The 57,671-nt window shown below is 58.9% G+C and carries 41 protein-coding genes and 1 pseudogene (1 of these 42 running past the window's edge); 20 read left to right on the top strand and 22 right to left on the bottom strand.

Annotated features, from left to right (window positions below):
* On the bottom strand, positions 1–937 hold the 5' end (the start) of the coding sequence (gene metE, locus BZL43_RS05555) for a 5-methyltetrahydropteroyltriglutamate--homocysteine S-methyltransferase (RefSeq protein ID WP_095631380.1). 1,388 nt of this gene lie to the left of the window's left edge; the window shows 937 of its 2,325 coding nt (coding positions 1–937); its start codon is at positions 935–937; its stop codon lies beyond the left edge, outside the window.
* Positions 938–1,057: 120 nt separating this feature from the next.
* Between metE and metR the strand changes: the two genes are divergently transcribed.
* The gene (metR, locus tag BZL43_RS05550; RefSeq protein ID WP_095631379.1) at positions 1,058–1,975 is read left to right on the top strand and encodes a transcriptional regulator MetR; all 918 of its coding nucleotides are present in this window, start codon (positions 1,058–1,060) and stop codon (positions 1,973–1,975) included.
* Between the two features lie 310 nt (positions 1,976–2,285).
* Here metR and BZL43_RS05540 read toward each other — a convergent pair whose 3' ends face one another.
* From BZL43_RS05540 to BZL43_RS05525, 4 genes are all read right to left on the bottom strand, one after another.
* The gene (locus tag BZL43_RS05540; protein ID WP_095631378.1) at positions 2,286–2,801 is read right to left on the bottom strand and encodes a GNAT family N-acetyltransferase; all 516 of its coding nucleotides are present in this window, start codon (positions 2,799–2,801) and stop codon (positions 2,286–2,288) included.
* Between the two features lies 1 nt (position 2,802).
* Complete coding sequence (locus BZL43_RS05535) at positions 2,803–3,441, bottom strand: LysE family translocator (protein WP_095631377.1); 639 nt, start codon at positions 3,439–3,441, stop codon at positions 2,803–2,805.
* A 23-nt stretch (positions 3,442–3,464) separates the two neighbouring features.
* Positions 3,465–3,899: an NUDIX domain-containing protein gene (locus BZL43_RS05530; protein ID WP_095631376.1), complete on the bottom strand. Its 435-nt coding sequence runs from the start codon at positions 3,897–3,899 to the stop codon at positions 3,465–3,467.
* Between the two features lie 217 nt (positions 3,900–4,116).
* Positions 4,117–5,475, bottom strand: coding sequence for an HD domain-containing phosphohydrolase (locus tag BZL43_RS05525; RefSeq protein ID WP_095631375.1), 1,359 nt, complete (start codon positions 5,473–5,475; stop codon positions 4,117–4,119).
* Between the two features lie 254 nt (positions 5,476–5,729).
* Between BZL43_RS05525 and BZL43_RS05520 the strand changes: the two genes are divergently transcribed.
* Genes BZL43_RS05520 through BZL43_RS05500 form a run of 5 tightly spaced genes read left to right on the top strand, consistent with a single transcriptional unit; the run spans position 5,730 to position 14,107 of the window.
* Positions 5,730–8,036, top strand: a complete 2,307-nt coding sequence (locus BZL43_RS05520) for an EAL domain-containing protein (RefSeq protein WP_095631374.1) — start codon at positions 5,730–5,732, stop codon at positions 8,034–8,036.
* On the top strand, positions 8,033–9,901 hold the full coding sequence (locus BZL43_RS05515; RefSeq protein ID WP_095631373.1) for an EAL domain-containing protein: 1,869 nt from the start codon (positions 8,033–8,035) through the stop codon (positions 9,899–9,901). Before BZL43_RS05520 ends, BZL43_RS05515 begins: the two co-directional genes overlap by 4 nt.
* A gap of 38 nt (positions 9,902–9,939) precedes the next feature.
* Positions 9,940–10,899: a cytochrome-c peroxidase gene (locus BZL43_RS05510; RefSeq protein WP_095631372.1), complete on the top strand. Its 960-nt coding sequence runs from the start codon at positions 9,940–9,942 to the stop codon at positions 10,897–10,899.
* On the top strand, positions 10,896–12,707 hold the full coding sequence (locus BZL43_RS05505; protein ID WP_095631371.1) for a DAHL domain-containing protein: 1,812 nt from the start codon (positions 10,896–10,898) through the stop codon (positions 12,705–12,707). The genes BZL43_RS05510 and BZL43_RS05505 overlap by 4 nt, the downstream gene beginning before the upstream one ends.
* Positions 12,704–14,107, top strand: a complete 1,404-nt coding sequence (locus BZL43_RS05500) for an ATP-binding protein (RefSeq protein WP_095631370.1) — start codon at positions 12,704–12,706, stop codon at positions 14,105–14,107. Before BZL43_RS05505 ends, BZL43_RS05500 begins: the two co-directional genes overlap by 4 nt.
* Positions 14,108–14,434: 327 nt before the next feature.
* Here BZL43_RS05500 and BZL43_RS05495 read toward each other — a convergent pair whose 3' ends face one another.
* The 3 genes from BZL43_RS05495 to BZL43_RS05485 are packed head-to-tail and all read right to left on the bottom strand — an operon-like array spanning position 14,435 to position 18,502.
* Positions 14,435–16,045: a glycosyltransferase family 39 protein gene (locus BZL43_RS05495; protein ID WP_095631392.1), complete on the bottom strand. Its 1,611-nt coding sequence runs from the start codon at positions 16,043–16,045 to the stop codon at positions 14,435–14,437.
* 5 nt (positions 16,046–16,050) lie between these two features.
* A complete protein-coding gene (locus BZL43_RS05490; RefSeq protein WP_095631369.1) occupies positions 16,051–17,559 on the bottom strand; it encodes a glucosyltransferase domain-containing protein in 1,509 nt (502 codons plus the stop codon).
* A 1-nt stretch (position 17,560) separates the two neighbouring features.
* A complete protein-coding gene (locus BZL43_RS05485) occupies positions 17,561–18,502 on the bottom strand; it encodes a glycosyltransferase family 2 protein (protein WP_095631368.1) in 942 nt (313 codons plus the stop codon).
* A gap of 221 nt (positions 18,503–18,723) precedes the next feature.
* Between BZL43_RS05485 and BZL43_RS05480 the strand changes: the two are divergent.
* A pseudogene (locus BZL43_RS05480) lies at positions 18,724–19,847 on the top strand (OpgC family protein).
* Positions 19,848–20,003: 156 nt separating this feature from the next.
* Here BZL43_RS05480 and BZL43_RS05475 read toward each other — a convergent pair.
* A complete protein-coding gene (locus BZL43_RS05475) occupies positions 20,004–21,425 on the bottom strand; it encodes an amino acid permease (RefSeq protein WP_095631367.1) in 1,422 nt (473 codons plus the stop codon).
* A gap of 746 nt (positions 21,426–22,171) precedes the next feature.
* On the opposite strand from BZL43_RS05475, the gene BZL43_RS05470 reads away from it, so the two are divergent.
* From BZL43_RS05470 to BZL43_RS05460, 3 genes are all read left to right on the top strand, one after another.
* Positions 22,172–22,630, top strand: coding sequence for a transposase (locus BZL43_RS05470; protein WP_095631366.1), 459 nt, complete (start codon positions 22,172–22,174; stop codon positions 22,628–22,630).
* Between the two features lie 295 nt (positions 22,631–22,925).
* Positions 22,926–26,039, top strand: a complete 3,114-nt coding sequence (locus BZL43_RS05465) for a transglycosylase domain-containing protein (protein WP_095631365.1) — start codon at positions 22,926–22,928, stop codon at positions 26,037–26,039.
* A 171-nt stretch (positions 26,040–26,210) separates the two neighbouring features.
* Complete coding sequence (locus BZL43_RS05460) at positions 26,211–30,875, top strand: dermonecrotic toxin domain-containing protein (protein ID WP_256582808.1); 4,665 nt, start codon at positions 26,211–26,213, stop codon at positions 30,873–30,875.
* Positions 30,876–30,933: 58 nt separating this feature from the next.
* On the opposite strand, the gene BZL43_RS05455 is transcribed toward BZL43_RS05460, so the two are convergent.
* The 6 genes from BZL43_RS05455 to BZL43_RS05430 form a co-directional block, all read right to left on the bottom strand.
* Complete coding sequence (locus tag BZL43_RS05455) at positions 30,934–32,190, bottom strand: hypothetical protein (RefSeq protein ID WP_095631363.1); 1,257 nt, start codon at positions 32,188–32,190, stop codon at positions 30,934–30,936.
* Between the two features lie 36 nt (positions 32,191–32,226).
* Positions 32,227–32,721 (bottom strand): CS1 type fimbrial major subunit, encoded by a 495-nt coding sequence (locus BZL43_RS05450; RefSeq protein ID WP_095631362.1) that lies wholly within the window; start codon positions 32,719–32,721, stop codon positions 32,227–32,229.
* A gap of 16 nt (positions 32,722–32,737) precedes the next feature.
* A complete protein-coding gene (locus BZL43_RS05445) occupies positions 32,738–33,484 on the bottom strand; it encodes a pilus assembly protein (protein ID WP_095631361.1) in 747 nt (248 codons plus the stop codon).
* Between the two features lie 59 nt (positions 33,485–33,543).
* Positions 33,544–34,845, bottom strand: coding sequence for a hypothetical protein (locus BZL43_RS05440; RefSeq protein ID WP_256582807.1), 1,302 nt, complete (start codon positions 34,843–34,845; stop codon positions 33,544–33,546).
* Between the two features lie 3 nt (positions 34,846–34,848).
* On the bottom strand, positions 34,849–37,371 hold the full coding sequence (locus BZL43_RS05435; protein ID WP_095631360.1) for a CS1-pili formation C-terminal domain-containing protein: 2,523 nt from the start codon (positions 37,369–37,371) through the stop codon (positions 34,849–34,851).
* 109 nt (positions 37,372–37,480) lie between these two features.
* Positions 37,481–37,969, bottom strand: a complete 489-nt coding sequence (locus tag BZL43_RS05430; protein WP_095631359.1) for a CS1 type fimbrial major subunit — start codon at positions 37,967–37,969, stop codon at positions 37,481–37,483.
* A 510-nt stretch (positions 37,970–38,479) separates the two neighbouring features.
* Here BZL43_RS05430 and BZL43_RS05425 point away from each other — a divergent pair.
* Together BZL43_RS05425 and BZL43_RS05420 are read left to right on the top strand one after the other, a co-directional pair.
* Positions 38,480–39,055 carry a PadR family transcriptional regulator gene (locus tag BZL43_RS05425; RefSeq protein ID WP_095631358.1) on the top strand — a complete coding sequence of 192 codons (576 nt, stop codon included), beginning with the start codon at positions 38,480–38,482 and terminating at the stop codon, positions 39,053–39,055.
* Positions 39,052–39,843 carry a siderophore-interacting protein gene (locus tag BZL43_RS05420; RefSeq protein ID WP_095631357.1) on the top strand — a complete coding sequence of 264 codons (792 nt, stop codon included), beginning with the start codon at positions 39,052–39,054 and terminating at the stop codon, positions 39,841–39,843. Before BZL43_RS05425 ends, BZL43_RS05420 begins: the two co-directional genes overlap by 4 nt.
* Before the next feature lie 194 nt (positions 39,844–40,037).
* Here BZL43_RS05420 and BZL43_RS05415 read toward each other — a convergent pair whose 3' ends face one another.
* The gene (locus BZL43_RS05415; protein ID WP_095631356.1) at positions 40,038–40,694 is read right to left on the bottom strand and encodes a Pr6Pr family membrane protein; all 657 of its coding nucleotides are present in this window, start codon (positions 40,692–40,694) and stop codon (positions 40,038–40,040) included.
* 2 nt (positions 40,695–40,696) lie between these two features.
* A complete protein-coding gene (locus BZL43_RS05410; RefSeq protein ID WP_095631355.1) occupies positions 40,697–40,927 on the bottom strand; it encodes a VF530 family DNA-binding protein in 231 nt (76 codons plus the stop codon).
* 339 nt (positions 40,928–41,266) lie between these two features.
* Between BZL43_RS05410 and BZL43_RS05405 the strand changes: the two genes are divergently transcribed.
* The 8 genes from BZL43_RS05405 (at position 41,267) to cmoB (ending at position 51,567) form a co-directional block, all read left to right on the top strand.
* A complete protein-coding gene (locus tag BZL43_RS05405) occupies positions 41,267–42,649 on the top strand; it encodes a carbohydrate porin (RefSeq protein ID WP_095631354.1) in 1,383 nt (460 codons plus the stop codon).
* A 214-nt stretch (positions 42,650–42,863) separates the two neighbouring features.
* A complete protein-coding gene (locus tag BZL43_RS05400; RefSeq protein ID WP_095631353.1) occupies positions 42,864–45,272 on the top strand; it encodes a glucose/quinate/shikimate family membrane-bound PQQ-dependent dehydrogenase in 2,409 nt (802 codons plus the stop codon).
* Positions 45,273–45,452: 180 nt separating this feature from the next.
* Complete coding sequence (gene lon, locus BZL43_RS05395; RefSeq protein ID WP_095631352.1) at positions 45,453–47,870, top strand: endopeptidase La; 2,418 nt, start codon at positions 45,453–45,455, stop codon at positions 47,868–47,870.
* A gap of 205 nt (positions 47,871–48,075) precedes the next feature.
* Positions 48,076–48,468 (top strand): protease inhibitor I42 family protein, encoded by a 393-nt coding sequence (locus BZL43_RS05390; protein WP_095631351.1) that lies wholly within the window; start codon positions 48,076–48,078, stop codon positions 48,466–48,468.
* A gap of 2 nt (positions 48,469–48,470) precedes the next feature.
* Positions 48,471–49,115, top strand: coding sequence for a lysoplasmalogenase (locus BZL43_RS05385; RefSeq protein WP_095631350.1), 645 nt, complete (start codon positions 48,471–48,473; stop codon positions 49,113–49,115).
* 166 nt (positions 49,116–49,281) lie between these two features.
* Positions 49,282–49,716 carry a hypothetical protein gene (locus BZL43_RS05380; RefSeq protein ID WP_095631349.1) on the top strand — a complete coding sequence of 145 codons (435 nt, stop codon included), beginning with the start codon at positions 49,282–49,284 and terminating at the stop codon, positions 49,714–49,716.
* Between the two features lie 118 nt (positions 49,717–49,834).
* Positions 49,835–50,614: a carboxy-S-adenosyl-L-methionine synthase CmoA gene (gene cmoA, locus BZL43_RS05375; protein ID WP_177409314.1), complete on the top strand. Its 780-nt coding sequence runs from the start codon at positions 49,835–49,837 to the stop codon at positions 50,612–50,614.
* A complete protein-coding gene (cmoB, locus tag BZL43_RS05370) occupies positions 50,611–51,567 on the top strand; it encodes a tRNA 5-methoxyuridine(34)/uridine 5-oxyacetic acid(34) synthase CmoB (RefSeq protein ID WP_095631347.1) in 957 nt (318 codons plus the stop codon). Before cmoA ends, cmoB begins: the two co-directional genes overlap by 4 nt.
* Positions 51,568–51,698: 131 nt before the next feature.
* Here cmoB and tadA read toward each other — a convergent pair whose 3' ends face one another.
* The 5 genes from tadA to BZL43_RS28375 all read right to left on the bottom strand — a co-directional run.
* Positions 51,699–52,196 (bottom strand): tRNA adenosine(34) deaminase TadA, encoded by a 498-nt coding sequence (gene tadA / locus BZL43_RS05365; protein WP_095631346.1) that lies wholly within the window; start codon positions 52,194–52,196, stop codon positions 51,699–51,701.
* Positions 52,196–53,572 carry a multicopper oxidase family protein gene (locus BZL43_RS05360; RefSeq protein ID WP_143517830.1) on the bottom strand — a complete coding sequence of 459 codons (1,377 nt, stop codon included), beginning with the start codon at positions 53,570–53,572 and terminating at the stop codon, positions 52,196–52,198. The genes tadA and BZL43_RS05360 overlap by 1 nt, the downstream gene beginning before the upstream one ends.
* 1,112 nt (positions 53,573–54,684) lie before the next feature.
* Positions 54,685–54,978, bottom strand: coding sequence for a PTS transporter subunit EIIB (locus BZL43_RS05355; protein WP_095631344.1), 294 nt, complete (start codon positions 54,976–54,978; stop codon positions 54,685–54,687).
* Positions 54,979–54,980: 2 nt separating this feature from the next.
* Positions 54,981–57,515 (bottom strand): phosphoenolpyruvate--protein phosphotransferase, encoded by a 2,535-nt coding sequence (ptsP, locus tag BZL43_RS05350; RefSeq protein ID WP_095631343.1) that lies wholly within the window; start codon positions 57,513–57,515, stop codon positions 54,981–54,983.
* A gap of 62 nt (positions 57,516–57,577) precedes the next feature.
* A partial coding sequence (locus BZL43_RS28375) for a carbohydrate porin (RefSeq protein WP_143517829.1) occupies positions 57,578–57,671 on the bottom strand: 94 nt, incomplete at its 5' end.

The following is a 57,671-nucleotide window of genomic DNA, read 5'->3' as shown; positions in this document are numbered from 1 at the left end:
CTTGCTCGAGTTCGCAGCGCCAGACGTTGCGACCATTAACCAGCCCCACCGAAAGAATTTTGTAAGTCGGCAGACGATCCAGCACTTGGCCAAGTTGGTCCGGCGCGCGCACGGCGTCGATGTGCAAGCCTTGCACAGGCAGGCCGACAGCAAGCCCGAGATTGTCTTCCAGGCCACTGAAGTAGGTCGCCACGAGTTTTTTCAGCGGCGAATATTGAAGGATGTGGTAGGCGCGTTCGAAGGCGTTTTTCCAGGCCTGTGGCAGGTCGAGGGTAAGGATCGGTTCGTCGATCTGCACCCACTCCACGCCTTGGGCCGCGAGGCGACCGAGAATTTCGCCGTAGATCGGCAACAGGCGCTCAAGCAAGTCGAGCTTGTCGAAGTCATTGCCTTTGGCCTTGCCCAGCCACAAGTAAGTCAACGGGCCGATGATCACCGGTTTGACGTTGTGGCCCAGGGCTTTGGCTTCGTCGACTTCGTCGAACAGTTGTTCCCAGCTCAGTTTGAACTGTTGATCAGCGGTGAATTCCGGGACCAGGTAGTGATAGTTGGTGTCGAACCACTTGGTCAGTTCCTGAGCGTATTGCGCCTTGTCATGTTCACCGCCACAACAGGCCGCAGTAGCCCCACGGGCCATGGAGAACAGGGTGTCGAGGGTTGGCAGGCCACGCTTATTCTTGGCACTGTCAAAACGCTCCGGGATCACGCCGAAGGTTAGTGAGTGAGTCAGCACGTGGTCGTACCAGGCGAAGTCGCCCACGGGCAGCAAGTCGATGCCAGCGTCCTTCTGCAATTGCCAATGGGTGGCGCGCAATTGGCGGCCGACGCTTTTCAGTGCGTCCTGGTCAAGATCGCCCTTCCAGTAGGATTCGAGGGCTTTTTTCAATTCGCGGTCGGCGCCGATACGCGGGAAACCAAGTGTGTGGGCCAAGGCCATGGTGAGAGTTCTCTCTATAAAGGACGCTATAAAACAGGGTGCTATTGTCGACAGCCCACCCAACATGAGACAAACTCAACCTTTTCGTGTTGATCACAAGTTTTCCTCATGGAGCCCCCGGTGCTTGAAATCCGTCACCTGAAAACCCTGCACGCCTTGCGCGAAGCCGACAGCCTGGTGGATGCGGCCGACCGCCTGCACCTGACCCAGTCGGCGTTGTCTCATCAGTTCAAGGAGCTGGAAGAGCGCATGGGCATGCCGTTGTTCGTGCGCAAGACCAAACCGGTGCGCTTCACCAGTGCCGGCTTGCGCCTGCTGCAACTGGCCGACGCCACCCTGCCCCTCCTGCGTGGCGCCGAGCGCGACATTGCGCGGCTGGCCGGCGGCACGGCGGGGCGTTTGCACATGGCGATCGAGTGCCACAGTTGCTTTCAGTGGCTGATGCCCACCATCGACCAGTTCCGCGACGCCTGGCCGGAAGTCGAGCTGGACCTGGCCTCGGGTTTTTCCTTCGCCCCGCTGCCGGCGCTGGCCCGAGGCGACCTGGACCTGGTGGTGACCTCCGACCCGCTGGAACTGGTCGGGATCACCTACGTGCCGTTGTTCACCTACGAAGCCATGCTCGCAGTGGCTAACCAGCATCGTCTGGCGAGCAAGCCGTACATCGTGCCGGAAGATCTGCTGACGGAAACCTTGATCACCTACCCGGTGGAGCGCGATCGGCTGGACATCTTCACCCGCTTCCTGGAGCCGGCCGACATCGAACCGGCCCAGGTGCGCACCTCGGAACTGACGGTGATGATGATGCAACTGGTGGCCAGCGGTCGCGGCGTGTGCGGCATGCCCCATTGGGCGCTGCATGAATACAGTTCACGGGGTTACGTGAAGGCCAAGCGATTGAGGGAGAAAGGTCTGTTCGCGACGCTCTACGCCGGGATTCGCGCCGACATGCTGGATGCACCCTACATGCGCGACTTTTTGCTGACGGCCAAGGACACGTCGTTTTCGACGCTGGATGGGGTGAGTGCTGTCCGATAGAGCGACCTATCTCCTGTAGGAGCGAGGCTTGCCCGCGAAAGCGGTGCGTCAGCCCACAGCAATGTTGAATGTGAAACCGTCTTCGCGGGCAAGCCTCGCTCCTACAAGGGATAGGGGTGGTTTCAGAGCTCACGCCACAGGCTTGGCGTCCCCGAGCCTAGTGAAGAACCTGTGGCGAGGGGGCTTGCCCCCGTTCGGCTGCGCAGCAGTCGTAAAAACGGTGAATGCGCTGTGTCTGAACACAGGCGATTGCAGGTTTTGAGGTCGCTTCGCAACCCAACGGGGGCAAGCCCCCTCGCCACAACAACCCTTATGCCAAAGATTCAGCGGTGAGCTCTCGCCACATATGGATCTTGTCGAAGTAGTCTTCGCCAACCCGCACCGCCAATGGTTCCAGGCCGAACTGCACGAAGCCACATCGCTGATACAGCTTGAAAGCGGCTTCATTGCCGGCGGTGACGGTCAGCTGGATCAGCTTCAGGCCCTGGTGAGCCCGGGCTTCAGCCAACGCGGCCTGAACCAATTGATAACCGAGCCCGCGCTGCTGAGCCTTGCCGGTCACGTACAGGCCGAACAGCGTCGCCTTGTGCCGGGCCTTTTCCCGCGGCTCGAAGGCCAGCCCGACGATGCCCGCCAGCTTTCCCTCCTCGAACGCCCCGAATACCCGGTCCAGCTTGCCGGTCAGCCGCGACTCCCACCAACTCAACGGCATCACCGCGCGCTCGCGCACGCTGGAAGTGAATGCCAGGGGATGCAAATCGTAGGCTTCGAGCATCAGCGCCCGGTAATCCAGGGCATGGCTGGCATCAAGCCGTTGAATCCACATATCAGGCCACTCGCCGCTGCTCGAGCATCAAGCGCACCGCCAGCCCGGACAGCACCAACCCCATGAAGTAACGCTGCATCGCCAGCCAGTTCGGGTTGTTGACGAACCAAGAGGCGATACCTGCGGCGAACAGCGCGATCAGCAAGTTGACGCTGAAGCTCACGCTGATCTGGGTCAGGCCGAGGATGATGCTCTGAGTGAATACCGAACCGTGTTCAGGGGTAATGAACTGCGGAAACACCGACAGGTAAAACACCGCGATCTTCGGGTTCAGCGCGCTGGTGAGAAAGCCCATGGTGATCAGCTTGCGGGACGAGTCCGCGGGCAACCGCTGCGCCTCGAACGGTGAACGCGCACCGGGCTTGACCGCCTGCCAGGCCAGCCACAACAGGTACAACGCGCCAGCCCATTTCAATACTTCATAGGCCATCGGCACTGCCACGAATACCGCGGTCAAACCCGCGGCGGCCGCGAACAGGTGCACCAAAAACCCGGCAACCACGCCGAGCAACGAAGTCACGCCAGCCTTGCGCCCCTGGCAAATGGAACGAGAGATCAGGTAGATCATGTTCGGCCCGGGCGTGAGCACCATCAACAGCGCGGCGGCAGCAAAAATCAGTAAGTCTTGAAGCGGGATCATGGGCGCTCTCCGTCCTTGGATGATCAGGCAGTTTCGATCAGTGAGGCTCGATAAAACGGCAGGATGAGGTCCCGTGTCAATGGCGCCAGCATGACATCACCGTCGGTGGCCGGATCAATCCAGCGCACCTCTTCGATTTCCGCCGCCGGGGAAACGTGCGAGTCGATGCTCAATTGAAAGAGTTCGGCTTGTACGACAAACCCCGGCTCATTGGCCGCCGGTGCCGAGAATTGCCCCAGGTAGGCGGCGTGCGCCGGATCGATGACCAGTCCCAGTTCCTCTTCCAGTTCACGGGCGAGGGCATGGACCGGTTGCTCATGGGCCTCGATCTTGCCTCCCGGCTGCATGAACGCCTGGGTGCCGCGCTTGCGCACCAGCAGGGTGCGACCGTCGGGGCCGATCAGCAGAGCAGCGGCAATGTGGATGAGGCGGGGCGAAGCGGCGGATGGAAGCGTCATGGATCAGGATTGGCCTTGGGTAAAAGACGCAAGGATCACATGAGCACTGGTCCTGTGGCGAGGGGGCTTGTCGGAACGCCGCATCGCCCCGTTTGAGTGCGTAGCACTCACAAGATCTGTGGTGTATCAGATATTTTGGGGCTGCTTTGCAACCCAACGGGGGCAAGCCCCCTCGCCACAGGGCTCCCACAGGGAATCAGTGCTAAGTCTGGAAAACTCAACTCGTCTCGAGTAGCGCGCCCTCCACTTCCTCCGGTACTTTCACGAAAATGCTGTACCTGGCCCCTTCCATCGCCTCGAAAGCAATCAGCTTTTCCACCAGCGGCCCGTTCAACACCTTGCCGGCGTTGAGTAGCAGCATGCCGTTGTCGGCATTGAGATTGCGCGCCAGGATCATGCCCGCCGCCAGATCCCGGGTGGTCAGCACCTTGACCGTCGGATCGGCCAGCGTCACGTCACTCAGATAAGTGGCGCAAACCTGAATGAAATCCTCCACCAGCTCCGGGTCATAGAGGCGACCGGCGTACTGGCGGATATACACCAGGGCTTCATCGCTGTTCATCTGCCGTTCAAGGATCAGGCCGCGCTGCAACTCGATGAAATCCACCGCCAGTTTCAGCAACCGCGAACCGAACGGAATCGCTTCGCCCTTGAGCCGATCCGGAAAGCCGCTGCCGTCCCAACGCTCCTGATGATGCAGGATCAGCCGCGCGGCATCCTTCATCGGATCGAGCGTCATCAGCAGCGACTCACTCTGCTTCGGATAACCCCGATAGCGCTCGCGGTCATTGTGATGCAGCAGGTCCGAGGGCGTGCTCATCATGCTGTCGGTCCAGCTCAATTTACCGATGTTGTAGAGCGCCGCCGCCATGGTCAGGTCCCGACGGGTGCCTTCGTCCAGGCCATGCAGTTTGCAGTACACCCGCACCAGTTCGATGATTTGCCGGTTGGTCTGTTTGGCAGGCGGCAGGCGCAGGTTGGCCAGCAACGAAAACACCTCGGTGCCAGTGACATAACTGCGTTTGAGCTCTTCATAGGCCAGGTCCAGCATGTCGGCGGTCTGCTGCAGTTCGGCAGTACGGGCCGCGACGTGTTTTTCCAGGGTGGTGTTGAGCCGCTTCAGTTTCTCGTTCTGGTCCCACGTCTGCTGCACCAGTCGCAAACGCTCACGCTCGGAATACTGGTAGGCAAGTGATTGTCGCAAGGTCAGCAGCATTTCCTCATCGTGCCAGGGTTTGCTGATGTAACGATGAATCTGCCCTTCATTGATAGCCTTGATAATGGCCGACGGATCGGCATAACCCGTCAGCATGATCCGGATGGTGTCTGGGTAGCGCTGGTGGATATGGGCCAGCAGCGTGGCGCCGTCCATATTGGGCATGCGCGCGTCACTCATCACCAGATCGATCGGCTGCCGCGCCATGATCTCCAGCGCCTGGGCACCGCTGGTGGCCAGCAGCACCTCGTAAGACTGACCGCGCAACAGACGGCGCAGGCTGTTGAGAATCGACTCCTCGTCGTCGACCAGCAGTAATCTGGGCTTGTCGGTCACCGTCGTGGGCAGTTGCTCTTCCATGGCATTACCTCAAGTGAAACGTGTGTCTTCATGTCGCGCGGGACGGCTGTGCTGGCGCTGCCGAGCCTGACCTACAGGCTAGATGATTTTCAGCCCGATCCCGGAAATGATTCGTTTCAGTCCACCGGGCGAAGTGCTGGCCGGGCGACTATGCTCAGATCACTCGGATCCAGAACGATTCTTGCTCCACCAGCGATCAGGGAAGGGATACCCTCTATGAGCTCGTCGCACCAACCTGCTGTCGGTACAGGCGCATGTCAGTGAACACGCTGCTTGCGCGCATTAATCGTCGGATTCTCATCGTCGATGACACCGCGTCCATCCATGAGGATTTCACCAAGATTCTCAGCCCGCCTTCGATCGAAGACGACAGCCTGATCAGCGCCGAAAACGCCCTGTTCGGGACTTCGACGTCGGTATCGCAGCAAAGCTTCGTCATCGACTCCGCGTTTCAAGGCCGCGAAGCGCTGGACAAGGTCGAGAGCGCACTGGCGAATGACTCGCCCTATGCGATGGCCTTTATCGACATGCGCATGCCACCGGGCTGGGACGGTCTGGAAACCATCGAACGCTTGTGGCAAGTCGATCCCAAGCTGCAGGTCGCGCTCTGCACCGCGTATTCCGACTATTCCTGGGAAGACATCGCCGAACGTCTGGAACTGGGCGATCGCCTGCTTATCCTGAAAAAGCCCTTCGATGCCATCGAGATCCGTCAGATGGCCAGCGCATTGACCGCCAAGTGGCAAATGACCGAAGACGCGGCGCTGAAGATGTCCTTGCTGGAGCACGCGGTCGAAGAGCGTACCCGGGAATTGTCCGACGCCAACATCATCGTGCAGAACAGCCCGACCATTCTGTATCGGCTGCGGGGCGAACCGTCGTTCCCGTTGATGTACATCTCCCACAACATCACCAAATACGGGCACATCGCGGCGGCCCTGGTGGCTTCATCCAACTGGGCGCAGGAGCTGATCCATCCTGACGATCAGGCAAAAGTCGATACAGCGATGGCCAGGGTACTGGACCGTCATGCGTCGGGGGCTTCCATCGAGTTCCGGATGCGCACCGGTGACGGAGACTGGCGCTGGGTCGAAAACCGCTATATCCCGGTGCGCGATGATGAAGGCCGCTTGCTGGAAGTCGAAGGCATCATCATCGACATCACAGAACGCAAACTGGCCGAGGAAAAAATCGCCCTGCTGGCCCGCACCGACGGGCTGACCGGGCTGGCCAACCGCGCGACGCTGATCGAGCGGTTGCACCAGGCATTCGCCGCCGCCCGGCGCGGGGCCACACCGTTCGCCATGTTTTACCTGGACCTGGATCACTTCAAACGGATCAACGACACCCTGGGCCATCCAGTGGGGGACCTGCTGTTGCAAGAAGTCGCCGGGCGCATAAAGAACTGCGTGCGCGAAAACGATGTGGTCGCCCGACTGGGTGGCGACGAGTTCGCGATACTGCAACTGGACGTCGGCGATCCGACCCAGTCAGCGGCCCTGGCCGCCAAGGTCCGCGATGCACTGGTGCTGCCCTACTCCCTGGTCGGCAACGATGTGCGGGTTTCGGTCAGCATCGGCATCAGCAGCTATGCGCCGGTCAGCCTGAGTGCCGACAGCCTGTTGACCCAGGCCGACATGGCGCTGTATCGCTCCAAGGAAAAAGGCCGCAACCAGTACCACTTCCATTCCGAGGAAATCAATCAGGAAGTGGTCGAGCGCATGACCATCGCCAACGACTTGAAAGCGGCCATCGAACACGACGAACTCGAACTGCGCTACTGGCCCGAAGTGGACCTGAGCAGCGGCAAGATCCTCGGCATGGAAGCACAAGTCAGCTGGAACCACCCCTTGCGCGGTTTGCTGGATGCCCAGGCGTTTTTGCCCGCGGCGGAAAAGACCGGCACCATCATCGCCCTCGGTCACTGGGTGCTGGAGGGCGCCTGTCGGCAAATGCGTCAGTGGCGTGACGAAGGCATGGCGCCACCGGTGGTGGCGATAAAACTGTCCCTGGCTCAGCTCAAAAGTGGTCCTGAACTGATCTATGACGTATTGCGCACCACCGCGCGCTGGGAACTGTGTCCGTGGGACCTGCGCTTCGACGTCACCGAAGCCACCCTGGCCCAGACCAAGTGGACGCACAACGATGTACTGCCGCGCCTGCGTGAGTTGGGGGTGAAAATCGCCATCGATGATTTCGGCACCGAATACTCCTCCTTCGATTACCTCAAGACTTATCAGGTCAATCACCTGAAGCTCGCCCAGAGCTTCATCGACATGGCCGCACGCGACCCCGCCAGCGCGACGACGTTGCGCGCCATCATCAACTTCGCCCGCGATGTAGGGATCGGCATTATCGCCGAGGGCGTAGAAACCCAGGAGCAACGCAGTTCGCTGATGGCCACCGGCTCACCCATGAATGCCCAGGGTCACTACTTCAGCCAAGCGGTCAGCAGCCAGCAGGCCGCCGAGTTGCTCAAGGCCGGGAGCATCCTGCGCGCCAACCACGCAACTGCAACGACGCCGGATGACCCGCCGCGTGCCACGGAGGACAAGGAATGAAAACTCCGTTCGTCCAGGCCAACCGGCGCATCCTGATCATCGACGACACACCCTCGATCCATCAGGATTTTCGCAAGATTCTCGGCCCCGATACCGACGATGAAAAAACACTCGCCGGCACTGAAGCCGCGCTGTTCGGCACCCCGCAGTCGGAACGGCTGGTATTTCAGCTCGACTCCGCCTACCAGGGCGAAGAAGCCCTCGAACTGGTCAAATGCGCCCAGGCACAAGGTCGGCCTTATGCCATGGCGTTCACCGACATGCGCATGCCCCCGGGCTGGGATGGCCTGGAAACCATCGAACGGCTCTGGAAGGCCGACCCTCACCTGCAAATCGCACTGTGCACGGCGTTCTCCGATTACACCTGGGAAGCCATGGCCGAACGACTGGAGTTCGGCGACCAGTTGCTGGTGTTGAAAAAACCCTTCGACAGCCTGGAAATCCGCCAGATGGCCAGCGCCCTGACCTGGAAATGGCAGCTGGCACAGGACGCGGCCATGAAAGTGCACACACTGGAGCAAACCATCGAGGCCCGGGTCCATGAGTTGCTCAAGGTGTCGCACCTGTTGCAGTACGACGTATTGACCGAATTGCCCAACAGCACCTTGCTGGGTGATCGGCTGAACCAGTCACTGGCCCTGTCACGTCGCCATGACAAACAACTGGCGGTAATGTTTCTGGGGCTTGATCGCTTCAAGCGCATCAACAATGCCTTGGGTCATCCGACCGGTGACGAGATGCTCAAACGTGTCGGGCAAAATCTGGTGGCGTGCGTGCGCGCATCCGACTCGGTGTTTCGTTACGGCTCCGATGAGTTCGTGGTCATCCTGGCTGACATCCACCACCCCCAACAGACCAAGGGCATCGCTGAAAAGCTCTTGACCGCCATACGCGCGCCTCAACACATTGCCGGCCACGACCTGAGCGTGACGGCCAGCCTGGGCATCAGCATCTACCCAGAGGACGGTTTCGATGCCATCGCGCTGATAAAAAAAGCCGAAACCGCCATGCGCAGCGTCAAGGACAGCGGCCCGAACGATTTCAGTTTTTTCATCGATGAGATGAACCAGCGCGCCCGGGAACAGCAGAGCATCGAATCGGGTATTCGCCTGGCGCTGGAACGCAACGAATTTGTCCTGCACTACCAGCCAAAACTTGATCTGGACAGCGGCAAGGTGGTCGGCGCCGAGGCATTGATCCGCTGGAAAAAACCGGGGCAAGGCTGGGTTTACCCGACAGATTTCATCGGTGTGGCCGAGGACAGCGGCTTGATCGTACCCTTGAGCAAATGGGTGCTCGCCCAGGCCTGTCGCCAAGCCCGCGCCTGGCAGGTCAAAGGTCTGCCGAAACTCTGCATGTCGGTAAACGTGTCGGCCATCGATTTCCGTCAGCGGGACTTTGTCAAAGGGGTCGAACAGGTACTCGAGCAAACCGGTATGGACCCCACCTTGCTGGAGCTGGAGATTACCGAAGGCGTATTGATGCAGAACGTCGATGCCACGATGGTCGCGCTGAATCGGCTCAAGGTATTGGGCGTACGGCTGGCTATCGATGACTTCGGCACCGGCTATTCGAGCCTGAGTTACCTGCAACGGTTTCCCATCGATGTGTTGAAAATCGACCAGTCATTCATTCGTGGCCTGAGCCGTGACACCAATGACGCGGCCCTGGTCAGCGCCATCATCAGCCTGGGCAAGAGCCTCAAACTGGCCGTCATTGCCGAAGGGGTGGAAACCCTCGAGCAATTGAATTTTCTCAAGGCGCACCATTGCGAGGAAGGCCAGGGTTATTACTTCAGCAAAGCCGTGGAGCCGGAGGCCTTCGTGCACTACCTGATGTCCATGCAGCCCGACGCAGCCAAATGATCGATGTGCAACGACACCCTTTGCCAAGGAATAACAAGATGTCGCGCTCCTTCTACTACCTGCTCCTGATGCCTTTGACCGGTTTTTGTCTGATAGCCAATGGCGAACTATTGAACGGCCCGCTCAAACCCTTGCCCCCCGTCCCCCCGCAAAATCCTTTACAAGTGGAGCTCGGTCGCCAGTTGTTCAATGAGCCGCGTCTGTCAGTCAATAACAGCCTGTCCTGCGCCAGTTGCCATCGTCTGGAAATCGGCGGCGCCGACGACAAGGCCTTTTCCATCGGCTTCAACGGCGTGCCTCTGGCGATCAATACCCCCAGTGTGTTCAACGCCAGCCTGAATTTCCGGCAATTCTGGAATGGCCGCGCCGACACCCTGGAACACCAGGTCCATGAAGTGGTGCAAAGTCCCAATGAAATGGGCAGTCATTGGGAGCATGTCGTCAAGACGCTGGCCGCCGACCCGACTTACAAAAGCGCATTCGCCAAGGCCTACCCGGACGGCGTGACCATGAACAATGTGCAAAATGCGCTGGCCACTTACGAGCGCACGTTACTTAGCGCCAACTCGCGTTTCGACCAATACCTGATGGGCAACACCGAGATTCTCACCATCGAGGAGAAATACGGCTACCAACGCTTTCAGGAGTACGGCTGCATCGCCTGCCATCAAGGGGTGAATATCGGCGGCAACATGTTCCAGAAATTCGGTGTCATGGGCGATTACTTCGAGGTTCGAGGCAATCCCACCGAAGCCGATCTGGGCCGCTATCTGGTCACCAAGGCTGAAGAAGACCGCAACGTGTTCAAGGTTCCGAGCCTGCGCAACGTCGCCGTCACCGCACCGTACTTTCACGACGGCTCGGCCAAGACCCTCGAAGAAGCGGTAGACGTGATGTTCAAGTTCCAGCTTGGTCGCGTGCCCTCTGACAAGGACAAGACCTTGATCATCAAATTCCTCAAGACCCTGACCGGTGAGTGGGGAGGCAAATCCTTATGAAAACGTACCACCGTCGCAACCTTTTACTGCTCAGTGGCGTGGCTGTGTTGCTGGCCTCGACACTGCTGTTTCTGTACCTCAAATCAAGCTCCGACCAGACCTCGACATACGCTGAGTCCCGGGACCTGATTGGCCGGATCAAACAGTTCAACGCGCAATGGGAAACCGAGATCCTCAAGTCCAGGATTGCCATCAGTCACAACTACGACCCATTGGTTGCACCGCTGACCGAGATGACACACCTGTGGCAGCGGTTCGAGACGATGGAGTCCGGCCATGGGCGCAACGACTCGCCCACCTGGCGCGCCAGCCGTGAGGCCTATCACACCGCCATCAAGGAAAAAACCCGACTGGTGGAGCAGTTCAAATCGCACAACGCGGTGCTGCGTAACTCACTGGCGTTTTTGCCCACCGCCGAAGACGACATCCAGCAACCGCTGACCCAACTGCTCGACGAAGACAAACTGCAACTACAGAACATCGCCACCGACACCTACGACTTGCTCCTCAGCAGCCTGGAATTCGCCCAGGTCACCTCCGACGACAAAGCGGCCGATATCCTGGTCGGGTTGAACAAACTGCGGGTGAACAAGGAACGATTACCGGAGCAGTTTCATAGCCCGATCGATGTCTTGAGCAATCACATCGCGCTGATCCTGCGGGAACAACCCGTGGTCAACCGGCTGCTGGAAAACATCGAAGCCGTTCCCGTGGCCGCACGGCTGGACGACATGACGGCGCTGCTGAACAAGGACCAGCAGCAAACCGATGCAGCCAACCGGCGCTACCACCTCTACATGCTGGTATTTTCGACGCTGCTGGTGATGGTGCTGGTGTACCTGGCCATTCGCTTGATGCGCAGCTTCGGGGAGATCAATCGGGTCAACAAGGAGCTGCAAACTGCCAACGACGTCCTCGAACAACGGGTCGAGGAGCGCACCCGCGAACTCAAGGATACCCAGAGCGAACTGCTCGACACCGCTCGCCAGGCCGGCATGGCTGAAATCGCCACTAACGTGCTGCACAACGTCGGCAACGTGCTCAACAGCGTGAACATTTCCACCGACCTGGTCACCCGCAAGCTGCGTAACAGCAAGACCCAGGGACTGGGCAAGGCGATGCAGCTGATCAATGCCCATCAGGATGATCTGGGCGCCTTCCTGACCCAGGACGAGAAAGGAAAACTGCTGCCCGGTTACCTGAATCAACTGGTGGAGGCCATTGCCCTTGAACAACAAGGCATGGCCGACGAACTCGGGCAACTGAGCAAAAGCGTCGATCACATCAAGGACATCGTCGCCACCCAGCAATCCTACGCAGGTGCCAACAGCCTGATGGAGCCGTTGCACATCAGCGAACTGCTGGAAGACGCCCTGCGGATGAACGCCGGCGCCCTGACCCGGCATCACGTCACGGTGGTCAAGGAGTACGGCGACGTACCGCAAGTAATGGGCGACAAACACCGGTTGTTGCTGATCCTGATCAACCTGATCAGCAACGCCAAATACGCCATGACCGACCTCAGCAACCGCCCGCGGCAAATGACTCTTGGGGTGAAGGTCGTCGAGGACACGATCCTGCAAATCAGCGTCAAGGATGACGGCGAAGGCATCAAGCCGGAGAACATGACGCGGATCTTTGCCCATGGCTTTACCACCCGCAAGGAAGGTCACGGCTTCGGCCTGCACAGCTGTGCCCTGGCCGCCATCGAGATGAACGGCCATCTCACCGCCCACAGCGACGGACCGGGCAAAGGTGCCCTGTTCACTTTGCAGATCCCGTTGAAACCCGTCATGGAGGAAGCATGAGCGATCTTTCAAACCGACGCATTCTGCTGATCGACGACACCCCATCCATCCATGAAGATTTTCGCAAGATCCTCACCCCGACATCAGCGCAGCATACAGAGCTGGACGAAATGGAAGCCGCGCTGTTCGGCAGCGAAGTGAAACCCGCCAACCTGCTGTTCGAGCTGGATTCGGCCTATGGCGGTCAGGAGGGGCTGGGCAAACTCCTCCAGGCATTACAGGAAAACCGTCCCTATGCGCTGGCCTTCGTCGACATGCGCATGCCCGAGGGTTGGGACGGCGCGCAGACCATCGAACACCTGTGGGAAAAAGATCCGTTGCTGCAAGTGGTGGTGTGTACCGCCTATTCCGACTATTCCTGGGACGAACTGCTGGAACGCTTGCACGCCCATGACCGCCTGCTGATTCTGAAAAAACCGTTCGACAACATTGAAGTCCAGCAGATGGCCAACACCCTGCTCACCAAATGGGAAATGACCGAGCGGGCGTCTGTTCAGATGAGCCATCTGGAGCATCTGGTGGATCAGCGCACGGCCCAGTTCAAGCAAGCCAGCGAGGCGTTGCAGCGGGAAATCGACGAGCGTAAACAGCTTGAATCGCAATTGGTGCAGTCGGAAAAACTCGCTTCGCTGGGGCAACTGGCGGCGGGCGTCGCCCACGAAATCAATAATCCCATCGGCTTCATTTCCTCCAACCTCGGCGCCCTCGATGGCTACTTCAAACAACTGCAGGACATGCTCGATGCCTATCGGGAGGCGGAAAGCGCCATTGCCTCAAGCGAGGTCATCGAGCAACTCGGCAAGTTGCGTGAACGGGTGGAACTGGACTTTCTACGCGAAGACATTCCGCTGTTGATCAAGGAGTCCAAGGAAGGCATCGGTCGCGTCGGGCAGATCGTCAAAGACCTGAAGGACTTCTCCCGCGTCGACTCCAATCAGGAGTGGCAGTGGACCAATCTGCATCAAGGTATCGAGTCGACCTTGAACATCGTGGCCAATGAACTCAAGTACAAGGCCGATGTGGTGAAGGAGTTTCAACAACTGCCCGACATCGAATGCCTGCCCTCGCAAATCAATCAGGTCATCATGAACCTGATCGTCAACGCGTCTCAGGCGATAGGACCGGAACGGGGCACCATCACGCTACGCACGGGCCTTGAAGGTGAAAAGGTGTCGATCGAGATCGCGGACACGGGATCAGGTATTGAACCGGACAACCTGCAGAAAATATTCGACCCCTTCTACACCACCAAACCGGTGGGCCAGGGGACCGGACTGGGGTTGTCCCTGTCCTATGGCATCGTGAAAAAACACCAGGGCGATATTTCGGTACGTAGCGAAGTCGGGGTGGGCACCACGTTTCGGGTTGAGTTACCGGTGCGGCAATCCTGGCCAGCCTAAACACGCTCCCACCCGGGTGCTCCAATACTGCCATCGCCCGTAAGCTGGAAATCTCTGTCCACAGGAGATCTCTGTGGCGAGGGGGCTTGCCCCCGTTCGGCTGCGAAGCAGTCGTAAAACCTGCAAAGGAGATCTGTCAGGACGTATGCAGTGAGTCGTTTGGGACTGCTGCGCAGTCCAACGGGGGCAAGCCCCCCTCGCCACAAAAGCCTGCATGCCACTGCCTGCCATTACTGAGTCCGCCCCCAAGGAAACCATTTGGGCTTGTCCCTCCTGAGCCGCTACGCCCTTTTCCAAGTGACCCGCCGTAAGGTCTGGTGCCGCAGATTAATCATTACCAGGCGAAGGATTGTAATGTTGTGTTGATGGATGCGTTGTGACGTCAACCTCAAGGGGCGTTGACGCTTGCCCCCGAATAAACAAACGGGCTTCGCTGTCCCCTTCCTTTAGCACCTGCACCTGCTTCCAGTGCCTGGGAAACAGGGCGTCGTGTTCAGGACGAGCGTAACCCGTTACCCACCAGATCCGCTTGGCCGTCAGTTGCAAGGTGGAAAAATCGTCGAAGAGAATGGAATGCAAATGACGAGGAATGAGTGCCCAACCACCGTATTCGGCGGTTCCCCACAAGCGGCCTGTCGGTGGTTTGAAGACGTATAACTTCGGCTGAATGCCTGTGGGGTTGTAGTACGTGAACGGCAAGTACCAATAGAGGTTATCCACAACTATTTCGTCACCCGGACGGACTTCGCGGCCAAGCCCTGCGACCACGGCGTCGAGTTTTGCGTCTTTGCGAATGCTTGTCCCGTTCATTTCATCGGTTTGTGCGTAGACCGCCGAAAGCCCGTGTACTTCTGCCAATAACACCAACGCCATGGCGACAGCGGCCAGAATGGCATGGCGTTGGCTGAGTGCGTCCAGGGCGAGCGCAACGATCAGGGGCAACGCGGCAGCCGCGAACACCAGGTACCTGGCGTTGAAGACCGGCACGATCAGCGACACCAGAAACACGCTCAACACAGGCACAAAAAAATAACTCACCAGCAAGACATTGAAAGGTCGCGGCTGGCGTGATTTGAGTAGCACCGCCGCGGCGCAAACAACGATCAACGCCGAGGGCAACACACGCCATAAGGTTGAATAACTGGCCGAATCGCCCATCATCACCAGTTGCCAAACGAAGGTCAGCGCTGTTTGCCAAGTGAGCGGCGGAATCCACTCAAGCCCGTCCATTCGCAACACTTGATCGAAGAAATGAGGAATCCACGGCAGGTACAACACGACGATTGCGCTGTTGACCATGACCCACGCACGAAACGTTATTGCCTTGGGCCGACCGTTCTCGCGCGCTCGCCACCAACAAAGCCAATGCACCAGAACGCACAGTGCGGCGAAGTAGTGCGTGTAGAAAGCAGCCGACATCAGCAGCACGTAAAAAACCGGATAACGTTTTTGATCCGGTGTCTTGATCCAGCACACCAGCGCCACGGTCGCACCCATCAGCCAAAAGCCGAGCAAGGTGTACATGCGCACTTCCTGGCTATAACGCACCGACATCGGCAGCAACGCCAACAACACGGCGGCAATCCAGGTCGCCTTTCGCGTCGTCACCAGACTCATCAATTTGATGCACAGCAACAGCGTGCCGACATCCGCCAATGCACTCAGGGATCGCGCAGCCAACACGCCATTGCCGAACAGCACCATCCAGAAATGCAGCAAGACATAGTAAAGCGGCGGATGAACATCCCGTGCCGTCGTAGCCCAGATGTACGCAGGCGAGCCTTCAGCCAACAAGATGCTGTAGGCCTCGTCGTACCAGATGACCGGCACGGTGATGGAATGAAACCTTGCGAACAACGCGAGGACGATCACCGCCACCAGACCTGCCCTGTCGGCCATCCGGGCTGGAAAACGTTCGGGAGGGATCGAGGTAATCATCAGGCTCACCACTGCAGCGTGGTGATCGGGGTCGGCTCTTTCATGACGATGAAACCGTAATCGCCCAGCAGATAGATGCGATAGAACTTGCTCTCCACTAGCGGTGGATAACCCTGATAACCGACCAGGGTTGCGTTGCGCCGCTCCCTCTCGGCGACCACATTGGTGATGCCCGCCTTCGGCAGGTTTTCGGCCAGCATGAAGAAGTTGATGTTCAACAGATATTGCAAGACCGGCATCTGCTGGAACGACCCCGCGGCCCCCACCAACCAGTGATCGGAATAATTTACCGCCAGGTAAATGCGCTTGGCCTGGTGCAGTTGCCGATGGGCCGCAATGTCATGCGCCAGGGAAAACAACGCGCTGGACGCAAAAGTGTTCTGCACCGTCAGCACGCGGCCATAGGCATAAGACAACGAAAGCATGGCCAACAGCGGCACTGCCAACAGCAGCGGCAGCCGCTCATGGATGGGCGCCAGCGCCAGATGGCTCAAATAGAACAACAGCACCAGCAACACCGCGAACCCCATCAAGGTTCTGGCGCCTTCATTGAAGTCGCGGAAAAACAGCGCAACCCCCGACACCAGTAACGTCACGACCGGCACGGTCAGCACACACACCAGGCCCATCACGATTTTTCTCAGCCCCGACTCCTGGCGTTCCATCACGTTGCCGGCCAACCGTACGCTGCCCGCCAGAGCACACAACAGCAGCACGGCGAACACCCAGGTGAATCCACCGTGAAACAGCAGCGCGACTTTTTCCAGCACCCGGCCGATGTTGATTTCAAGTTGCAGCAAGGGCGCTGCTGCCCAGTTGAGCAACAAGGCGCGATCCTGATTCATGTAGGGGTAAGCCGTGACGCTGTAGATCAAGCCGCCGAGCCCTGCCTGGACGAGTTTCCAGCCGATCAATTCGTACCATTGCCGCCAGGCCCATTTGTCATTCGCGCCTCTAAGCAGTTCCAGGCAACACAGCCCCAGAAACACATTCAGGCTCACCTGATAGAGCCCCAGCGCCAGCGCAATCAGGAAGGCCGGCACCAGCCATTGCAAAATGCGCGAGGGGTGACGAAAAGTGATCGCATAAATCACTGCCACCAGGCCCATGGCGATGGCAGGCCCGTCGTATTGATACGACAGGTTTTGCAAAAAAAACGGGTTGTACCAGAGCGGCAACAGTACCAGGCAGCAAGATAGCGTAGGCCGTGGGTAGTAATGGAACGTCAGGCTGGTCAACGCAAAAGCCATGGCCAGCGTGGCGATCAACAGCGGCAATGGAAAGATGTTCGGTGCGCCATCGCTGAACGTCAGCAGGTTATAGAACAGCTCGGTGAACAACCGTCCCTGCCCGGCCCAGGCCGTACCGGCCGACAGCGAACGCCAGTTGTCATCGATGTAGGGATAGTCCGCGAGGATCAGCGCAATGACATAAACCAGCGTCGCGATCAAAAAAAACAGCCAGACCCGACGACGCCCGAGCTCTTTGCTAAAAAAGTCGCTCAGCCTGCCCATGCTAAAGCCCGGTCCGGTCTTTGCCGCCAATGACGTCTTTGACCACATAACGCGGCCGATGCTTGGCTTCGATGTAGATGCGGCCGACGTACTCACCGAGGATGCCGATACCGATCAATTGGACGCCGCCGAGAAACAGAATGGCCGTCATCAGCGAGGGATAACCGGGGACATTGTTACCGAAGAAAATCTTGTCCAGCACCATGTACACCGCGTACAGCACCGCGAAGATCGAAATGCCGCCACCGATATAAGTCCACAATCGCAACGGCACCGTGCTGAACGAGGTAATGCCTTCCAGCGCCAGGTTCCACAGTTTCCAGCCATTGAACTTGCTGCGTCCCGCCACTCGCCGGGCCCGCTCATATTCCACCACTGCCGTGGTGAATCCGGCCCAGGAAAGAACGCCCTTCATGAACAACTGGTGCTCGGGAAGCGCACGAATCACATTGACCACCTTGCGGTCCATGAGCCGGAAATCCCCGACGTTTTCTTCGATCCGTGTGTAGGAAATCCTGTTCAGCAAATGATAGAAAAGCGATGCGCTGTGACGTTTCAGATAACTGTCACTGTCACGATTACGGCGTTTGGCGAGCACCACATCAGCGCCCTTCTGCCACTCGGCAATCAACTGCGGGATGACGCTGATCGGATCCTGCAGGTCCACGTCCATGGGAATCACCGCATCGCCGGTGGCGTATTCCAGGCCGGCAAACAACGCCGGTTCCTTGCCGAAGTTGCGGGAAAAGTTGATCAGCAATACCAGATCATCGACCTGTGCCAGCGCCTTGGCCTGCTCAGCCGTCCGGTCGGTACTGCCGTCATTGATGAACACGATCTCGACTTCACAGGGGTCAAGTTTCAATTCGCGACGCACCGCCTGGTAGAACAGATTGATCGCCTGCTCTTCATTGAATACCGGGACAATCAGCGAAACTTTCACGTTTCACACTCCTGAAAAACGAAGTGTAGATGTTGGACAGACCGCCATCAGGGGGCGTTCTGGGCGCGAACGGCCCAGCAGACCGACGGACACGCCGTCGCGATCCGTTCGCTATAGACCCCTGAGACATTCGGTAATATCCAGCCTTTTGCAATTGCCGACGAATCACGCCACCCTGCGCGCCGCTCGCCCCTACTCAACCGGTTCAAGAGCCCGCCATCATGACGTTTGAACGCGACCACCGAATCGACTTTTTTCGCGGCCTGGCCTTGATCTTCATCTTTTGGGATCACGTGCCACAGAACCCGCTCGCGCAGTTCACGGTGCGTAATTTCGGGTTCAGCGATGCGGCAGAAATTTTTGTGTTCCTGGCCGGGTACGCGGCCGTGCTGGCCTACGGCAAAATCGCCCGGCGCGACGGTTCCTGATCGCCACGGTAAAAATCCTGCGACGCGCCTGGCTGCTTTATGTGGTGCATATCTTTTTGCTGGCGCTGCTGATGGGCATCGTTTTTTTTGCCAACAGCCACGTGGAAACCCGTGACCTGGTGCAGGAAATGGGCTTACAGTACTTTCTCAACAATCCGCAGCAGGCATTGATGGATGAGCTGTTGCTGCGCTTCAAACCGAACCTGACGGACCCGCTGCCGCTGTATATTTTGTTGCTGCTCGGACTGCCGCTGGTGCTGCCAATGCTGCTGCGCAAGCCTGGATACGTGGTGGGATTGTCGGTGGTGGTGTATTTGCTGGCGCCATGGCTTCAGTGGAACCTGGCGGGCACCGACGGTGGCGTGTGGTTTTTCAACCCGATGGCCTGGCAACTGCTGTTTATTCTCGGCGGCGCGGCGGCGATTCACGGGCAAAGGCCTGGGGCGCCGCAACCTCGACCGCTGACCCGGCAGCCGGTTTTTATCGCCGCGCTAACCTATCTGATGGTCACCGGGCTGATTGCGGTGTCATGGAAATGGCCGGCCATGCATGAAGCCTTCATGCCCCAGACACTCGCCGAATGGCTCTATCCGATCAGCAAGACCAACCTCTCGCCGGCGCGCCTGCTACATTTCCTCGCCCTCGCCTACGTCACCGCCAGGTTGTTGCCCGACAACGGCTGGACGCAACACTGGCTCGCGCGGCAAAGCTGTCGCATGGGCCGTTATTCGCTGGAAGTGTTTTGTTTCGGCGTGCTGCTGGCGCCGTTGGCGGACATGCTCAACGCCTTGGGCGCGAATGCCCTGGCGATGCAGGTATTCAGCGCAATGTTGGGGGTCGGGCTGATGATGCTGCTGGGGGCCTGGCTGGATTTCAACAAGCGGTTGAATCGCTCGATTGTGGTGTCGGCGGCTTAAGATCAAAAGATCGCAGCCTCGTTGCACTCGACAGCTCCTACAGGGTGTACACCATCCCAATGTAGGAGCTGCCGAAGGCTGCGATCTTTTGATCTTCCAAAACGCAAAAGCCCCGGTCATCCAAACCGGGGCATTTGTATTTCTGGCGTTACAGACTCAAGAAGCCGAACGCACCGCACCTTGCGACACATTGGTCGGTTGCAGCTTGAACAGGTAGAACAACACCGTCAGCAGCACCAGGAAAGCAGGCCCGACATACAGCGCCACGCGAGTATCCGGGAAGTACGCCATCAGGCCGACCACCAGCACCAGAAACGCCAGCGCCAGGTAAGAACTGACCGGGTACAGCCACATGCGGTACTTCAGGCCGGCACGTTCGCTGGCGCTCAGGCCTTGGCGGAACTTGAGCTGGGCCAGCAGGATCATCGCCCAGGTCCAGATCGCGCCGAAGGTGGCAATCGCGGTGACCCAGACGAAGACTTTCTCTGGCACCAGATAGTTAAGCAACACGCCCAGCAACAAGGCACCGATCGACAGCAGCAAGGCGCGACGCGGCACGCCATTGCTCGAGGTCTTGGCGAAACCGGCCGGGGCCTGGCCATTCTGCGCCAGGCTGTAGAGCATGCGCCCGGTGCTGAAGATGCCGCCGTTGCAGGACGACAGCGCCGCAGTGATCACCACGAAGTTAATGATGCCGGCGGCGGTCTTGATGCCCAGGCGCTCGAAGGTCATCACAAACGGGCTGCCCTGGGTGCCAATTGCGTTCCACGGGTAGATCGACAGGATCACGAACAAGGCGCCGACGTAGAACAGCAGAATCCGCCAGAACACCGAGCCGATCGCATCGGGAATGGTCTTCTGCGGGTTCTTGGCTTCACCGGCGGTCAGGCCGATCATCTCGACGCCCAGGTAGGCGAACATCACCATTTGCAAGGACATCAACACGCCTTGCACACCGTTGGGCATGAAGCCGCCGTGGGCCCAGAGATTGGAAATTCCCAGGGCGACGCCGTCGTTGCCGAAACCGAATGCGATCACGCCAATACCGCCGACCACCATCGCAATGATGGTGACGATCTTGATCAGGGCGAACCAGAACTCGAACTCACCGAAGGCTTTCACCGCGATCAGGTTGATCGAACCCATGCTGATCAAGGCCGCCAGCGCCCAGATCCAGCGCGGCACGTCGGGGAACCAGACGCCCATGTACACCGCCACCGCAGTGATTTCCGCGACGCAGGTCACCAGCCACAGGAACCAGTAGTTCCAGCCGGTCAGAAAACCTGCCAACGGGCCGAGATAGTCTTGAGCGTAACGGCTGAACGAGCCGGCGACCGGGTTATGTACAGCCATCTCGCCGAGGGCGCGCATGATGACCAGGATCGCCAGACCGCCAATGATGTAGGAGAGCATGATGGCCGGTCCGGCCATTTCGATGGCCTTGGCCGAACCCAGGAACAGGCCTACGCCGATACAGGCACCGAGCGCCATCAAGCGAATATGCCGTTCGCCGAGTTCGCGTTTAAGCGGGCCGCCCTGAGCGGTTTCGCCGTGAGGCAGGTGATTGCCGACTGGCATAAGTACAACCTCGTCTTGTTATTGGATATGACCACCGAGTGTCGAGGCGCCGACCGATAAGCCAGTGCCTGTTGATACCGGGCCTGCCTCGTGGGCAGACACGTCTTGCAGGACAAACCTGCAAGATCAGCGGGACGCGCAGTATAAAAAGCTTCCAGCAGGATTTTTCACTCTATAAACCACAACATTCAGCCATAACTCGCGGCGAAAGCGCGGTTTACGGAGGGGCATTACCTACCTTATGCAGGATTATTCGCCACTGAAACGGCGCCGAGTATTGCACGGCAATGGTGCATCGTCATGCCTCTACTTCGGCAGCATTTACCGCCTTGAAGCGTCTGGCCCAGCTGTTTCAGACAATCACCCCTTGCGGTGAAGGAGCTGAGTCTGGACCGGGGACATGGTGCTGCTGTGGCAAGAGAGCTGCTGTGTGGCAAGAGAGCTGTTGTGCAGCAAGAGAGCTGCTGTGGCGAGGGGGCTTGCCCCCGTTCGGCTGCGCAGCAGTCGCAAAACCGTTGCACGCGGTATGTCTGATACTACATTGGGGGTTCAAGTTTGGGGGGGACTGCTGCGCAGTCCAACGGGGGCAAGCCCCCTCGCCACAACTCTTGGCATAACTGCACCTTCACCGCAGTTAGTCCTTCGCAGTAATCGGAATATTCACTCAACAATTACGGACCCATTCCAGAAAGTCGGGAACTAGCCTGAGAACGTCAAGTTGACTACTTACGCAAGGAAGCAATGGATTGCCTAATCAACCAAACTCTCATCGCCTGCGCTTTGGCAGAGCCTCCGAAAACGGCCGCGCTTACCTCATCACCGCAGTTATTCACGAACGCCAACCTATATTCTCTGACTGGCAATTGGGACGTCTGCTGGTCGCAGAACTGCGTCGAGTTCACGACGCGGGGTTAGTGGATTCAATCGCTTGGGTAGTGATGCCCGATCATTTCCATTGGCTAATGCAGCTGCGGGACAACAATCTGGGCAGTGTTGTCGGCTCTACCAAGTCACGCAGCACCCAGGCGGTGAACAAAATGACCGGTCGGAGTGGTCCGCTGTGGCAAACCGGCTATCACGATCGAGCAATCCGCGATGGCGAAGAACTCCTGCCGTTCGCTCGTTACATTGTTGCCAATCCATTGCGCGCAGGGTTGGTGGAAAAAATTGGCGATTACCCGCTCTGGGATGCCTGCTGGCTATAACACTGAACAGCGCTTGCCCCGTTGGACTGCGTAGCAGTCCCAAAAACAAGCAGCACTAATTTGTATCAGACATACCGCGTGCAACGGGTTTGCGACTGCTGCGCAGCCGAACGGGGGCAAGCCCCCTCGCCACAACAGCCCCTCGCAACAGCAAACCGCCTCCCCACAACAGCCGTCTTGCCACAAGAAATGGTGTGTACTCGATATTTGGTTGTTCACTATTTCCTCACCAACGCCAACCACCGTCTAAGCTTCAAGCAAGTCCGATCAATCTGCGTGAATGGATCAGTCGACTATGGGCGCTTTGTGGCAAACCGATTCGAGTAAAACCGTGGTTCCGACTGAACGAGTGGATGAAGCGCCTTTACCTGAGAAACCCCGTCGCTCCCGGCACGGCTGGGGGGCTTTCTGGTTGCTGTTGCTGATTATCCTGATTGTCCTGGGCCTCGCCGCGGCCAAGGAAATGCGCACCTCCAAGTTTCAGGCCCGGGAAATCAGCCAATACGCCGCCTCGCTGAAGTACGAGCTGAAACCCGGGCCCAGCGATGCGATTCGTTACCCTGGCGCAGGCCCGTTCGATCAGCGTTTGGGTTACAGCGCCATGGACGAGTTTCTACCGCGCCTGCTCAAGCGCGATTACGTCATAGCAGCACAAACCCGCTTTTCCCCCGCGCTGATGGACTACACCGACAAGGGTTTTTTTGTGCCCTATGCCGAAAAAATCCAGGCTGGGCTGTCGATCACCGATTGCCGCGCGGCCCCGCTGTACCAGTTCAAGTACCCCCAGCAACTCTATTCAAGCTTTGCCGCGATCCCGCCGGTCGTGGTCAGCAGCCTGCTGTTTATTGAAAACCGTTTTTTGCTCGATCCCCGTCAGCCCCAGGCCAACCCCGCCGTGGACTGGCCGCGGTTCGGCAAGGCGGCGTGGTCCCAGGTGGCCAAGCTGTTGGGCTTGCCCGGTCAGTCGGCAGGCGGCAGTACGCTGGCCACGCAACTTGAGAAATATCGGCATTCGCCTGATGGCTTGACGGTGTCGGGTGCGGAAAAGATCCGCCAGATGATTTCCGCCAGCGTGCGCGCCTATCAGGCGGGGCCGGACACCCTGCAGGCGCGACAAAACGTGATTCGCGACTACCTCAACAGTGTTCCGCTGTCGGCGGTACCGGGCCATGGTGAAGTGCATGGCATGGCCGAAGGTTTGCGTGTCTGGTACGGCGCCGACTTCAACAAGGCCAACGAACGGCTGGCCAGCACCGACACCGACCCGAAAAGCCTGTCGGAAAAAGGCCTGGCCCTACGCGAAATGCTGTCACTGATGATTGCTCAGCGCCGCCCTTCCCATTACTTGACCAAGGGTCGTGATGAATTGGCCAGCCTCACCGACAGTCATATCCGCCTGCTGTCGCAAAACGGCGTGATCGATGCGCCACTCGCCACGGCGGCATTGGCCAGTAAAGTGATTTATCGCGACTGGGCCACCCAGCCCACCATTCAGCCCATCGAGACCAACAAAGGCATCAGTGTGGCGCGCAGCCGCCTGGCCGGTTTGCTCAATCGTCCGCTGTATGATCTCGACCGCCTCGACCTGTCCGCCACCAGCACCTTGCAAGGCGAACTGCAAACCCAGGCCACCGCGTACCTCAAGCAGCTGGCCGATCCCGCTTATGCAGCGGAAATCGGCCTGATCGGCGAACGCCTGCTTACCCCCACCAACACCGCGCAGGTGCGCTACAGCTTCACCCTGTTCGAACTGACGCCGGACGGTTCGCGCGTGCGGGTGCAAACCGACAGCACCGACCAGCCATTCGACATCAATGAAGGCAGCAAGCTGGAACTGGGCTCCACCGCAAAAATGCGCGTGCTCACCACTTACCTGCAGATCATCGCCGAACTGCACGATCGCTACGCCAGCATGAGCGTCGCCGAATTGAAGAAAACCGAAGTCGCCGACCCGGATCGTCTGTCCCGCTGGGCCGTCGATTACATGATTCAGAACACCGACCGCAGCCTGCCGAAAATGCTCGGCGCCGCGCTGGATCGCAAATACTCCGCCAGCCCTGGCGAGGCCTTTTTCACTGGCGGTGGACTGCACACGTTCGTCAACTTTCGCAAGGAAGACAACGGCCGCCTGCCGACCCTGCGCGATGCGCTGCGCGAGTCGATCAACCTGCCATTCATTCGGCTGATGCGTGACCTGGTGCGCTACAGCACCTACGCGGGCCCCAACAGCAGCGCCGAATTGCTCAAGGACGACCGTGACCCGCGGCGTCAGGAATACCTCGCTTCATTCGCCGACAGAGAAGGCACTTCATTTCTGTTGAAGTTCTGGAAGAAATACCGCAACAAGGACACCCAGGCGCGGCTCGAGACCTTTCTCCATGGCATGCGCCCGACGCCGATTCGCATGGCCGCCGTGCATCGTTATCTATTCCCCCAGGCCGACCAGGAAGACTTCAATACCTTCGTACGCTCACACCTCAAAGGCGCCAAGCTCACAGAAAAACTGACCGATGAACGCCTCGAACGCCTCTACCTGAGTTACGGCCCTGGCAGTTACGACCTGCCGGATCAAGGCTTCATCGCCAAGGTTCACCCGCTGGATCTGTGGCTGATCGGCTACTTGTTGAACAACCCCGACGCCAAGTTCAGCCAAATTGTCAAAGCCAGCCAGTTCGAACGCCAGGAGGTTTACAGCTGGCTATTCAAAAGCCGTCACAAGGGCGCCCGCGACAGCCGCATCCGTACCATGCTGGAGATCGAAGCGTTCCTCGACATCCACCAGCGCTGGCAGAAAGTCGGCTATCCGTTCGACCATCTGGTGCCATCGCTGGCCACTGCGATCGGCAGTTCGGGCGATCGCCCCGCTGCGCTGGCTGAATTGATCGGCACCATTCTCAACGATGGTGTGCGGATGCCGACATTGCGTATCGACAGCCTGCACTTCGCGGCAGATACGCCCTATGAAACCCGCCTGGTCAACAATCCGATGGTTGGCAAACGAGTGATGCCTTCGGAAGTGGCCGCCGCGATGCGCGAAGCCCTCTCGCAGGTGGTGGACGCCGGCACGGCCAAGCGCCTGGCCGGCAGCTTCAAACTGGCCGATGGCACCCCGTTGGCCATGGGGGGCAAGACCGGCACCGGCGATAACCGCATTGAGGCCATCGGCTCCGGCGGGCGGATTCTCAGCTCCAAATCGATCAACCGCACGGCAACGTTCGTGTTCTATATCGGCGACAAGCATTTCGGCACCCTCACCGCCTATGTTCCCGGTCGCACGGCGGAGAATTTCAAATTCACCTCGGCGTTGCCCGCGCAGGTGCTCAAGGGCATGGCGCCGATTCTGTCGCCCTATCTGCAACCGGGCACCCAGACGTTGTGCCAGGGAACGGTGACAACGGCTGTGCGCTAAGCCGGATCAACCCAGTGACCCGGCGTGGCGGTATCCATCTATTTTTCACTCTTCAATTTTGAGTGCGAAGTGCATTGGCGACCGCCATTTCCTCCCGGTATTTGAACTTTTTTTTGGCAACCCCGTTACCTAGGCTGATCGTCCCAGCAATGATCAATGGACGATCCAGACATGCCTACTGCGCCACCCTCCCAACCCAGCAAAAGTGTTCATCACCAAGTCATCAAAAACGCCATCCCGCCGTGGCTGGCAAACGCCTCGGCACATCGCGTCAATGCCCTGAAAAATGTCCGACTGACGCTGCCCGAGTGGCACCGGAACGCCCCGGCGGCCGCTCACCAACAGCTTCAGAACGCCGTCAGACAACATTGGCTCGCCCAGAACAACGTGGATCGGATGCTCAGCGGCCTGCAGGATGCGTACGCCTTCGCCGAGCCCTTGCTGCAAAAAGCCTTGAAGGACCGGTTCGGTATAGAAGATGAGGTCAAGGACATCTGGCTGCATCTGTATGCACCCATAAAGGGGGCCTGGTGGGTGCGTGACTTCGCATCCGCCACACGAAGCCGAACCGTGTCTTTGCTCGATGCGGCGCTGCACAACTTTGCCAGCGGCGAAACATTCCATGCCGATTCGGACTTCATCACCCGGCCCGACGCCCGGGGCCATTTCACTACCCGACATTTTCAGCCACAGGTGACGGTCGAACAGTTCCAGGCGCTCTGTCGTGAACTGGACATCGGCGCTCAATATGAACGGCATTTAAAATCGTTTTTACAGCCGGCCGATGCCTTGGCCAGGAACGTGTTGCGTCATAAAGTCATCGACAGCCAGAAAAAAAACCTGGCTGCCGCCGCCAGCATGGCGCTGATGAAAAAAGATATCGGTGCACAAGCCCACCGCGTGATTCAGGGCATGCTTGATGCGCGCAAGCATCTGCAATGGCACGGCAAGCCCGTTCACTATTACAACCTGAGCATGATGGACGCCGCGCTGACCGGCATTGTGGTGATCGCCCCCGATGTGCTGACGGCGACCACTGCCACACCGCTGATTGCCTATGTCCCCCACGATCCCGAACACCCGCTCAAGGAATATTCCTCGGGGCTGGCATTCATGACCGAACTGACCCGCCAACTGCGCGATGGCTCGACGACAGAAACCGCCGCCGATAACTACCAGGTGTTCTTCAGTCAGTTTGTTGCGCAACATCAGCGCGGCCATTTCTTCGCCCGGCTCAATGACCGGCTAAGCAAAGTGAAATGGCAGCAGGCACCTCCCGGCGGCAGTCTGCCCAGCTGGCGGGAAACACCGGTGGATAATCCGAACCTGCAATTCAGCCTTACCAGAATCGAAGACGATCGTGAGACCCGCTATACCGGTGATCTCTGGGCATATGTCTACCAGCGCAAACTCAACAAGATTTTCAACGATGCCCGGGAAATCGCGATTTCCACCGCCTACGCCGATCGCATGGCCCGTTGGGCGTGGTGGGACAACCTGGAAAAAATGCTCTCGGACATTCTCAATGTCGCGTTGCTGGTGGTCACGCCGTTCGTGCCCTATCTGGGCGAACTGATGCTGGCCTACACGGCGTTTCAATTGACCGAAAGTGTGTTCGAAGGCGTTCTCGACCTGGCTCAGGGCAGCTTGGCCGAAGCCGGGGAGCAAGCCATTGGCGTGCTGGAAAGCGTGGTTCAACTGGGCGCATTCGCCGCTGGCGTAAAAATCGGCAGCAGCGCCGGTTTGCGCCTCTCGCCATTTGTCGAGAGCCTCAAGCCGGTACAGATGGGCGATGGCCAGACCAAGCTATGGAACCCCGATCTGTCGGCTTATCAACAGCCGGACCTTGCCTTGTTCAATGGCGCCAAGCCTGATCAATTGGGCATTTACCGGCATGAAGGCAAACAGTTGGTGCAGTTGGACAGTCAATTGTTCGAAGTGGAACAAGACCCCGCCACCGGACACCATCGCATCCTGCATCCGCAACGCGTCGACGCCTACGCACCGACGTTGCGGCACAACGGCCACGGAGCCTGGGTCAGCGAAACCGAACATCCGCGCCAGTGGGAAGGTTCGACGCTGATGCGGCGTCTCGGTCATGCCGCCGACGACTTCAGTGATTCACAACTGGAACAGCTGCGTCAGATCAGTGGCACGGATGAAGCTGTATTGCGCAGAATGCATGTAAAAAATGCCCCCCCTCCGCCGCTCCTGACCGACACCTTGCAACGCCTCGCACCGTCTGCCCAGAATGTCATTGCGGCGCCGCCTTCCGATATCGCCGGGCTGCTCAAAGATTTCCCCGAACTCCCCGCCAGCGTTTCGGAAAAAATCCTGGCCGGCGCCACCGCCGTTGAACATCAGCAGATCGCACAACACCATCGTCTGCCGCTGCGCCTGAAAACCCAGGCACGGGAGCTGCAGTTCGAGACGCAATCGGTCCGGGCCGCCCAAGGCCTGTACGGCGATGCCCCGAGCAACATCGATACCGAACGCCTGGTGCTGGGAGCCCTGCGTATTCACTCCGACACATTCGCTGACTTGCGCATCGAGATCCGTCAGGGGACGCTCGATGGAGCGCTTCGTTGCAGCGCTGGCGCCGAAGACGCGACGCACGTGCGGGTACTGATTCGCGACGACTCGGGAAATTACCAGCTGGGTGATGCGTCGAATCCGCGGCGTGATGAAGCCGTTGGCCTGTTGGAAGCCATCCTCCTGGCCACGCAAAACAATGGGCGAAATGCCTTGGGCTATAAACCGGGTGATGTCGAGTTCTTCAGGCAATGGATGATTGCCAAGAGCGCTGCCCCCGCTGAGCGTCGAAGCGTTCTTGCCACGCCGCCGATTCGCGCCGTTGTCGAGCATGAAACGATGTTCCTGGTGCGCGGAGGAGCCCTCAGCCGGGGCGGCGAAACCCTGCAGGAGCGCATTCAGGATCTGCACCCCGACTTCAGCGCCAACGAGGTCGAGGCCTTTGCCAATGCCTTGATCGCAAAAGGCGAACCACTGCAGGCTATTGAACAACAGGAAAACGATTTCGATGAACTGCGCGTAATCCTTAACCGTTGGGAATACCAGCAACCGCAGACCTGGGGCCCTGGTAGCCAGGGCTTTCGCGAAAAAGGGGGGCGGCATATCGCCGAACGCCTGATCGAATGCTTCGAACGCAAGAATACCGAATTGGGTACGCGTACCGATCCGGACAGGTATTCGCTCGACCTGTCTCGGGAATTGCTGTCACTGGATTTGCAGACCTGGTGGTCGAAACGCCCCGAGCTGAAGAAGTTTCTCGACAAGATTACTGTGCTGAAACTCGATAACACCCGATTTTCCAGCGAGTCGAATGGCCTGTTGAAGGACTTCCCGAACCTGCGCGAACTCAGTGCCAAAGCCTGTGAGCTGACACGTCTGCCCAAAAGTATCGGTTCCATGCACAGACTTGAACGCTTGAGGCTGAGCGACAACCAGATTGTGCTGGATGCGCCGGCGGTGCAGCAGCTGAAAAACCTGACGTACCTGGAAATCCTCAGACTCGAAAACAACCCGTTGGCCTTGCCGCCGCATATTGGTCGCATGCCGCGATTGAAGGTGGTGACGCTGCGCAACACCGGGCTTGCCACCTGGCCGGAGGGAGTGCTTGCCAAAGCCCGTCCTCGCGGGTTTTTCCTGGATTTGCGCGATAACCCCATCATCCAGATGCCTGACGTTGTTCCCGGCTCGTCACAAGCGGCAATCGTGGCCCGCACGCGGCTGAGTATCGAACGCCTGACAGAACCCGACTTGTTGCACTATCAAACGCTGCGTCGTTCCGTGGGGTTGCCGCCCGAATCTGTCGCCCCTTCAGCCAGGGCGAATCCACCGCTGATCATTTCCAACAATTACGAGGCGCACTGGCGCGCTGTGCCGGGTTGGGGAGTTGATCGCAACATTCTATTGTCGGAACTGATGGATGAACCCCATGCCGAACGCTTCGTGGCCACGTTGCTCGATGCTCAGTACTCTGCCGACTTTCTGGCCGGCGGTGAAGCCCGGACGAACCTGTTGCAGCGGGTATGGCGGGTGATGGATGCCGTTCATATCGACACTCGCCTGCGGGAAAAACTGTTCATCATGGCCATCGACCCGGTCCGCTGCGCCGACGCCGGCGCGCAGTTGTTCAACAACATGGGCATAGAGGTACTGGCCTCCGAGGCCTATTCCTTTTCCATTGGCGCCGAGCAACTGGAGCAAAAACTGGTCACCCTGGCCAAAGGTGCCGCCCACCTGGAAATGGTCAATGACATTGCCCGGGCCGACATGGCCAGCCGTCCCGGCACCCCGGACGAAGTCGAAGTCTACCTGGCTTACCAGACCGGCCTGGCCCGGCGCTTGAATCTGCCATGGCAATCGGAGCACATGCTGTTCCGGGAAGTGTCAGGTGTCAGCGACGCGATGATCGATCAAGCCTATGACACGGTTCTGGCGCTGGCCGAAGGCGACGGTCTGGTGGACCGGATGCTGGAGCAGGCGTTTTGGGAAAACTACTTGCTTGAACGCTATCCCGTAAGGATGGAAACCAATAAGCGGCGATTCCAGAACAAGAGCGCGCAGCTCGATGATTTGCAAACCGCGCAACGGCAATGGGCCGACAAAACCCTCACTGAATTGCAGCGTCGCGATCTGAAAAACCGGCTGACAACATTGATGGACGGATTCTCGATCCGTGAAACAGAAGTATTCATCGATGAGCCGCTGGGTGATGAAATCATCAACCGCTTGCTGGTCGATCTGGGGAATGACGAAAAAGAACTGGCCAGAAGCCTGACTCGCGCAGCGTTGAGCCGAGCCGCCTCGTAAAACCTTGACTCGCCTGCCCGGCCGCACGGTCAGGCGAGTTGCCAACACCCACGCGTCTTCAGACTTCCGAGTCCCAGATCACCGTGACCCTGCCCGAATAACGGCCGCCCATGCCTGGCAGCAACATGAATTCCATCACGTACTTTGGAACTTCGAAATGCAGAACCCCGGGTGTATTGTCCACATAAAAAGCGGGTTGCAAGTGGAGCGCGTTGGCTTGCCCGGTTCGCAGTCGCCGCCGCTTGACGGGTTGGCCGGCAAGGTCGTTCAAGCCATTGGGCAGACTGACACTGACCTGCAATTCGACGCCACCTCCTGTGTGCGGATTGATGATCTGGCAGTCGGTGACTATCCCCGGCGTTTCACATTCCAGTTGCATCTTGAAGCGCGAAGAAGCCGAGATGTTGAACGTCTGATCACGGAATAAACTCACCGGACGGCGCCCGGCCTGTAGCCAACTTTGCCAGCCGCCGGCCGGAACCAACTGAACTTTTTCACCCCCGGGCGGAATATCGACTTTCAGGATGTGCTGCACATCCAGCACGAAATCCAGGGTCAGGTCCGGATCGTTCGGAATCATGACATCACCGAAATCGAAATCGCCTCCCGGCCCAAGGCGATAACTCAAACTACCGGTATAGAGCCCTGAGAACATGCCTAGCGGATTAGGGGTACGCAGTTCGTAGGCAAAGTCCAGGTAACCGTAGGTCATGCCAGGAATTGTAAAGTTGGCGGTCTTGACGCAAGGGGTTTCATTCGGGGTTTTCCAGAAAAAGGCGTAAGTGCTCGCCCCGTAAAAACCAACGCCCGTGGTTTCGCAAGGCGGCGCAGAATTTACCCAGCCATAACCTTTCCATAGCCTGTTGTGCCCCTCCTGTGCGTTCGAGGCGCCAGTCAGGCTGGCCGCCGTATCACTCAACACATAATTGGAGCCAATGCCGGCAATACGCACTTCGACCGTTTCCATACGTCCTGTCTCTGCGTTCGTGACTGTCAACCTGCGCCAGTTCCCCGGTACCTTGAACATGGCACTGTTACGCGGATCGGCGCCCGCTTGCATGGCCTTGTTCGACTCGAGCCGCGTCATCAAACGCAGACTGAAGGTGTTGCTGGCGCGACAGATATCCGGGTAGTACTCGCAATAACCACTTTCCGGGGTCTTGTTCACGAATTCATTACGTAGCGGGTTAGCAGGATCCGGCGTGAAAAGCGCCCGGATCTCCTGGGTTGCCGCCTCTGCCGAGGGTGCGATGGCCAGCAGCGCCAACAACCGGCCATGGCGCAGCCATCCCCGAAGTGAAGTCTTGAGGTTCATGGTTTGCTCTATGAAAGTTGTTCAGATGAGATAGGGTCAGGGGGCTGCAGCACTGAAAACCAGGTGGACAGTGCCGTAGTAATGACCCGGTTTGTACCCACCTGCCGGAATTTTCGGCTGGATCTCCAGCGCAAAACGCCCGCCTGCCCGCGCCTGAAACCCCGTCACCACCTCTCGGGGTTGTGGGTCATGGCTCAGTTCCTGGCCATTGAAGCTGACACGCAAATAGATGTTCTGGTCCTCATGCCCATTGGAAAGATACGGCTCACTTTCCAGACGGGCCTCAATGGCACTGGTGTCGTGTTTGACGTCGAAGTTTTTGCGCAATCCGCCTAACGTCGATGTGCCGGGATTCCATTGCAGTTGCTGCTCAAGGTGTATCCAGTTCGATTCAGCAGGTATCACGTAGAACCCCAACGTCGGAATATCCACGGACACTTCGAAGGTGTGCTCCTCCCGCGCCGCGAAGACCGACGCGCTGATCAACATCAGAACACCGATGCTCCATGTGAAGACCGATTGCTTGCTCATGTCAGATCCCTGTTGATCATTGCTTGCTGGCGATGCGCAGCGTTTTTTTCTCGCTACCCTCGACCAGATTGAAGCGGTACTCGCGGCCCGGTTTCTTCTCGAACTCGAAACTCTTGCCCGCCAGAACATGGTGCTTGGTGGTCGGCTCGCAATCGGTTTCGACTTTTTTCGAGCAGTTACGAAACTCGTCGATCACCACCACGGTGTTGCCGTTGTTGCGCAAGCGATAACGCTCGGGGCTGTCATCGATCACACTATTGAAACGTGCCTGGCTCGGGCGAACGAAGAACACTGTGCCGAACCCGGTCATGACGTTGACGCCGGCAGAAAGGTTCTTTTTGTACTCGTCGCGGTCCTCCGTGGACACGGCAAACTCGTCTTCCTTTTCCGGCACCACCGGCACGAACCGCACGCGGAAATAGCGCTCGGTGTCGCGATTGCCCATGTGCAGCAGACGCACGCCTTGCATGCCATTGGCCGGTACGATCAAGCGTGCGGGGCTGGCCATCAAACCATCACGGCTGCTCGCATCCGCCTGGGTCTTGACCGGCACTTCACGTGAGCTGCCATCGGCGTCATAAACGATTTCAAGGATGTTGACCTTGACGAACGCGGTGCTGTCGCCGCTGTTGAACACACGCTTGAGGTACGTGCTCTTGTCGCCATCCAGATAGTCGTAAACCGTGCCGACGTTGATTTGCGGTCCGGCCTGAAGGCTCAGGGACAATCCGCTCAATCCCATCAACAGCAACAGACGTCTCATACCTTTGAACCTCTTTGCGTTGAACACAACTCTCTTCCTCACAAACGCTGCAGCACCCATCAGACTTCGGAATCCCAGATCACCGTGACGCTGCCCGAATAAGGGCTTTGCACCTTTTCGCTCAACATCCATTCCACTTCCTCCTTGGGCACTTCAAAGTGCAGAACGCCTGGCGCACGGTCCACATAGAAGCCGGGTTGAAATATTTGCGCGCCAGTCGGTCCTGCCCGTAATCGCCGACGCTTGACCGGTTGCCCCGCCTGGTCCGTCAAGCCGTTGGGCAGACTGACACTGATCTGCAACTCGACAGGCCGCCTGCCTATTGCGTCCTCGATAACGCATTCGAGGGTTGCCCAGGACTCACACTCGACATACATCTTGAAGCGCGACGACGCCGAGATATGGAAGGTCTGGTCGCGGAACAGGCTCACGGGGTTGCGTCCTGCATGTAACCAACTCTGCCAACCGCCCGCCGGGGTCAGCCGGACTTTTTCGCCGCCGGGGGGAATGTCGACCTTGAGGGTGTGCTGAACGTCCAAAATGAAATTAATCGACAAACTGTCATCGCTGGGCAACATGATGTCGCCCATGTCGAAATCGCGCCCAGGGCCGACACCATAGGTGTAAGTGCCGACATACCGTCCGGTTTCCATTTTCAGCGGATCAGGCGTTCGAAGTTCGTAACCGATTTGCAAGGCGTTATAGCGCAGACTTTCAATTCGATAAGCGGCTTTAGGCGCGCAGACGCTGCCTGGCCTGGTCAGCCAAAAGAATGATCGCCAGGTAGGTTCGACATACATGCCGCCGGTATAAGCGCAGGGACTTGGTGGAAAGGTCCAGTTATAGCCACTCCACAGCATTTCGTGCGCCAATGAATTATTAGCCGGCGCCCCTTCGCCAATGATGTTCTGGACGGTGTCAGGCAAGTGATATCGAGCGCCAATTGATGCAATCCGCACTTCAAGCGTCGACCGTGCACCACTCGTCTCATGAACAACTTGCAGTGGCCGCCAATCGGTCGGAGGGTTGAACATTGCCCCCTTGCGCCTATCACTGTGTCCGGCTTCTATCGGAGCGATTGAATTGAATTCGATCGGAACCAAAATACTGAAAATGGACAACTGGTCACAAAAAACAGGGTAAGCGGCGCAGTGCCCGGAATACGGTGTTGTGTTTGTAAATTCATTGCGCATCGGGTTGGCAGGGTCAGGCTTGAACAAGGCTGTTACCTCGATTGATGCCGCGCGTGCTGGCACTGAGGTCGATAAAATCAGCAGCCACGCGATGCAGCCCGACAAGAACAGCCCAATTGCATTGCAAGCGCTCAGCCTTATCCCTTTGTGCAAGAAAAAATAATCCATTGATCAACCCGCCCCATCGTTAATCGTTCGAACGACCGCCAGCGTGTCCGGCGAACAGCGCAGATCGCCGATCATCAGCACGTTGTTTTCACTGCGGTGCTTGTCCACATCCAGGCGGAACTGGCACAACAACTGGTCGGCGTAGCGAACTTCCAGCGTCGGCGAGCCGGCGTTCATTTCCATCGAGAAAAAGCCATCGACTTCACTCACACCGCGACTGGCGTGATTGATTACGTGATGACCTTTGAGCGGCTGGCCTTGCGGGTCGAGCAGGCGCCCGAGCACGGTCAGGGTTTTCATCACCCGCACCTTTCGATACTCCACGCCACCCTTGTTCAGGTGATAGCGAGTGCGGGCCGGTTCGATGCTGGCCGCCGGGGCGTGATTGCCTACAAAATCGAAGCTCACCGAACTGTTCTTGTAGGCCGTGAGCGCAATGAAGTTGCGCCCCGGACGCAACGCCGCACTGCCGCCACTGAGGTCGTCGGCGCGCAGGGCGATACCGTCGATATCGGACTCGACGTCGACAATCATTCCGGCGCCGCGTCCCTGATGCTGGCTGGTCAGGGCCATGTGCTCGCCGCCGACGACCAGGGTGCTGTCGAGGTTCAGGCCACCGGTAAAATTGCCGTTGTAGGACGACCGCTGGACAAAACCATCGCCATTGATCGCGTCGGTGTGAAAGTTCGCCAGGCTCGACAGGCCAACGCCGTAGGTATCGGTAAGCGCAGTCACCGAAACGCTCTGCAGCACATGGTCTTGCAGGTCTTTGCGGTAACCGAGCGAAGCGTTGTTGTCGCGGCTGCCGTCACGGGCCGTACGCGAGCCAATGCTGCCGGACACTTGCTGACCTGGCCCGCCCAACGCCATGTTGATGCTCAGATCGACTCCGCGATTGCGTGCATCACCGCTGCTGAAGCTGCCCGGACGGTCAAACAGCGACAACCGCCAATTGGCATCGCTGCCCAACACTACGGTACGTTGCGTCCAGCCCAGGTCCACGCCCACGCCTTCGGTGTTGCCATCGCTGTGCGAAACCCGGGCGTTGATCGAACTCTGACGGCTGACTCGATGATTGAGCGCCAGCGACGAGTTGCTGGTCTGGCCGGTGAACACGTTGCGTTGGCGTACGCGGGTGCCGTCGGGCAACGTGTCGTAGGTGTTGCGCGTGTCGAGCCAGCTGCGGTTGTGGCTGATCACCAGGCTGCCGGAACCATAGTTGTAGAGGCCTTGCAAATCGGCGCCGGTGCCATGGTCTTCGGTCTGGTACAGGTTGGCGTAAAGGCTGGTGCTGTTGCCCAGGCTCCAATCGATGGAGCTGCCGTATTGCAGCTTTTCACGCACCTGGCGTGCCGACAGTCCGAGGATCACCCGAGGGTGCAGCAGGTAGTTGATCGAGGCACCCGCGGTGGCGTCGCCACTGGCCTGCTGATCCCAGTTGCTGAGCAATTTGCTTTCCTGGCCGGCAAACAGGTTGTAGCGCCAGCGCTCATCGAGGTTGCGCCAGTTGTTGGGCTTGTACACCAGCTCCTGGGTGCTCGAGGTGGTCTGGCCATCTTCGATCAGGCGTACTTCCACTTCGTAAATACCACCGGGTAGCGGCCGGGTATCGAGGGTCTGCAAACCGGCCGGCACCGACTGGGTGTTGATCAGCAGGCCATCGCGAAAAATCTCTACCGAGGCCTGGCGATTGGCGGTGACGTAGATCGGGTAGACGCTGGGTTTCGGACTGTCGATCGCCAGGCTGTCGGAACTGCCATACATCACGCCCACGGCGGTGTCAGGGCTGGTGCCAAATGAACGGGGCTGGCGAGTCAGCCCTTCGGAATTGGGGGTGAAGTAGCCCAGGCGGAAAAAACTGCCTTGCAGTTCGCGCTGGGTGTAAAGCTCATGAACGGCGTGATAAGTCTTGTCGTCCGGCCCGCCCAGGCGCGCCAATTGCATATTGAAGGTCTGGCTCCAGTTGCCCAGGCTGCCACTGGCTTCGAGGCCAAAACGACCGCCCAGGTTCTGGTCCTGGCCGCCGTTGAGGTTGAGCTGGTTGCGCACCATCAAGCCACTGCTGCCGCCTTGTGGCTGGTCATAAAAACGCCTGGCTTCGCTGTCGCGTTCGGCGTTTTCGGTGACGATCGAAAGCAGAGAACTTTCGAGGTTGTAATGAACGGCCAGCATTTGCTCCGGGCATTGGCCAGTGCAGGCGCCCAGTGCCACACCGGGTTTCAGGATGTCGGCCCAGGTGTCACGCTCGCTGGCGCTGAAGCGGCTGTCGCGGGTGTCGGTGAAGTCGAGCAACGAGACCCGGTCGTCACGAGACAACACAATCATCGCTTCACCCAACGGTTGTTGATCCAGCTCGACCCGAACCGCCAACGGAACATCGAAAAAATGTTCCTCGAAATCCGCCGGCAAACCTTTGGCCTGGGCCAGTAAACTTCGAGGCGTATTATCAACGGATAGGGGCGCCGCAAATGCACTGCTACATAACAACAGCGCAAGCGCCGCCGCGATGGGCGTCATCGGGAACATGAACGAATACTCTGATTACAAAAAAAGTTGAATCCCGACCGACAAGTTGATGGATTGCCGGCCGGTCACGTTACTTAAGCAAGTAAGCGCTTATGACCCTTGATCAAATTCAAAGAGCAACGGGAGGAACAGCGTCAAACATCATGGTCACCGCACCGGTGTAATCGCCCGGAGCGAAAGTGGTGCCAACAGCCTTGATATTGAGTGGCGCACGGTAATTGACGTTCGACTCGGTCTCGCCAACCACCATTTGCGGTGTAGTGGAAAGGACCACACCGTTGAGCGCCACTTGCAAGTCGATCGATGTCGCCCCCGCAATCAGCTTCGGCACGCTTTCAAGGCTGGCGTGCACCGAACCGTTGTTGTTACGCATGTCGAAGAAGCCGTTGACCTCGCCCATGGTGCCGGTGGACGGCCTGTAGCTCATGTCCTGATCCTTGTTGACCAGGTCCGGATCGACCGGGACCACGTAGAAGCCATTAGTCGGTACATGCGCAACCAGACTGATGGAATGGCGGGCTTCACCTGCGGCAAACACGACGGAAGAGCTCAGAGCCAGAACAGCCAGAGGAGCAGCAAACGCGATTTTCTTGAACATAGTCATTACCTGTTTTTTTGAAAGAGTCGATTCATTAAAAGTTTCAGGGAGCCGACAGTCACGAGCAGCCGCTCTTTATCTGAACTTTCAACGCCGAAGAATGATCGACCAATTATTCTGGAAAGTAAGCAGGCAAGTTCCGGCGAACCTGTAGCCAAAGCACCATGGCGATAGCAAGAAAAAACCCGCAATAACACTAAAACCGATGGATGACTGTAAGAAACAGATTACAAACAGGAGGTGATACGCAATAACAACACAACAATGAAAGAGCAACTTCCGTAAGACCGATACCACATACCCCGAAAACAATAGCCGAAAACACTACATTAGAGAGTTAACACTAATTTCAACGTTTGTACCTGCATCAAACACCCTTATTTTTGATATTGAGAGGTTTTGAGCAGACGCCCACTGACGTCGCTTGACGTTGGCCACTGGTCAGGAGGTCTTGTCTTTTTCATAAGATATATCTTAAGTTGTATCTAAACACGACGAGAGAAAGCAAAAATGAGAGACCATCATTCCCCCCACCGCGAACACGGTGACAGCCGCGACGGCTTCGAAAGACGCCCTGGCCGCGAACGCGGTGGACGCGGGCCCCGGGTCTTCGCCCCCGGCGACCTGAAACTGTTGCTGCTGGCCCTGATCGCCGAGCAGCCGTGCCATGGCTATGACCTTATCCGCCAGATCGAAAGCATGTTCGACGGCGCCTACAGCCCCAGCCCCGGCGTGATCTACCCGACCCTGACCTTCCTTGAAGAAAGCGAAATGATCCTGGGCGACGCCGAAGGCGGAAAAAAACGCTACAGCATCACCGACGCCGGACGTCTGTCTCTAAGTGAACAAGCGATTGCCCTGGACGGTGTGCGCATGCGTATCGAAGTCAGCAAGCGTTCGTTGCGCGGCCATGACCGTCCCGCCGAAATTCACGAGGCGGTGCACAACCTGCGCCATGCCTTGCAAATGCACCATGGCCGCTGGAGCCCGGAAGAAATCCTGCGAGTGCGCGATCTGCTCAACAACACCGCCAAGGCCATCGTCGACGGCCCCGCTGTTCAACCTGTTCAGGAGAAAACCGAATGAGCGACATGATCCTGCAATCGCCCTCCATTCACCGCGTCATGCACGAGCTCAAACGCCGTCGCCTGGAAGTGTTGCGAGTGGTCGACCTGACCCCGCGTATGCGCAGGATTACGCTGGGTGGTCCTGAGCTGGCGGGCTTCGTCAGCCTGGGAACGGACGATCATGTCAAACTGCTGTTCCCCCAAAACGCGGCAGAACAGGCGGCGCTGGAAAACCTGGTCCTCGGTGCCGGCAAGGACAACGGACCGATGCCCGAGATGCGCGACTACACCCCGCGCCGCTATGACCTCGACACCCTGGAACTGGACATCGACTTCGTGCTGCACGGCGATGGCCCTGCCTCGACCTGGGCCGAACAGGCCAAACCGGGCCAATTTCTGCACATCGCAGGGCCACGGGGTTCAATGATCGTGCCGGACATCTTCGACAGTTACCTGCTGATCGGCGATGAAACCGCCCTGCCCGCCATCGCCCGCCGGCTCGAAGGCCTGGCTGCCAATCGGCGAGCACTGGTGATCGTGGAAGTGGAAAACGGCGCCGAACAACAACGCCTGGAAAGCGCGGCCCAGGTCGATGTGATCTGGGTGTTGCGCGAGAGAGGCAGGAACAACCTGCTGACCACCGTGCAACAGATCGAGGTGCCTGATGGCAATCTGTATGCGTGGGTGGCGACTGAGTCGAAACTGTCGCGGCAGATTCGCCGGGTATTGCTCGATGAGCAGGGCCTGAACGAGCAATTCGTCAAAGCGGTCGGCTACTGGCGGCTGGATGACAGCGACGAAGAATAACCACAAACCCAAATGTGGCGAGGGGGCTTGCCCCCGTTCGGCTGCGTAGCAGTCGCAAAATCAGCAAACGCGGTGCGCCAGAAAAATCGGTTGCAGGCTTAAGCACCGCTTCGCGGCGCAACGGGGGCAAGCCCCCTCGCCACAAGGCACCCTGTCCCCAATCCAAGCAAGCTCGCCACAGTCAGTGGCGTTGTTCACTGCCGATCCATGCGCCACCGATCCAGCCCGACCACCAACACTGCAATCAGCACAAACCCCGCCAACAATCCCCCGGCATTCACAAACACCTGTGCATAACCCAGTTTGTCCACATCAATGAACGGATACGGATAAACCGCCAGCAGATGCCCGCGCCATAACGCATAGCCGAAGTACACCAGCGGATAGGTCACCCACAGCGCAATGTGCCGCAGGCGCAACGTACCTTTGGGCACACAGCACCACCAATAAACCAGAAACAGCAGAGGCATGACGTCGTGCATCAGCTCATCGGCCAGCCATTGCCAGCCTTCCGGATGCCACAAGTGGCGCAACAATAGGCTGTACGCCACGCCGACCACGGCGATGCTCACCGCAATCCCGCTGCTCACCCAGGGCTGCAAAAACCAGCGCCGCGCCGCCGATTCTCGGGACGTCAGTTCACAGGTCAGCACCACCGCCACCAACGTGTTGGTCAGCACAGTGAAGAAACTGAAAAAACTCACCAGCCCACCCAGCAGACTGGCCGCAACACTCCAGCGCAAATAAAGAATCAGGTACAGCTGAATGCTCAGACCCGCCCAGCCCAGAATCGCCGCCACGGCAACACAACGACGCCTCGCGGCAGCAGCTGGTGCCGAAGGTTTGACCATGCTCAGACCGGTCGCTTGGTGCGCATCAGCTTCACGTACAAGCGCTCGACCTTCTCCCGCGCCCATGGGGTTTTGCGCAGGAATGTCAGGCTCGACTTGATGCTCGGGTCACTCTTGAAGCAGCGGATATCGATGCGCTCGGCCAGCCCTGACCATTGGTAGTGTTCGACCAGGGTGTTGAGGATCTGCTCCAGCGTCACGCCGTGCAGCGGGTTGGTGTTCTGTTCGGTCATGCCGGGCCTTCGAGCGAGTGGGAATTGGAAGCCGCGCACCTTAGCCGAGGGCTTCGTTGGGGGGAAGCTATCTGTTGGCTCTGTGTTAAATGTAGGTGACCTTGAAAAGATCGCAGCCTTCGCCAGCGCCTGCAGGGGAAGCGCCTACACCCGTGAATGTTCGAGCGACCACAGACTCTTTTCTGCACACTATTACCAAATCCGAAATGATCCATGTCAGTAAAACCCCTTTCTCTATGTGTAACAGAACATTATCCTTACGCCCGTCCAGCTGAAACGCTTCTCCCCTGCTTCATTCAGTTCACTCCTTTTAGAAAAAAGACCAAGAATTTCTTCTCTATGCCTGATTTTCAAACTCCGCGAGACAGCGCTGTCTTATCCCCTGTGGCCAGTCGAAAAGCCCTGAACCTGATGGGCGGATTCACCGCGTTGGGCTTCGCCTCTTGCATCCAGGCTGCGCCGGCCTTCGATAGCGATTCGCCGTGGATGCTCGGTGACTGGAACGGTACGCGCACCGAACTTTCGCAAAAGGGCTACGACTTCAAGGTCGATTACACCGGTGAAATGGGCAGCAACCTGCACGGCGGCTATGACCATGACCGCACCGCTCGCTACAGCGATCAGTTCGGTTTTGGCACTCATCTGGACTTGCAGAAGATTCTCGGCTGGGACGACGCTGAATTTCAGCTGACCATCACCGAGCGCAATGGCAATAACATCAGTAACGATCGGATCAACGATCCGCGGGTCGGCGGTTTTACCTCGGCTCAGGAAGTCTGGGGCCGCGGCCAGACCTGGCGTCTGACACAGATGTGGTATCAGCAGAAATTCTTCGATCACAAGCTCGATATCAAAGTTGGCCGCTTCGGCGAGGGCGAAGACTTCAACAGCTTCCCCTGCGACTTCCAGAACCTGGCGTTCTGCGGCTCCCAGGTCGGCAACTGGGCTGGGGACATCTGGTACAACTGGCCGGTCAGCCAATGGGCGATGCGCGTCAAATATCACCTGACGCCAGAGTTCTATGCGCAAGTCGGGGCTTACGAGCAAAACCCGTCCAACCTGGATCGCGGCAACGGCTTCAAACTCAGCGGCAGCGGCACCCAGGGCGCGGTCCTGCCGGTGGAACTGGTCTGGACTCCAAAACTCAATGGCCTGCCAGGTGAATACCGTGCCGGTTATTACTACAGCAACGCCAAGGCCAGCGATGTCTACAAGGACAGCAACGGCCAGCCAGCGGCCTTGACTGGCGAGGCTTATCGCAGCGCATCGAGCAAGCACGGTGTGTGGCTCGGTATTCAGCAGCAATTGACCAGCCGCGCCAGTGATCACTCACGGGGCTTGAGCGTGTTCGCCAACGGCACGATGCACGACAAAAAGACCAACGCCATCGATAACTACGTCCAGGCCGGCGTCGTCTACAAAGGCTTGTTCGATGCCCGCGCCAGGGACGACATCGGTTTTGCCCTGGCCCGTGTTCACGTCAACCCGGCCTTTCGCAAGAACGCCCAGGCCACCAATCAGGCCCACGCCGTCTTCGACTACGACGACCCCTCGTTCCTGCCGCCGCAAGACACCGAATACAGCAGCGAGCTCTACTACGGCGTGCACGTCACGAACTGGCTGACCGTGCGCCCGAACCTGCAATACATCCGTCACCCCGGTGGCGTGGACAAGGTCGACGACGCGCTGATTGGCGGGATCAAGATCCAGTCATCGTTCTAATTAAAACCATAAGACTTGTGGGAGCTGGCTTGCCTGCGATAGCGGTGGGTCAGCCGACACTTTTGCCAACTGACACACCGTCATCGCAGGCAAGCCAGCTCCCACAGGGATTGAATCAACCGCACACCTTTCTTAACTGAACCCTGCCCGCACCAGATCGTCATCTACAGTGAACTGGCGCGGGCTTACTTAAAACGTCACGGAGAACCACACTATGAGCGCTGATGGTGCTTTCAGTCGAAGCCGTCTGCTGCCGAGCCTGCTCGGTATCGTGCTTCTGCTAATGGGCCTGGCCTTGCTGGCCGGGGGGGTCAAACTGAGCATGCTCGGCGGCTCGCTGTATTACCTGCTGGCCGGTATCGGCCTGATGCTGACCGGGGGGCTGCTGCTTGCTGACCGTTATGTGGCGCTGAGCCTGTACGCGGTGGTGCTGTTAGCCAGCACGGTCTGGGCATTGTGGGAAGTTGGCCTGGACTGGTGGCAGCTGGTGCCACGTCTGGCGCTGCTCTTTGCCCTCGGTATCGTCATGCTGCTGCCATGGTTTCGTCGCCCATTGCGTACCGGCCAATTCAACCCGATCGGCACCGGTTTACTGAGCGCTGCCGTGGTTATCGCCGGTATCGCCGCGCTGGCCAGCCTGTTCACCAACCCCGGTGAAATCAAAGGCGAACTGGATCGTGACGCCGTGCCTGGCATGAGCAACACCGCCCCAGCCATGCCTGATGGCGACTGGAACTCCTACGGCCGCAGCGCCCATGGCGATCGCTATTCGCCACTGGCGCAAATTACCCCGCAGAACGTCAACAAACTAGTGCCCGCCTGGACCTACCGCACCGGCGACCTGCCAGGGCCGAACGACCCGGGCGAAACCACCGCCGAAAACACCCCGCTCAAAGCCAACGGCATGCTCTATGTGTGCACGCCGCACAGCCAGGTGATCGCGCTGGACCCGGACACCGGCAAGGAACTCTGGCGTTTCGATCCGAAGCTCTCCACGCAAAACGCGGCGAACTTCAAGGGTTGGGCACACATGACTTGCCGTGGCGTGACCTATCACGATGACGCCGTCTATGCGTCCGAACAAAGCCCTACCGGCACTGCCAACGCGCCAGTGGCCAGTGTCTGCCCGCGCCGGATCTTCCTGCCGACCGCCGACACCCGCCTGATCGCCCTGAACGCCGACACCGGCAAAATGTGCGAAGACTTCGGCAACGGTGGCCAGGTTGACCTGACGACCAACATCGGTGAATTCACCGCCGGCGGTTATTACTCCACTTCGCCGCCGGCGGTCACCAAAGACCTGGTGGTGATTGGCGGCCACGTGACCGACAACGTTTCCATCGACGAACCAAGCGGCGTGATCCGCGCGTTCGACGTGCACACCGGCAAACTGGTGTGGAACTGGGACAGCGGCAACCCGGACGACACCACACCGATTGCCGAAGGCAAGGTCTACACCCGCAACTCGCCGAACATGTGGTCGATCTTCAGCGTCGATGAAAAACTCGGCATGATCTATCTGCCGATGGGCAATCAGACTCCGGATCAGTTCGGTGGCGCGCGCACCCCTGAATCGGAACTGCACGCCGCTGGCCTGACCGCGCTGGACATCGCCACCGGCAAAGTGCGTTGGCACTTCCAGTTCACCCACCACGACCTGTGGGACATGGACGTCGGTGGCCAGCCAACCCTGATGGACCTGAAAACCGCAGACGGTGTGAAACCGGCAGTGCTCGCGTCCACCAAGCAAGGCAGCATCTATGTGCTGGACCGCAGCAATGGCCAGCCGATCGTGCCGATCAAGGAAATCCCGGTGCCGCAAGGCGCAGTGGAAGGCGACTACACTTCGCCGACCCAACCGATGTCTGACCTGAACTTCGTGCCGCCGACCCTCAAGGAACGCGACATGTGGGGCGTGACCCCGTTCGATCAGATGCTGTGCCGGATCGACTTCAAATCCCTGCGCTACGATGGCATGTTTACCCCGCCGTCGCTGCAAGGCTCGATCGTTTATCCCGGTAACTTCGGCGTGTTCGACTGGGGCGGCATTTCCGTCGATCCGGTGCGTCAGATTGCGTTTGTGAACCCTAGCTTCATGGCGTTCAAATCGAAACTGATTCCGGCCGCCGAAATCGCCAAACAAGGCCCTCGCGTCAGCGAAACCGAAGGCGTGCAGCCCAACAAAGGCGCGCCTTACGGGGTGATCCTCGAAGCCCTGCTGTCGCCAATGGGCCTGCCGTGCCAGGCACCGGCCTGGGGTTACGTGGCGGCGGTCGATTTGACCACCAACAAAACCATCTGGATGCACAAGAACGGCACCGTGCGCGACAGCTCGCCGGTTCCGATCCCTCTGAGCATGGGCGTGCCGAGCCTGGGCGGCGCCTTCACCACTGCCAGTGGCGTGGCCTTCCTGAGCGGCACCCTCGACCAGTACCTGCGCGCCTACGACGTGAAAAACGGCAAGCAATTGTGGGAAGGCCGCCTGCCAGCAGGCGCGCAAACCACACCGATGACCTACACCGGCAAAGACGGCAAGCAATACGTGCTGGTTGTTGCGGGCGGTCACGGATCGCTGGGCACCAAGCAAGGTGACTATGTGATTGCGTACAAGCTGTCGGAATAAGCGCTAGCGGCAGTTAAAGGAAAGGCGACTCCTGTGAGGGGGTCGCCTTTTTTGTGCTCGATTGCTTCAGGTCACTCATCCCCTGTGGGCGCTGAACACACATGCTGAAATATCCTGCCCCATTGAAACCACCCCCCACCTGCCCCATCTAAGACCCATACCCCATTGCGCAGGTGCCTCATGACCGACCAGCAAGAATTCCCCGAAGACACGAGCGAATACGCCGAAACAGACAACGTTCAACACCACTCCATTGGCAAAGGTCTCGCCCTGCCTGGCCAGAACCTGCCAGACAAGGCCTATATCATCCCGATCCATAACCGGCCCTTCTTCCCCGCGCAAGTATTGCCGGTGATCGTCAACGAAGAGCCTTGGGCCGAGACCCTCGAACTGGTGAGCCAATCCGACCACCATTCCCTGGCCCTGTTCTTCATGGACTCGCCCCAGGAAGACCCGCGCCATTTCAATACCAAAGCCCTGCCGGAATACGGCACCCTGGTCAAAGTCCACCACGCCAGTCGCGAAAACGGCAAACTGCAATTCGTCGCCCAGGGCCTGACCCGGGTGCGCATCAAAACCTGGCTCAAACACCATCGCCCGCCATACCTGGTGGAAGTCGAATACCCGCACCAGCCCACCGAGCCGACCGATGAGGTCAAGGCCTACGGCATGGCGCTGATCAACGCGATCAAAGAACTGCTGCCGCTCAACCCGCTGTACAGCGAAGAGCTGAAAAACTACCTCAACCGCTTCAGCCCCAACGATCCATCACCGTTGACCGACTTCGCCGCCGCCCTGACCTCGGCCACTGGCAGCGAACTGCAAGAAGTGCTCGACTGCGTGCCGATGCTCAAGCGCATGGAAAAAGTCCTGCCGATGCTGCGCAAGGAAGTCGAAGTCGCGCGCCTGCAAAAAGAAATCTCCGCCGAAGTGAACCGCAAGATCGGCGAGCATCAGCGCGAGTTCTTCCTCAAGGAACAGCTCAAGGTCATCCAGCAAGAGCTAGGGCTGACCAAGGATGATCGCAGCGCCGACATCGAACAGTTCGAGCAACGCCTGACGGGCAAGGTGTTGCCGCCTCAGGCGCAGAAACGCATCGAAGAGGAAATGAACAAGCTGTCGATCCTGGAGACCGGCTCACCGGAATACGCGGTAACCCGCAATTACATCGATTGGGCGACCTCGGTGCCCTGGGGCGTATACGGCGAGGACAAACTCGACCTCAAACACGCGCGCAAGGTACTGGACAAACACCACGCCGGCCTTGATGACATCAAGGACCGCATCCTCGAATTCCTCGCGGTCGGCGCCTATAAAGGCGAGATCAGCGGCTCCATCGTGTTGCTGGTCGGCCCGCCAGGCGTGGGCAAGACCAGCGTCGGCAAGTCCATCGCTGAAACCCTGGGCCGGCCGTTCTATCGCTTCAGCGTCGGCGGCATGCGCGACGAAGCGGAGATCAAGGGCCATCGCCGCACTTACATCGGCGCGCAACCGGGCAAGCTGGTCCACGCGTTGAAAGACGTCGAAGTGATGAACCCGGTGATCATGCTCGACGAGATCGACAAAATGGGCCAGAGCTTCCAGGGCGATCCGGCCTCGGCGCTGCTGGAAACCCTCGACCCGGAACAGAACGTCGAATTCCTCGACCACTACCTGGATTTGCGCCTGGACCTGTCGAAAGTGCTGTTCGTCTGCACCGCCAACACCCTGGATTCGATTCCCGGCCCGTTGCTGGACCGGATGGAAGTGATTCGTCTGTCGGGCTACATCACCGAAGAGAAAGTCGCCATCGCCAAGCGTCACCTGTGGCCGAAACAGCTTGAGAAAGCGGGCGTGTCCAAGGGTAGCCTGAGCATCAGCGACAACGCATTGAAAGCCTTGATCGACGGCTACGCCCGTGAAGCCGGGGTGCGGCAGCTGGAAAAAAACCTCGGCAAACTGGTGCGCAAAGCCGTGATGAAGCTGATTGACGAACCGAAAGCGGTGATCAAGCTCGGGCCGAAAGACCTGGAAGCCTCACTCGGTCGACCGGTGTTTCGCAACGAACAAGTGCTGTCCGGCATCGGCGTGATCACCGGGCTGGCCTGGACCAGCATGGGTGGCGCGACCCTGCCGATCGAAGCCACGCGCATTCACACCCTCAACCGTGGCTTCAAACTCACCGGGCAACTGGGAGAAGTGATGAAAGAGTCGGCGGAAATTGCCTACAGCTACGTCAGCTCCCATCTGAAGCAATTCGGCGGTGATCCGACGTTCTTCGATGAAGCCTTCGTTCACCTCCACGTACCGGAAGGCGCCACGCCGAAAGACGGCCCGAGCGCTGGCGTGACCATGGCCAGCGCCCTGCTGTCCCTGGCTCGCAACCAGCCACCGAAAAAAGCGGTGGCCATGACTGGCGAACTGACGCTGACCGGGCATGTCCTGCCGATTGGCGGGGTGCGCGAGAAAGTCATCGCGGCACGGCGACAGAAGATTTTCGAGTTGATCTTGCCGGAGGCAAACCGTGGCAGTTTTGAAGAGCTGCCGGACTATCTGAAGGAAGGGATCAGCGTGCACTTCGCCAAGCGCTTTGCGGATGTGGCGAAGATATTGTTCTAACCCCCGTAACTGATCGTTCCCACGCTCTGCGTGGGAATGCCGCCCGGGACGCTCCGCGTCCCTTCACCAGCGTGACGCAGAGCGTCACAGGATGCATTCCCACGCAGAGCGTGGGAACGATCATCCCCCCATTCCCGGATTGTCACACTTTGTCTCATCTTCAGTTATGCTCGCCGTTCGTCGTGAATGCCGGAGCCGCTGACTCATGTCCCCTACCCGCCTGTTTATCCCGCTCGTCCTCGCCCTGCTGAGCGGTTGCGCCACGCAATCGAAACACAACGTGACCGTGGAAAAACAAAGCGAATGCCCGGTGCAACTGAACAACGGCCAACACTTGATCCTGACCCTGCCCAGCAACCCCACCACGGGTTACCGCTGGACAATTCAGGATTCGGCCGGTGGTGTGTTGCGCGCGCTCAGCCCCGAGGTTTACAGCAATCCGGAAGACGCAGGGGTGGTCGGCAGCGCCGGCCTTTCGACCTGGCGTTTCCAGGCCTTTGCCACCGGCACCGGTCGTTTGCGACTGACCTATTCACAACCGTGGGCACCCGAAGTGCCAGCGGTAAAAACCTTCGACTGCGCCATCGCGGTTAACTGATCATGGGTTGGCTGATTCTGGCGCTGATGGGCGCAGTGACCTTTCTGTATGGCCTGAGCGTGCATGCCACGCTGCTTTGCCTGCTGGTCAAACCGTTGCCGGTGCTGGCCCTGCTCGGTTGGTTGCACGACGCACCGCCCAGTGACTACCGGCGCTGGATCAGCCTGGGTTTGATTTTCTCCCTGATCGGCGACGTGCTGCTGGCATGGCCGGGGGATTTGTTCGTGTTCGGCCTTGGGGCGTTTTTGGTCGCGCATCTGGCGTACCTGAAAGCTTACTTAAGCGATTGCCGACGTCTGGCGCTGTTGCCGTTGATCCTCGCGCTGAGCGTGGGCTCGGTATTGCTGGGGATCCTGATTTCCAATGGCTTGGGTCCGTTGCTGATCCCGGTGATCGTCTACGGGCTGGCCATCAGCGCCATGCTCTGGCGCGCCTTGGCCCGGCTCGGCACCGACGTGCCCAAACGCTCGGCGCTGCTGGCGGCGGGGGGTGCGCTGGCGTTTGTGTTTTCTGACAGTGTGATTGGCATCAACCGGTTTGTATCACCGTTCAACGCAGCACCTTATGTGATCATCCTCAGTTACTGGCTGGGGCAATGGGGGATTGCGGCGTCGGCGTTTCCTCAGAAGTCTTGTAGAGGTCGCTAATCCTCAGGCCCCCAGGCACAACGTACTGACTGCGTAGCTCTGCCTGGCTATTAGAAAACGGTCTAAACAACTGTCATTCCTGACAGTAGCGAACCTGTTTCATCGCTCATAAAGTCCCTTGTAATCCAGCAGGCAATAAAGCCTACCGGGCACTCAGGGACTGATCATGAGCACAGCGACTCCACACACAGAAAAAACACATCGGGCTACGACGGGCACATTCACCGCCACGGTTAATGACGAACCGAACTTCGACGCTAAAGACGTATCTGTGACCCTTCAGCCGTCGATAGAAATCCATGGGATACAGGACAGCTTCGACAGCCCAATACGCACAATCAGCATCGGCCTGGCTCCCGATATCAAAAATGGCGACTATGTATTCAAAGAGCATGATGAAGTGCGCCAGATGCAAGTGATTGCGTCATCAAGTAGCAGCCTCTATGTCACTCTCGCCGCCACCCTGCATGTAGATTTTGATCCCGCGAACGAACACTACGCGGGCCGTGCGAATATTGAGGCTGAAGATGTCTTCAATGGTGGCCGCATTATTAATATTGAAAGCGCATTCGACCTTCATGGTGTGACAAGCCTCAAATAGCAAAAGAAATAGCCAACGCAGGCCTGCCATCCATCACTACCTCGGTAATGATGGTTGGCAGGCCTCACCACAGCGCTTTATCCGACAACCCAAGCATCCCCCCGTCAATTTGGCTAAAATGCCAGCCTTTTCCACCCATGCCGCTGGAACCGCCGTGAGCAAAGAATCCGATCGCCTTTTCGCCCAGCCTTTGGCCCAGGTGCCTGACTTCGCCTTTAACGAGGACGTGGTGCGGGTGTTCCCGGATATGATCAAGCGCTCGGTGCCGGGTTATCCGACCATCGTGGAAAACCTCGGCGTGCTCGCCGCGCAGTTCGCCCAGCCCAACAGCGTGCTCTACGACCTGGGCTCTTCGCTGGGCGCGGTGACCCAGGCCCTGCGCCGTCACGTGCGCACCGACGGCTGCCGCGTCATCGCTGTGGATAATTCCGCCGCCATGGTCGAGCGTTGCCGCGAGTACCTCAACGGCCAGAACTCGATGTTCCAGGAGTTGCTGCCGGTGGAAGTGATCGAAGGCGACATCCTTGCGCTCGAGTTCCAGCCAGCCTCAGTGGTGGCGCTGAACTTCACTCTGCAATTCATAGCCCCCGACCAGCGCACCGCGTTGCTCTCGCGTATCCGCCAGTCGTTGTTGCCCGGGGGCGCGCTGATCCTTTCGGAGAAGCTGCGCTTCAACGATCCTGAAGAACACGCGCTGCTCACCGACCTGCACGTGGCCTTCAAACGCGCCAACGGCTACAGCGAACTGGAAATTGCCCAGAAGCGCAGCGCCATCGAAAACGTCATGAAGCCCGACAGCCTCGAAGAACACCGTGAACGCCTGCTGGCCGCCGGGTTCTCGAAAGTCGTGCCGTGGTTCCAGTGTCTTAACTTTGCCTCGTTGATTGCCTTGCCATGATTGATCTGTCCCCCCTTGCCCGCCGCCTGGCCGGTACTCCGCTGGCCGAATGGGCCAACACCCTGCAAGCACAACTCGACAAGAAAATGGAAAAAGGTCACGGCGACCTGGAACGCTGGCAGAGCGCGCTGGACGCGTTGCCGAAGATTCAGCCTAGCGAAATCGATTTGTTGAACGGCCTGAAACTGGACACCGATTGCGACGTCGAGACCCGCGCACAAATGCGCACCGCACTGATGGGTTTATCGCCCTGGCGCAAAGGCCCGTTCGACCTGTTCGGCGTGCACGTCGACACCGAATGGCGTTCGGACTGGAAGTGGTCGCGGGTTGCGCCGCATCTGGATCTGAAGGGCAAACGCATCCTCGATGTCGGCTGCGGCAACGGTTATTACATGTGGCGCATGCTCGGCGCCGGGGCCGACAGCGTGATCGGCGTCGACCCCAACTGGCTGTTCTTCTGCCAGTTCCAGGCGGTGCAACGTTACCTGTCCGAGCCCAATGCCTGGCACTTGCCGTTTCCCTTTGAGGATCTTCCCCCCAATCTGGAAGGCTTCGACACCGTGTTTTCCATGGGCGTGTTCTATCACCGCCGCTCGCCGATCGAGCATTTGCTGGCGCTGAAAGATTGCCTGGTCAAGGGCGGTGAACTGGTGCTGGAAACGCTGGTGATCGAAGGCGATCAACAACAGGTGCTGGTGCCGGAAGACCGCTACGCGCAGATGCGTAACGTGTGGTTCCTGCCATCGGTGCCGGCGCTGGAACTGTGGCTGCGCCGCGCCGGCTTCAGCGACGTGCGTTGCGTGGATGTGAGCGTGACCACGGTCCAGGAACAACGCGGGACGGAGTGGATGAAGTATCAGTCGTTGAGCGATTTCCTTGACCCGCAGGATCACAGCAAAACCATCGAAGGGCTGCCGGCGCCGATGCGCGCCGTCATCGTCGCCCGCAAGTGAAACCCCGATCTCCCAAACACCCAATAAACCTGTGGGAGCGGGCTTGCCCGCGATGGCGTCGGCAAATCAAACATTGATGTCGACTGAACCCCTGCTATCGCGGGCAAGCCCGCTCCCACAGGTATCAGTGTTTACTCTGAAGGTTTTGCTCGGCGAGCCTTGAAAAACTCACTCAACACCGCGCCACACTCCTCCGCCAACACCCCTCCTTCATACAACACCCGATGATTCAAAAAGCCTTGGGTAAAGAACTGCCCCTGGCTTTGCACAATCCCGGCCTTGGGCTCCAGCGCGCCATACACCACCCGCGCGATCCGCGAATGCACGATCAGCCCGGCGCACATGCTGCACGGCTCCAGTGTCACGTAGAGCGTGCTGCCCGGCAGGCGATAGTTGCTGGCGGCCTGGGCGGCGGCGCGGATCGCGACCATCTCGGCGTGGGCGCTGGGGTCGTTGCCGCTGATCGGGCAATTGAACCCGCGCCCGATGATCTCACCGTCTTGTACCAGCACCGCGCCCACCGGCACTTCACCCAGCGCCGCGCCTTGAGCGGCCAGGGCCAGGGCTTCGCGCATGAAGTCACGATCACGGCTGCGGTCGATAATCGCTGCGGGGCGAATCTGACGCATCACGCCACCTCGATGGCGGCCATCAGGCCGGTTTCCATGTGGTCGATCACATGGCAGTGGAACATCCAGACCCCAGGGTTATCCGCCACCAGCGCCACTTGCGCCCGCTCGTTCTTGCCCAACAGATAGGTGTCGGTGAAGTACGGGATGACCTTGTGCCGGTTCGAGGCAATGACTTTAAAACTCATGCCGTGCAGGTGGATCGGGTGCTGGTACTGAGTCATGTTTTTCAATTCGAAAATATAGCTTTTGCCCTTTTCGAGCTTGGCAATCGGTCGATCGGCGCAGGTCTTGTCGGTGATGTCCCAGGCCTTGCCGTTGATCTGCCACAGGCTTGGCGGCTTGCCGTTGTCGACATTCACCGACACCGAACCCACCCATTCAAAATTGAAGTTGAGTTTCTCGGCATTGGCCAGGTCCGGCTCGGCCACCGGGTTGGCGGGCAGCGCCGGCGGCCACTCGGTCGGTGCATCGGTGTTGGCCACTGAACGGAAGGTGCCCAGGCGTACCGGGCCGTTGCGCAGGGACAATTCTTCACCGGCCGGCGGTGCCTTGATCGCCAGGCAAATACGCATGCCAGGACCCAGCCAGTATTCCTTGCCCAGTGGGCGCGGTTCAATCGGATTGCCATCCAGAGCATAGATCTGCGCTTCGACGCCAGGGATGTTGAGGCGGTATGTCAGCGTATTGTCGAGGTTGAGCAGGCGTACGCGAGTGATCTGCCCGGCGGGCAAGTCGATCACCGCTTGTGAGACGCCGTTGATGGTCGACAAGCCCCCCGCCGTGCCGCCACGGGCTGCTTCGCGAGGAATGCTGAACGCGACGAAAGCGCCCTCTTCATCGACGTGCCAGCTCTTGAGACTCAAGGTTTTTTCGTATTTGAAACCGGTGGGCTCGCGCTCTTCGATGATCAGTGGGCCGACCAGTCCCCGACCGAGTTCTTCGCTGCTGTTCACGTGCGGGTGATACCAGTAGCTGCCGGCGTCGGGTACGCGGAATTTATAGTCGAAGTACTCGCCCGGCAGCACCGGCAATTGCGAGACATACGGCACGCCGTCCATCTCCAGCGGCAGACGAATACCGTGCCAGTGAATGGTGGTCGCCACCGGCAGATGATTGATGAAGCGCACCCGCAACCATTCGCCCTGACGCACGCGCAACTCAGTGCCCGGTGCCGATGGGCCGAACGCCCAGGCCGGCGTCTTGTGCCCGGCCACCAGCTCGACGTCCAGCGGAGCGGCGATCAGCTCGTAGTCGTGGCCGGCGTCAGCATCGGCCATTTTGCCCAGCCAGTAACGCGACGCGCCCCCGGCCCCCACGCCAACCACCACAAGACCGGCCAGGCCACCGAGTATTTGTCGACGGGTAAAGGACATGAACTCAACTACCTCACGTATCAGCCACAGGCAAGGGGCCTGCAAAAGGCGAATACGATACACCTGCGGTTGAGAAACAGTAAGGGCAGCGCGGCGGATGGTCACAGTCAAAGCCCGTCTGGCAATGCGCTGAAATGAAACCCTGTGGCGAGGGGGCTTGCCCCCGTTCGGCTGCGAAGCAGTCGTAAAATCATCCAGCACGATGTGTCAGACGTAATGCGATTGCAGGGTTTAGGGCCGCTTCGCTGAACGTTACTTAGTCGCCGTTAATCAGCGAATCCCCCTACATCCATTTCCACCTTTCCCGACTTCTTTCCTGATCCATCCCCCGCAAAGTCCCCGCGCCTGATTTTCTGCCCCAGATAAGGCCTGTTATCTCTGAGGCAGATAGATTTTATGACCGCTTCGCGCTCAATCGCGGGCAAGCCTCGCTCCTACAGGATTAAGGTCGTTCCCATATTTAGCGGTCTGCCTCGATTCCGTAGGAGCGAGGCTTGCCCGCGAAGGCGGTCTTACAGAACGGTGAAATTTCTGGAAATGCGCTCCATCGATAGTCTCTGGTGGTCACTGAAAATTCAGTGGTGGGGTGTAGGAACCCTTCAAGACTAGAGAGGACGCTTTGGCGTCGACACCTGAATTGCGGCCATCACGTGTGTCCGTAAGATCAGTTGCGGCGGCTGTGCGCGGGCTTCGGTGTGGTCGAGTTCTCTGGTCTCGATATTCCTACCCCGCGTATAGCTGCCACCCAAGCCTGTAGGAAGGCCGATGGTAGCTCCGCTTCTACCAGAGGTCTAAAAATGAAAAGTCTTCACCCCGATCCACCCTACGAAAACGGCCTTCGGACTAAAGTTGCTGAATGATCGTTCCCACGCTCTGCGTGGGAATGCAGCCCGTGACGCTCTGCGTCACATCGGTGTCTGGCTCGACAGCGGCGGTGGCTGGAACGCGGAGCGTCCCTTGAGGCATTCCTACGCGGAGCGTGGGAACGATCATCCTGTTTGTCAGACATACCGTGGTGTTTGGTTTGGCGACTGCTGCGCAGTCGAACGGGGGCAAGCCCCCTCGCCACAGGTAATCCCTTTCACCACAGAATTATGGCTGAATACCGATGATCAGATGCACTGAATACCGATGATCAGATGCATCACCCCATCCTCCAGCATCATCACCCCCGGCACCCCTGCCGTCGCCAAAGCCTGCCGATCCATCCGCGCCACATCCCGCAATTCCACCCGCACTCTGGTCAGCGCCACCGGCTGTTGCGACTTGAGGTTATCCACTCCGCCAAGCGCGGCGACGATGTTCGCGGCCAAACCGCCAACAGGCTGAGTCTCCATTTTCGGCTCGTCCACCACCAGGTCCGGCGTCAACGCTTTCCAGAACGCTCGCTGCATTTTCTCGAACATGCTCAGTTCTCCAGAACCAGTGAAGTATCGACCGTGGCCTCGTGGTGCAGCCGCAATGCCTCGCGCACTTGTTCGGCACTTTCCAGCCCCAGCACTTGCTGGGCGATGGCTTGGCAGTCCAGCAGGTCGACTTCGCGAACCGCCGCCTTGATCGCCGGAATCAACGGCACGCTCACCGACAACTCATCCACCCCAAGCCCCAGCAACAGCGGCACCGCCAGCTTTTCCGAAGCCAGGGCGCCGCATACTCCGACCCATTTGCCATGGGCATGGGCGGCTTTCACGGTGGTGGCAATTAAGCGCAATACCGACGGATGAAAACTGTCGGCCTGACTGGCCAGCCGTGGGTGATCGCGATCCATGGCCAAGGTGTACTGGGTCAGGTCGTTGGTGCCGATGGAGAAGAAATCCACTTCGGGCGCAAACAGGTCAGCCATCAGCGCCGCAGCGGGTACTTCGATCATGATCCCCAGTTTCGGCAGTTCAGTCAGGCCCAATGCCAGCGCCTCTTCTTCAAGTAGCTGGCGAGCCAGCCGCAACTCCGACAGCTGCGTGACCATCGGCAGCATGATGTGCAGGCGAGCCAACCCGGCGCTGCTCAAGATTGCCTTGAACTGATCGCGCAACAGTTGCGGACGCTCCAGGCACAAACGAATGCCACGCATGCCCAAAAACGGGTTGGTTTCGCGCTCCATCGGCACATAGGCCAAGGGTTTGTCACCGCCGACATCCAGAGTTCGCACCACCAGGTTGCGCGCTGGCCCCAGAGTGCGGGCGATGGCGCTGTAGGTGGAGGCCTGCTCGTCATGGCTTGGCGCGTGGTTGCGGTCCAGATAAAGAAACTCCGAACGCAACAGACCAACGCCCTCGCCGCCCAGCGCCATGGCCTGTTCGGCTTCAGCCAGGGACGCGATATTGGCGGTGATTTCAACGTGATGCCCATCGCGTGTACGGGCCGCCAGTCCTGCATTTTCCAGCTCGTATTGCTGGCGTTGCTTTTGCGATTGACGCTTGGCTTGCAACTGCTCAATGGCAGCCAGCTCGGGATCCAGCTGCAGCTCGCCCTTGTCGGCATCGAGCAACACCCGGGTGCCATTGCTCAATGTCAGGACTTGAACCGGCAAGCCGCAGATCGCCGGCAAACCGAAGGCCCGCGCCAGAATTGCCACATGGCTGGTGGCGCCACCGCCGACCGTCGCGAATCCGAGTACTTTGCGCGTGTCCAGGCCAGCCGTTTGCGAAGGCGTCAGTTGCTCGGCAATCAGAATCGCCCCGTCCGGCAACTCCATCGCACGATCTTCTACGCCGAGAATCAGCTTGAGCACCCGTTGACCGACGTCGGCCAGGTCTGCGGCGCGTTCCGCCAGCAGGGCGTTACCAAGGCCTTTGAACAAGGCTGCCGTCGACTCGGTGGCCGCGCGCCAGGCGAAACCGGCGCTTTTGCCTGCATCGATCAGTGCCAATGCCTGATCCAGCAGGCCAGGGTCTTCGAGCAGTTCCTGATGAGCCTTGAAGATGTCTGCCTGAGCGTCACCCGTGGCCTTTTCGCGCAACTGCTGCAAGGCCAGGACCGCCTTGGCCAGCGCTCGGGACAGATGCTCACGCTCAACCTGAGGGCTGACGCCTGACTCGCTCACCTCCAGGGTCTGCTCGGCAATCTGCACCACCTGGCCAAACGCCGACCCCGGCGATGCACAGACGCCGCGCAACACCGTTAGCGATGATACCTGCGCGGCAACTGGCGCAACCTCTGCCATCACCGTCACGGTTTCTCCACAACCGGCGGCCAGCAATTCGGCCAGCGTCTTGATCGCCACTTCGGCATCCGCGCCCGCCGCGCTGACCTGCAGGACGTCACCATGGGCGGTCTGCAACGCCATGATCGCCACCAGGGATTTGGCGTTCGCGCTGTCCTGCTGTTTATGCAGGCAAATGCTCGCCGCAAAGCCTTTCGCCGCCTGGGCAAACACGGCTGCGGGGCGAGCATGCAAACCGTTGATGTTGGGCAGCGTCACCGGTTTGGAAAACAGCGCTTCGCCCTCCTGCGCAATCCCTTCATCGGCCGCCCCTTCAGATGAATGCAGACTCAGCAGCGGCTGACCACTTTCCACCCCACCCGTTTCGGGCGTCAGCCAGGTGAACGGCTCGCCGCTGACCACCAGCATCAAGGTCAACAAACTGCGGGCGTGCAAGGCGATGTAATCGGCGTCGAATTCGATCAGTGCCTGCCCCACCACTACGCGCTGACCTTCTTCCACCAATCGGGTGAAACCCTTTCCCGCCAGGTTCACGGTGTCGAGGCCAATGTGCATCAACACCTGCACGCCATGGTCGTTGGTGATGCTGACGGCGTGCCCACTGGCCTGCACATTGCTGATCACGCCGGCCAGCGGTGCGCACAAGGTTTGTGAAGTCGGATCGATGCACAGACCGTCGCCGATCACGCGACTGGAAAACACCTGATCGGGCACCTGATCCAGCGGCATCAGCACGCCGGACAAGGGTGCCAGCAGTTGCAATTGTTGGGGTGTGGCCATGACGTCACCTGCTGTTTTGTTCTTTGAAGTGCTGATGGAGCGCGAGGCTCCGACAGCATCGCTTATTTCCACCAATACTCGACCTGCAATCCGACGTTCGAACCGTGCCGCGCCGAGCCGAAGGCGCCGGTGTCGGACAACGCCGAACCCGCCGCC

This window comes from Pseudomonas sp. PICF141 (genome assembly GCF_002286815.1).
Lineage (GTDB): Bacteria > Pseudomonadota > Gammaproteobacteria > Pseudomonadales > Pseudomonadaceae > Aquipseudomonas.
This window is presented reverse-complemented; position numbering and strand designations above follow the sequence as displayed.

Bases quoted from the DNA above. Each gene is read 5' to 3' on its own strand.
- BZL43_RS05525 (WP_095631375.1), bottom strand. From the start codon at position 5,475: ATGGAAGAGCAACTGCCCACGACGGTGACCGACAAGCCCAGATTACTG.
- BZL43_RS05490 (WP_095631369.1), bottom strand. From the start codon at position 17,559: ATGGGCAGGCTGAGCGACTTTTTTAGCAAAGAGCTCGGGCGTCGTCGG.
- BZL43_RS05420 (WP_095631357.1), top strand. From the start codon at position 39,052: ATGAGCGACATGATCCTGCAATCGCCCTCCATTCACCGCGTCATGCAC.
- BZL43_RS05465 (WP_095631365.1), top strand. From the start codon at position 22,926: ATGGGCGCTTTGTGGCAAACCGATTCGAGTAAAACCGTGGTTCCGACT.
- BZL43_RS05520 (WP_095631374.1), top strand. From the start codon at position 5,730: ATGTCAGTGAACACGCTGCTTGCGCGCATTAATCGTCGGATTCTCATC.
- BZL43_RS05430 (WP_095631359.1), bottom strand. From the start codon at position 37,969: ATGTTCAAGAAAATCGCGTTTGCTGCTCCTCTGGCTGTTCTGGCTCTG.
- BZL43_RS05385 (WP_095631350.1), top strand. From the start codon at position 48,471: ATGGGTTGGCTGATTCTGGCGCTGATGGGCGCAGTGACCTTTCTGTAT.
- BZL43_RS05510 (WP_095631372.1), top strand. From the start codon at position 9,940: ATGTCGCGCTCCTTCTACTACCTGCTCCTGATGCCTTTGACCGGTTTT.
- BZL43_RS05500 (WP_095631370.1), top strand. From the start codon at position 12,704: ATGAGCGATCTTTCAAACCGACGCATTCTGCTGATCGACGACACCCCA.
- BZL43_RS05535 (WP_095631377.1), bottom strand. From the start codon at position 3,441: ATGATCCCGCTTCAAGACTTACTGATTTTTGCTGCCGCCGCGCTGTTG.
- cmoB (WP_095631347.1), top strand. From the start codon at position 50,611: ATGATTGATCTGTCCCCCCTTGCCCGCCGCCTGGCCGGTACTCCGCTG.
- BZL43_RS05355 (WP_095631344.1), bottom strand. From the start codon at position 54,978: ATGTTCGAGAAAATGCAGCGAGCGTTCTGGAAAGCGTTGACGCCGGAC.
- BZL43_RS05460 (WP_256582808.1), top strand. From the start codon at position 26,211: ATGCCTACTGCGCCACCCTCCCAACCCAGCAAAAGTGTTCATCACCAA.
- BZL43_RS05425 (WP_095631358.1), top strand. From the start codon at position 38,480: ATGAGAGACCATCATTCCCCCCACCGCGAACACGGTGACAGCCGCGAC.
- BZL43_RS05540 (WP_095631378.1), bottom strand. From the start codon at position 2,801: ATGTGGATTCAACGGCTTGATGCCAGCCATGCCCTGGATTACCGGGCG.
- BZL43_RS05405 (WP_095631354.1), top strand. From the start codon at position 41,267: ATGCCTGATTTTCAAACTCCGCGAGACAGCGCTGTCTTATCCCCTGTG.
- BZL43_RS05475 (WP_095631367.1), bottom strand. From the start codon at position 21,425: ATGCCAGTCGGCAATCACCTGCCTCACGGCGAAACCGCTCAGGGCGGC.
- lon (WP_095631352.1), top strand. From the start codon at position 45,453: ATGACCGACCAGCAAGAATTCCCCGAAGACACGAGCGAATACGCCGAA.
- BZL43_RS05390 (WP_095631351.1), top strand. From the start codon at position 48,076: ATGTCCCCTACCCGCCTGTTTATCCCGCTCGTCCTCGCCCTGCTGAGC.
- BZL43_RS05435 (WP_095631360.1), bottom strand. From the start codon at position 37,371: ATGTTCCCGATGACGCCCATCGCGGCGGCGCTTGCGCTGTTGTTATGT.
- BZL43_RS05410 (WP_095631355.1), bottom strand. From the start codon at position 40,927: ATGACCGAACAGAACACCAACCCGCTGCACGGCGTGACGCTGGAGCAG.
- BZL43_RS05360 (WP_143517830.1), bottom strand. From the start codon at position 53,572: ATGTCCTTTACCCGTCGACAAATACTCGGTGGCCTGGCCGGTCTTGTG.
- BZL43_RS05445 (WP_095631361.1), bottom strand. From the start codon at position 33,484: ATGAGACGTCTGTTGCTGTTGATGGGATTGAGCGGATTGTCCCTGAGC.
- cmoA (WP_177409314.1), top strand. From the start codon at position 49,835: ATGCCAGCCTTTTCCACCCATGCCGCTGGAACCGCCGTGAGCAAAGAA.
- BZL43_RS05440 (WP_256582807.1), bottom strand. From the start codon at position 34,845: ATGGATTATTTTTTCTTGCACAAAGGGATAAGGCTGAGCGCTTGCAAT.
- BZL43_RS05495 (WP_095631392.1), bottom strand. From the start codon at position 16,045: ATGATTACCTCGATCCCTCCCGAACGTTTTCCAGCCCGGATGGCCGAC.
- BZL43_RS05380 (WP_095631349.1), top strand. From the start codon at position 49,282: ATGAGCACAGCGACTCCACACACAGAAAAAACACATCGGGCTACGACG.
- BZL43_RS05515 (WP_095631373.1), top strand. From the start codon at position 8,033: ATGAAAACTCCGTTCGTCCAGGCCAACCGGCGCATCCTGATCATCGAC.
- tadA (WP_095631346.1), bottom strand. From the start codon at position 52,196: ATGCGTCAGATTCGCCCCGCAGCGATTATCGACCGCAGCCGTGATCGT.
- ptsP (WP_095631343.1), bottom strand. From the start codon at position 57,515: ATGGCCACACCCCAACAATTGCAACTGCTGGCACCCTTGTCCGGCGTG.
- BZL43_RS05400 (WP_095631353.1), top strand. From the start codon at position 42,864: ATGAGCGCTGATGGTGCTTTCAGTCGAAGCCGTCTGCTGCCGAGCCTG.
- BZL43_RS05415 (WP_095631356.1), bottom strand. From the start codon at position 40,694: ATGGTCAAACCTTCGGCACCAGCTGCTGCCGCGAGGCGTCGTTGTGTT.
- BZL43_RS05530 (WP_095631376.1), bottom strand. From the start codon at position 3,899: ATGACGCTTCCATCCGCCGCTTCGCCCCGCCTCATCCACATTGCCGCT.
- BZL43_RS05505 (WP_095631371.1), top strand. From the start codon at position 10,896: ATGAAAACGTACCACCGTCGCAACCTTTTACTGCTCAGTGGCGTGGCT.
- BZL43_RS05450 (WP_095631362.1), bottom strand. From the start codon at position 32,721: ATGAGCAAGCAATCGGTCTTCACATGGAGCATCGGTGTTCTGATGTTG.
- BZL43_RS05455 (WP_095631363.1), bottom strand. From the start codon at position 32,190: ATGAACCTCAAGACTTCACTTCGGGGATGGCTGCGCCATGGCCGGTTG.